At 67.9% G+C, this 56,313-nt stretch carries 53 protein-coding genes and 1 pseudogene (1 of these 54 only partly in view); 14 read left to right on the forward strand and 40 right to left on the reverse strand.

Annotated features, from left to right (window positions below; genetic code table 11):
- The first annotated feature begins 156 nt into the window (after nt 1–156).
- The gene (purB, locus tag BSE24067_RS12390) at nt 157–1,545 is read left to right on the forward strand and encodes an adenylosuccinate lyase (RefSeq protein ID WP_151067766.1); all 1,389 of its coding nucleotides are present in this window, start codon (nt 157–159) and stop codon (nt 1,543–1,545) included.
- Between the two features lie 70 nt (nt 1,546–1,615).
- On the opposite strand, the gene BSE24067_RS12395 is transcribed toward purB, so the two are convergent.
- Nucleotides 1,616–3,037, reverse strand: coding sequence for an NAD(P)/FAD-dependent oxidoreductase (locus BSE24067_RS12395; RefSeq protein WP_151067768.1), 1,422 nt, complete (start codon nt 3,035–3,037; stop codon nt 1,616–1,618).
- A gap of 274 nt (nt 3,038–3,311) precedes the next feature.
- On the opposite strand from BSE24067_RS12395, the gene BSE24067_RS12400 reads away from it, so the two are divergent.
- Nucleotides 3,312–3,965 (forward strand): TetR/AcrR family transcriptional regulator, encoded by a 654-nt coding sequence (locus tag BSE24067_RS12400; RefSeq protein ID WP_151067770.1) that lies wholly within the window; start codon nt 3,312–3,314, stop codon nt 3,963–3,965.
- Nucleotides 3,966–4,078: 113 nt separating this feature from the next.
- Here BSE24067_RS12400 and BSE24067_RS12405 read toward each other — a convergent pair whose 3' ends face one another.
- Entirely contained in the window at nt 4,079–4,582 is a 504-nt protein-coding gene (locus BSE24067_RS12405) for a gluconokinase (protein ID WP_040143405.1), read from the reverse strand.
- 13 nt (nt 4,583–4,595) lie between these two features.
- Complete coding sequence (locus tag BSE24067_RS12410) at nt 4,596–5,957, reverse strand: GntP family permease (RefSeq protein WP_151067771.1); 1,362 nt, start codon at nt 5,955–5,957, stop codon at nt 4,596–4,598.
- A 403-nt stretch (nt 5,958–6,360) separates the two neighbouring features.
- On the opposite strand from BSE24067_RS12410, the gene BSE24067_RS12415 reads away from it, so the two are divergent.
- On the forward strand, nt 6,361–6,816 hold the full coding sequence (locus tag BSE24067_RS12415; RefSeq protein ID WP_151067772.1) for a DUF2778 domain-containing protein: 456 nt from the start codon (nt 6,361–6,363) through the stop codon (nt 6,814–6,816).
- Complete coding sequence (locus BSE24067_RS12420) at nt 6,813–7,262, forward strand: hypothetical protein (RefSeq protein ID WP_151067774.1); 450 nt, start codon at nt 6,813–6,815, stop codon at nt 7,260–7,262. The genes BSE24067_RS12415 and BSE24067_RS12420 overlap by 4 nt, the downstream gene beginning before the upstream one ends.
- Here the strand turns inward: BSE24067_RS12420 and eda are convergent.
- Both eda and edd read right to left on the reverse strand, forming a co-directional pair.
- Nucleotides 7,222–7,848, reverse strand: coding sequence for a bifunctional 4-hydroxy-2-oxoglutarate aldolase/2-dehydro-3-deoxy-phosphogluconate aldolase (gene eda, locus BSE24067_RS12425; protein ID WP_151067776.1), 627 nt, complete (start codon nt 7,846–7,848; stop codon nt 7,222–7,224). The two genes, BSE24067_RS12420 and eda, sit on opposite strands and share 41 nt — an antisense overlap.
- Before the next feature lie 19 nt (nt 7,849–7,867).
- Nucleotides 7,868–9,724, reverse strand: a complete 1,857-nt coding sequence (gene edd / locus BSE24067_RS12430) for a phosphogluconate dehydratase (RefSeq protein WP_151067778.1) — start codon at nt 9,722–9,724, stop codon at nt 7,868–7,870.
- A gap of 294 nt (nt 9,725–10,018) precedes the next feature.
- On the opposite strand from edd, the gene BSE24067_RS12435 reads away from it, so the two are divergent.
- Nucleotides 10,019–10,867: a MurR/RpiR family transcriptional regulator gene (locus BSE24067_RS12435; RefSeq protein ID WP_151067781.1), complete on the forward strand. Its 849-nt coding sequence runs from the start codon at nt 10,019–10,021 to the stop codon at nt 10,865–10,867.
- Nucleotides 10,868–10,955: 88 nt separating this feature from the next.
- Here the strand turns inward: BSE24067_RS12435 and BSE24067_RS12440 are convergent, their stop codons facing one another.
- The 9 genes from BSE24067_RS12440 to BSE24067_RS12480 form a co-directional block, all read right to left on the reverse strand.
- The gene (locus BSE24067_RS12440; protein ID WP_006760213.1) at nt 10,956–11,378 is read right to left on the reverse strand and encodes a CopD family protein; all 423 of its coding nucleotides are present in this window, start codon (nt 11,376–11,378) and stop codon (nt 10,956–10,958) included.
- Nucleotides 11,379–11,395: 17 nt separating this feature from the next.
- Nucleotides 11,396–12,667 (reverse strand): glutamate-5-semialdehyde dehydrogenase, encoded by a 1,272-nt coding sequence (locus BSE24067_RS12445; RefSeq protein WP_151067782.1) that lies wholly within the window; start codon nt 12,665–12,667, stop codon nt 11,396–11,398.
- A 168-nt stretch (nt 12,668–12,835) separates the two neighbouring features.
- Nucleotides 12,836–13,930 carry a DNA polymerase III subunit delta gene (gene holA / locus BSE24067_RS12450; RefSeq protein ID WP_151067784.1) on the reverse strand — a complete coding sequence of 365 codons (1,095 nt, stop codon included), beginning with the start codon at nt 13,928–13,930 and terminating at the stop codon, nt 12,836–12,838.
- Nucleotides 13,931–13,948: 18 nt separating this feature from the next.
- On the reverse strand, nt 13,949–14,503 hold the full coding sequence (locus BSE24067_RS12455; protein WP_151067786.1) for an LPS-assembly lipoprotein LptE: 555 nt from the start codon (nt 14,501–14,503) through the stop codon (nt 13,949–13,951).
- Between the two features lie 38 nt (nt 14,504–14,541).
- Nucleotides 14,542–17,136, reverse strand: coding sequence for a leucine--tRNA ligase (gene leuS / locus BSE24067_RS12460; protein WP_151067788.1), 2,595 nt, complete (start codon nt 17,134–17,136; stop codon nt 14,542–14,544).
- A gap of 279 nt (nt 17,137–17,415) precedes the next feature.
- Entirely contained in the window at nt 17,416–17,871 is a 456-nt protein-coding gene (locus tag BSE24067_RS12465; protein ID WP_174904767.1) for an ExbD/TolR family protein, read from the reverse strand.
- A gap of 22 nt (nt 17,872–17,893) precedes the next feature.
- Entirely contained in the window at nt 17,894–18,562 is a 669-nt protein-coding gene (locus BSE24067_RS12470; RefSeq protein ID WP_174904768.1) for a MotA/TolQ/ExbB proton channel family protein, read from the reverse strand.
- 19 nt (nt 18,563–18,581) lie between these two features.
- On the reverse strand, nt 18,582–19,379 hold the full coding sequence (gene dapB / locus BSE24067_RS12475; protein ID WP_151068781.1) for a 4-hydroxy-tetrahydrodipicolinate reductase: 798 nt from the start codon (nt 19,377–19,379) through the stop codon (nt 18,582–18,584).
- Between the two features lie 65 nt (nt 19,380–19,444).
- The gene (locus BSE24067_RS12480; protein WP_174904769.1) at nt 19,445–20,245 is read right to left on the reverse strand and encodes an outer membrane protein assembly factor BamE; all 801 of its coding nucleotides are present in this window, start codon (nt 20,243–20,245) and stop codon (nt 19,445–19,447) included.
- Nucleotides 20,246–20,386: 141 nt separating this feature from the next.
- Here BSE24067_RS12480 and fur point away from each other — a divergent pair, with 141 nt between their 5' ends.
- Nucleotides 20,387–20,815, forward strand: coding sequence for a ferric iron uptake transcriptional regulator (fur, locus tag BSE24067_RS12485; protein WP_006400349.1), 429 nt, complete (start codon nt 20,387–20,389; stop codon nt 20,813–20,815).
- A gap of 102 nt (nt 20,816–20,917) precedes the next feature.
- Here fur and BSE24067_RS12490 read toward each other — a convergent pair whose 3' ends face one another.
- The 3 genes from BSE24067_RS12490 to BSE24067_RS12500 form a co-directional block, all read right to left on the reverse strand.
- Nucleotides 20,918–21,442, reverse strand: coding sequence for an ureidoglycolate lyase (locus tag BSE24067_RS12490; protein WP_151068154.1), 525 nt, complete (start codon nt 21,440–21,442; stop codon nt 20,918–20,920).
- A 14-nt stretch (nt 21,443–21,456) separates the two neighbouring features.
- Entirely contained in the window at nt 21,457–22,464 is a 1,008-nt protein-coding gene (gene alc / locus BSE24067_RS12495) for an allantoicase (RefSeq protein WP_151068152.1), read from the reverse strand.
- 101 nt (nt 22,465–22,565) lie between these two features.
- Nucleotides 22,566–23,885 (reverse strand): C4-dicarboxylate transporter DctA, encoded by a 1,320-nt coding sequence (locus BSE24067_RS12500; protein WP_151068150.1) that lies wholly within the window; start codon nt 23,883–23,885, stop codon nt 22,566–22,568.
- 211 nt (nt 23,886–24,096) lie between these two features.
- Between BSE24067_RS12500 and BSE24067_RS12505 the strand changes: the two genes are divergently transcribed.
- Nucleotides 24,097–24,819 (forward strand): FadR/GntR family transcriptional regulator, encoded by a 723-nt coding sequence (locus BSE24067_RS12505; protein WP_151068148.1) that lies wholly within the window; start codon nt 24,097–24,099, stop codon nt 24,817–24,819.
- 303 nt (nt 24,820–25,122) lie between these two features.
- Nucleotides 25,123–25,287 (forward strand): annotated as a pseudogene (locus BSE24067_RS12510) (LysR family transcriptional regulator); the annotation flags it as partial.
- A gap of 87 nt (nt 25,288–25,374) precedes the next feature.
- Here the strand turns inward: BSE24067_RS12510 and gap are convergent.
- Both gap and tkt read right to left on the reverse strand, forming a co-directional pair.
- Nucleotides 25,375–26,385: a type I glyceraldehyde-3-phosphate dehydrogenase gene (gene gap / locus BSE24067_RS12515; protein ID WP_151068147.1), complete on the reverse strand. Its 1,011-nt coding sequence runs from the start codon at nt 26,383–26,385 to the stop codon at nt 25,375–25,377.
- Nucleotides 26,386–26,474: 89 nt separating this feature from the next.
- Nucleotides 26,475–28,547, reverse strand: coding sequence for a transketolase (gene tkt / locus BSE24067_RS12520; RefSeq protein ID WP_151068145.1), 2,073 nt, complete (start codon nt 28,545–28,547; stop codon nt 26,475–26,477).
- Between the two features lie 218 nt (nt 28,548–28,765).
- Here tkt and speE point away from each other — a divergent pair, with 218 nt between their 5' ends.
- The 3 genes from speE (at nt 28,766) to BSE24067_RS12535 (ending at nt 31,089) form a co-directional block, all read left to right on the forward strand.
- Entirely contained in the window at nt 28,766–29,623 is an 858-nt protein-coding gene (speE, locus tag BSE24067_RS12525) for a polyamine aminopropyltransferase (protein WP_151068143.1), read from the forward strand.
- A gap of 264 nt (nt 29,624–29,887) precedes the next feature.
- Nucleotides 29,888–30,304 carry a VOC family protein gene (locus BSE24067_RS12530; RefSeq protein ID WP_151068141.1) on the forward strand — a complete coding sequence of 139 codons (417 nt, stop codon included), beginning with the start codon at nt 29,888–29,890 and terminating at the stop codon, nt 30,302–30,304.
- A 17-nt stretch (nt 30,305–30,321) separates the two neighbouring features.
- Complete coding sequence (locus tag BSE24067_RS12535) at nt 30,322–31,089, forward strand: 16S rRNA (uracil(1498)-N(3))-methyltransferase (RefSeq protein WP_151068140.1); 768 nt, start codon at nt 30,322–30,324, stop codon at nt 31,087–31,089.
- Between the two features lie 136 nt (nt 31,090–31,225).
- Here the strand turns inward: BSE24067_RS12535 and BSE24067_RS12540 are convergent, their stop codons facing one another.
- The 3 genes from BSE24067_RS12540 to BSE24067_RS12550 all read right to left on the reverse strand — a co-directional run bounded on the left by BSE24067_RS12540 (nt 31,226) and on the right by BSE24067_RS12550 (nt 34,957).
- A complete protein-coding gene (locus tag BSE24067_RS12540; protein WP_151068138.1) occupies nt 31,226–31,789 on the reverse strand; it encodes a barstar family protein in 564 nt (187 codons plus the stop codon).
- Between the two features lie 16 nt (nt 31,790–31,805).
- Nucleotides 31,806–32,237, reverse strand: coding sequence for a ribonuclease (locus tag BSE24067_RS12545; protein ID WP_151068136.1), 432 nt, complete (start codon nt 32,235–32,237; stop codon nt 31,806–31,808).
- Between the two features lie 377 nt (nt 32,238–32,614).
- Entirely contained in the window at nt 32,615–34,957 is a 2,343-nt protein-coding gene (locus BSE24067_RS12550) for an NADP-dependent malic enzyme (protein ID WP_367647136.1), read from the reverse strand.
- A gap of 100 nt (nt 34,958–35,057) precedes the next feature.
- Here BSE24067_RS12550 and thiL point away from each other — a divergent pair, with 100 nt between their 5' ends.
- From thiL to BSE24067_RS12565, 3 genes are read left to right on the forward strand one after another with little or no spacing between them, the layout of a single operon-like run.
- Nucleotides 35,058–36,092, forward strand: a complete 1,035-nt coding sequence (gene thiL / locus BSE24067_RS12555) for a thiamine-phosphate kinase (protein ID WP_174904770.1) — start codon at nt 35,058–35,060, stop codon at nt 36,090–36,092.
- On the forward strand, nt 36,082–36,627 hold the full coding sequence (locus BSE24067_RS12560) for a phosphatidylglycerophosphatase A family protein (RefSeq protein ID WP_151067310.1): 546 nt from the start codon (nt 36,082–36,084) through the stop codon (nt 36,625–36,627). The genes thiL and BSE24067_RS12560 overlap by 11 nt, the downstream gene beginning before the upstream one ends.
- Before the next feature lie 31 nt (nt 36,628–36,658).
- Nucleotides 36,659–37,159 (forward strand): CinA family protein, encoded by a 501-nt coding sequence (locus tag BSE24067_RS12565; RefSeq protein ID WP_151067311.1) that lies wholly within the window; start codon nt 36,659–36,661, stop codon nt 37,157–37,159.
- A gap of 42 nt (nt 37,160–37,201) precedes the next feature.
- On the opposite strand, the gene BSE24067_RS12570 is transcribed toward BSE24067_RS12565, so the two are convergent.
- From BSE24067_RS12570 to mpl, 18 genes are all read right to left on the reverse strand, one after another.
- Nucleotides 37,202–38,260, reverse strand: coding sequence for an HAD family hydrolase (locus tag BSE24067_RS12570; RefSeq protein ID WP_151067312.1), 1,059 nt, complete (start codon nt 38,258–38,260; stop codon nt 37,202–37,204).
- 203 nt (nt 38,261–38,463) lie between these two features.
- Nucleotides 38,464–39,291, reverse strand: coding sequence for an orotidine-5'-phosphate decarboxylase (pyrF, locus tag BSE24067_RS12575; protein WP_151067313.1), 828 nt, complete (start codon nt 39,289–39,291; stop codon nt 38,464–38,466).
- Nucleotides 39,292–39,330: 39 nt separating this feature from the next.
- Nucleotides 39,331–40,392 carry an aldose 1-epimerase gene (locus tag BSE24067_RS12580; RefSeq protein WP_151067314.1) on the reverse strand — a complete coding sequence of 354 codons (1,062 nt, stop codon included), beginning with the start codon at nt 40,390–40,392 and terminating at the stop codon, nt 39,331–39,333.
- Between the two features lie 73 nt (nt 40,393–40,465).
- The gene (locus tag BSE24067_RS12585; RefSeq protein ID WP_151067315.1) at nt 40,466–41,284 is read right to left on the reverse strand and encodes an SDR family NAD(P)-dependent oxidoreductase; all 819 of its coding nucleotides are present in this window, start codon (nt 41,282–41,284) and stop codon (nt 40,466–40,468) included.
- Nucleotides 41,285–41,307: 23 nt separating this feature from the next.
- Nucleotides 41,308–42,324, reverse strand: a complete 1,017-nt coding sequence (araH, locus tag BSE24067_RS12590; protein WP_151067316.1) for an L-arabinose ABC transporter permease AraH — start codon at nt 42,322–42,324, stop codon at nt 41,308–41,310.
- A gap of 97 nt (nt 42,325–42,421) precedes the next feature.
- Complete coding sequence (araG, locus tag BSE24067_RS12595) at nt 42,422–43,933, reverse strand: L-arabinose ABC transporter ATP-binding protein AraG (protein WP_151067317.1); 1,512 nt, start codon at nt 43,931–43,933, stop codon at nt 42,422–42,424.
- Between the two features lie 67 nt (nt 43,934–44,000).
- Nucleotides 44,001–44,996, reverse strand: coding sequence for an arabinose ABC transporter substrate-binding protein (locus tag BSE24067_RS12600; protein WP_151067318.1), 996 nt, complete (start codon nt 44,994–44,996; stop codon nt 44,001–44,003).
- A 112-nt stretch (nt 44,997–45,108) separates the two neighbouring features.
- Nucleotides 45,109–45,888, reverse strand: a complete 780-nt coding sequence (locus BSE24067_RS12605; RefSeq protein ID WP_151067341.1) for an SDR family oxidoreductase — start codon at nt 45,886–45,888, stop codon at nt 45,109–45,111.
- On the reverse strand, nt 45,888–46,565 hold the full coding sequence (locus tag BSE24067_RS12610; RefSeq protein ID WP_151067319.1) for a 2-dehydro-3-deoxy-6-phosphogalactonate aldolase: 678 nt from the start codon (nt 46,563–46,565) through the stop codon (nt 45,888–45,890). Before BSE24067_RS12610 ends, BSE24067_RS12605 begins: the two co-directional genes overlap by 1 nt.
- Nucleotides 46,566–46,587: 22 nt before the next feature.
- Nucleotides 46,588–47,613, reverse strand: coding sequence for a 2-dehydro-3-deoxygalactonokinase (locus tag BSE24067_RS12615; RefSeq protein ID WP_151067321.1), 1,026 nt, complete (start codon nt 47,611–47,613; stop codon nt 46,588–46,590).
- Nucleotides 47,610–48,509, reverse strand: coding sequence for an IclR family transcriptional regulator (locus tag BSE24067_RS12620; RefSeq protein ID WP_151067323.1), 900 nt, complete (start codon nt 48,507–48,509; stop codon nt 47,610–47,612). The genes BSE24067_RS12615 and BSE24067_RS12620 overlap by 4 nt, the downstream gene beginning before the upstream one ends.
- Before the next feature lie 344 nt (nt 48,510–48,853).
- Nucleotides 48,854–49,258 (reverse strand): EF-hand domain-containing protein, encoded by a 405-nt coding sequence (locus BSE24067_RS12625; protein ID WP_151067325.1) that lies wholly within the window; start codon nt 49,256–49,258, stop codon nt 48,854–48,856.
- An 82-nt stretch (nt 49,259–49,340) separates the two neighbouring features.
- On the reverse strand, nt 49,341–50,951 hold the full coding sequence (locus BSE24067_RS12630; RefSeq protein WP_151067327.1) for a S10 family peptidase: 1,611 nt from the start codon (nt 50,949–50,951) through the stop codon (nt 49,341–49,343).
- A 427-nt stretch (nt 50,952–51,378) separates the two neighbouring features.
- A complete protein-coding gene (mtgA, locus tag BSE24067_RS12635) occupies nt 51,379–52,116 on the reverse strand; it encodes a monofunctional biosynthetic peptidoglycan transglycosylase (protein WP_151067329.1) in 738 nt (245 codons plus the stop codon).
- Nucleotides 52,117–52,127: 11 nt separating this feature from the next.
- Nucleotides 52,128–52,994, reverse strand: a complete 867-nt coding sequence (gene aroE, locus BSE24067_RS12640) for a shikimate dehydrogenase (RefSeq protein WP_151067331.1) — start codon at nt 52,992–52,994, stop codon at nt 52,128–52,130.
- Nucleotides 52,991–55,090 (reverse strand): ribonuclease catalytic domain-containing protein, encoded by a 2,100-nt coding sequence (locus tag BSE24067_RS12645; RefSeq protein WP_151067333.1) that lies wholly within the window; start codon nt 55,088–55,090, stop codon nt 52,991–52,993. The genes aroE and BSE24067_RS12645 overlap by 4 nt, the downstream gene beginning before the upstream one ends.
- An 80-nt stretch (nt 55,091–55,170) precedes the next feature.
- Complete coding sequence (locus tag BSE24067_RS12650; protein ID WP_151067335.1) at nt 55,171–55,740, reverse strand: YqiA/YcfP family alpha/beta fold hydrolase; 570 nt, start codon at nt 55,738–55,740, stop codon at nt 55,171–55,173.
- Nucleotides 55,737–56,313, reverse strand: the final stretch of a protein-coding gene (gene mpl, locus BSE24067_RS12655; protein WP_151067337.1) for a UDP-N-acetylmuramate:L-alanyl-gamma-D-glutamyl-meso-diaminopimelate ligase. It continues 809 nt past the right edge of the window; the window shows 577 of its 1,386 coding nt (coding positions 810–1,386); the start codon falls outside the window, past its right edge; its stop codon occupies nt 55,737–55,739. Before mpl ends, BSE24067_RS12650 begins: the two co-directional genes overlap by 4 nt.

Below are 56,313 nucleotides of genomic sequence, written 5' to 3' on the forward strand. Positions count from 1 at the left end.
CGGCACCGTTCGCGCGCCGCGCGGGCGCCCCGTGCGCATCGCCCGAGCGCGGTCACGGCGGCCGGACCGGATCCGCCGGAACCGGCGCGCGCCGATGGTAAAATGCCGGATTCTCCTCCCCTCGTTCGCCCCGGCCCCAAAAGGCCCTGCCCGATCATGTCCGACACCCGTCCCGATACGCTTTTCGCCCTCACCGCGCTCTCGCCCATCGATGGCCGCTACGCCAGCAAAACCGAAGCGCTGCGCGACTGGCTCTCCGAAGCCGCGTTCATGCGCCACCGCGTCACCGTCGAGGTGCACTGGCTGATCGCGCTGTCGCGCGCCGGCTTCGCGGAAATTCCGCGCTTCTCCGATGCGTCGGAACAATTCCTGCTGCAACTCGCCGAGCGCTTCACCGCGCACGACGCCGCGCGCATCAAGGAAATCGAGCGCGTGACGAACCACGACGTGAAGGCCGTCGAATACTGGCTGAAGGAATCGGTGAAGGGCCAGGCCGAACTCGAGAAGGCGAGCGAGTTCATCCACTTCGCGTGCACGTCCGAAGACATCAACAACACGTCGCACGGGATGATGCTCGCCGGCGCGCGCGAACACGTGATCGTGCCGGCGCTGCGCACGGTCCACCAGCGCCTCGTCGCGCTCGCGCACGCTCACGCCGAACAGCCGATGCTGTCGCGCACGCACGGCCAGCCGGCCAGCCCGACGACGCTCGGCAAGGAACTCGCGAACGTCGCCGCGCGCCTCGCCCGCGCGATCGCACGCATCGAGAAGGTCGAGATCCTCGGCAAGATGAACGGCGCGGTCGGCAACTTCAACGCGCATTTGTCCGCGTATCCGGAATTCGACTGGGAAGCGTTCTCGCGCGACGTGATCGAGAACCGCCTGAAGCTCACGTTCAACCCGTACACGATCCAGATCGAGCCGCACGATTACATGGCCGAGCTGTTCGACGCGGTCGCCCGCGCGAACACGATCCTGCTCGACCTCGACCGCGACGTGTGGGGCTACATCTCGGTCGGCTACTTCAAGCAGAAGACGAAGGCCGGCGAGATCGGCTCGTCGACGATGCCGCACAAGGTCAATCCGATCGACTTCGAGAACTCGGAAGGCAACCTCGGCCTCGCGAACGCGACGCTGCGCCACCTCGCCGACAAGCTGCCGGTGTCGCGCTGGCAGCGCGACCTGACCGACTCGACGGTGCTGCGCAACATGGGTGTCGCGCTCGGCTACTCGCTGCTCGCGTACGATTCGCTGATCCGCGGCCTCGACAAGCTCGAAGTGAACCCGCAGCGCCTGAACGAAGATCTCGACAACTGCTGGGAAGTGCTCGCGGAGCCGGTGCAGACGGTGATGCGCCGCTACGGCATCGAGAACCCGTACGAGCAGCTGAAGGAACTGACGCGCGGCAAGGGCATCACGCGCGAAGCGCTGCAGGAATTCGTCGGCACGCTGGCGATCCCGCAGGACGCGAAGGATCGCCTGCTCGCGATGACGCCTGCGTCGTACATCGGCAAGGCCGTCGAACTCGCGAAGCGGATCGCATAAGCACCGCCGTCGCCGGACGAAAAAAAGCCGATGCGAAGCGATTCGCATCGGCTTTTTGTTTTTCGGCCGGTCAGAACGAAATCATCCGCCCCGGGTTCAGCGCGCTCATCACGCTCATCGCCGCCTTCGCGGCCGGAATCGCGATCGGCGACAGCTGCCGCCCGAGCGGAATCGCGCGATGGTCGATGCCGGTCAGCATCGAGAAATCGTCGCTGCGGCCGACGAAGTCGTCGCAGATCGCCTTGCCGATCCGCACCGTCTGCGCGACGCCGTGCCCGCTCCAGCCCTGCACCATGTACATCGGCACGCGGCCGCCGGTCTTGCGGCTGTCGGTCGCGCCGTTCAGCGTGAAGTCGCTGACGCCGCTCCAGCAGTAGTCGAGTGCAAAGCGGCCGTCGTGCTGCGGAAAGACCGTGTTCAGCCGCGTCAGCAGATACGCGTTCACGTCTGGCTGCGCCCAGCAGCTGCCGGTGCCCTGGCCGCCGAACAGCAGCCGGTTGCCGCGCACCGGCCGGTAGTAGTCGATCTGGAACTGCGTGTCGTAGACGGGCATTCCGGCCGGCAGCAGTGTCGCGACGTCGACGTCGAGCGGCGCCGTCACGCTCACGTACGTGAAGAACGGCACGGTGGTCGCCGCGCCGCCGTCGAGCAGCCGGAACGTCGTGTTGTGCAGCGCCAGCACGACGCCGCGGCGCGCGGTGATCGTGCCGCCCGGCGTCACCGCGACGACGCCCGCCGGCGTTTCGTCGAGTTCCAGCACCTCGGTGCGTTCGTACAGCGCGCCGCCGTTCAGCCCGAAGCCGTGCACGAGGCCGCGCACCAGCGCGAGCGGATGCAGCTGGCCGCCGATCGCGTCGATCGCCGCGCCGTGATAAAGGCCCGAGCGCACGTATTCGTCGTGCAACTGATGACGGCCGACGAGGGTCACGCCGGCGTCGCCGAGATGGCGGCGCGCGTCCGCGCCGTCGAGCAGCGCGCTCATGTGGCCCGGGTGCACCGCCGCCGTCACGTGGCCGCGCTTGCGATCGAAATCGAGCGCGTAACGCGCGCCGATCGCATCGATCAGGTCCATCGACTCGGCCGACGCGAAGCGCCACAGCCGCTTCGCGTCGTCGTGCGACAGGTTGTCGATCATGTCGGCCGCTTCCCAGCGCGCAAGGCCCGGCGTCAGTTGGCCACCGTTGCGGCCGGACGCCGCGGAGCCGACGTGATGCTTGTCGACGAGGATCGTGTCGACGCCCGCTTCCGCGAGATGAAGCGCGGCCGATGCGCCGAGCAGCCCCGCGCCGATCACGAGCACGTCGCACACGGCGTCGTGCGCGAGCGGCGCGCTGTTTTCATGGCGCGACAGCGACGCCTCGTACCAGTTGGCCGGATGCGCGCCGTCGTAGCGCGACGGTTCGCACCAGTTCCAGTTGTCCTTCTCGATGTTCAGTCGCGTCTGCTCGAACCGCGATTCTCCCTGGATCAGGGGTGTGTTGTTGAAAGTCATGATTGCACTTGCATGGTCTTGGGCCGCCAGTCGAAGAGCCTCGTTGCCGCCGGGCTTCGCGGGTGGGGCAGCCGGTTCCACTTGGGTGTCAACGAAGACAAGGGGCGCGATGGCCCGTGTTGACGGCAGACGCGCTCGCGCCTGCGTGGATCCCGGACCGTGCGAAAGCACGCATTGAAAGGTGCCGGGACACCCAATTTCTACACCGCAGAAATAATTCTACAGCGTAGAATATGCTTTCGTCAAGATTACAGCCCGGCGCGTACCCGTTCCGATGAAAGACAAACCCGCCCAAGGCCCGCGCGGCCTCGACAAGGATGCAATCGTCGCCGCCGCGCTCGCGCTGCTCGAAGAAGTCGGCGAAGCCGCGTTCAGCGTGCGCAAGCTTGCGCAAGCGATCGGTTGCGATCCGATGAGCGTGCTGTATCACTTCAAGTCGAAGGAGGGGCTGAGCCGCGCGATCGCGAACGCGCTGTCGCGCTCGCTGGTGCCGGTCGATCCTTCGATGCCGTGGCGCGAGCGGCTGCGCGATCTCGCACGCCAGTACCGCGCGCTGGCGCTGCGCCATCCGGCCGCCTTCGCGCTGCTGCAGCGTCACATGAGCACCGGCCCCGCCGATCTCGCGCATATCGAAGCCGTGCATCGCGCGCTGGCCGATGCCGGTATCGCGCGCGCGGCGCTGCCGGCCGTGTGCGTCGGCTGGTATGCGAGCGTGATCGGGCTCGCCGCGGCCGAGGCCGGCGGCCTCACGCGGCCCGCGAACGACGTCGAACTCGCGGAAATGGACGCGCTGTCCGACGCCGAGCAGCCACTCGTCAAGGCGGCCGCGCCGCTCTATGCGCGGCTCGACCCCGCCGCCGTGCACGACACGATGCTCGACGTGCTGCTCGACGGAATCGCACAGCGTGCGAGCACCGCTCGAGCGTGACGCGCGAACCTTATGCTCGAACCCTCCGCGCGAACATTGCGCGGCCGTAAACGACACAGGCGCCCGTCGGGGCGCCTGTGTCACTGCTGCATGATGATTGCCGCGAACCGCGCTCAGTGCTGCTGCGCGAGACCGATCTTCACCATCACTTCATCGACGATCTGTTCGGGCGTCAGCTCGATGCTGACCTCGATCGCTTCGTCCGGGCCCGGCTCCTCGAGCGTGTCGAGCTGACTCTTCAGCAGCGACGGATCGAAGAAATGGCCGGTGCGGGTCTTCAGGCGCTCGCGCAACACGTCGAACGAACCCTTCAGGTACACGAATCGCACGTCGGTGTCGGTGCCGCGCAGCACGTCGCGGTACGAGCGCTTCAGCGACGAACACGTGAACACGGCCGTCTCGCCCGCACGCTGCTTTTCCTCGATGGCCGCGCGGATCGCGCGCAGCCACGGCCAACGGTCGTCGTCGGTCAGCGGAATGCCGTGGTGCATCTTTTCCTTGTTCGCCGCGCTGTGAAACGCGTCGCCGTCGGTATAGCTGCACGACAGGCGTTCCGCCAGCATTTCGCCGATTCGCGACTTGCCCGCGCCCGACACGCCCATTGCGATCAGAATCATTGACTACCCCTTGTTACAGAACCATGCTCAGCAGCAGCGTAAAGCCCAGCCCAAGCACGGAGATGATGGTTTCGAGCAACGACCAGGTCTTGAACGTCTGACCGACCGTCATCCCGAAGTATTCCTTGATCAGCCAGAAGCCGCCGTCGTTCACGTGCGAGAAGATCAGCGAGCCCGAGCCGGTCGCGAGCACCAGCAGTTCCGGGCTGACCGCCGCGCCCGACGCAGCCGCGATCGGCGCGACGATCCCGCAGGCCGTCGTCATCGCGACCGTTGCCGAACCGGTCGCGAGACGCATCAGCGCCGCGACGAACCAGCCGAGCAGCAGCGGCGACAGGTGCGCATGCTTCGCGGTCTCGACGATCTGCTGCGAGATCCCGCTGTCGCGCAGGACGCCGCCGAAGCCGCCGCCCGCGCCGACGATCAGCGTGATGCCGGCGATCGGCGCCAGGCATTCGCCGCAGAACTTCTGGATCTGGTCGCGGTTGAAGCCCTGCAGCTTGCCGAACGTGAAGAAGCTCACGAGCACGGCGATCAGCAGCGCGACGTCGGAGTTGCCGGCAAAGCGCAGCAGGTTGTTCGGCAGCGACTTCGGCGCGAACACCAGATCGGCCCAGCTGCCGACGAGCATCAGCACGACGGGCAGCAGGATCGTGAACAGCGTGATGCCGAAGCCCGGCAGTTCGCGCTTGCCGCCGTCCGTGCGCGTATCGACGAACTGCGACGCGAGCGGGTTGTTTTCCGGCAGCTTCACGAACTTCGAGATCATCAGCGCGAACAGCGGACCGGCGATGATCGCGGTCGGCACGCCGACGATCAGGCCGAACGCGATCGTCTTGCCGATATCGGCGCCATATTGCTGGACGGCCAGCAGCGCGGCCGGGTGCGGCGGGATCAGCCCGTGCACGACCGACAGGCCGGCCACCATCGGCAGGCCGACGACGAGCAGCGACTTGCCGGTGCGCTTCGCGACGTTGAACGCGATCGGGATCAGCAGCACGAAGCCGACTTCGAAGAACACCGGCAGGCCGACGATGATCGCGACGAACATCATCGCCCAGTGGATGTTCTTTTCACCGAACCAGTCGATCAGCGTGGTCGCGATCCGTTCGGCGCCGCCCGACTCGGCCATCATCTTGCCGAGCATCGTGCCGAGGCCGACGACGATCGCGATGTGGCCGAGCGTGCCGCCCGTGCCCGTTTCGAACGACTTCACGATCTTGTCCATCGGCATGCCGACGGCGAGACCCAGGCCCAGCGAAACGATGATCAGCACCAGGAACGGGTAGATCTTGTAGCGCGCGATCATCAAGATCAGCGCGGCGATCGCGATCAGCGTGAATACGAGCAGCATGCTGCCTTGGACAGCCCCCATGTGGCACTCCTCCTAGGAATTGTTCGAAACCGGGCGAGCTGTTGCGAGTATGCCCGGCTATGCAGGTCTCCGAAACACGGGGGGCTACCCACCCCGCGAGGACGCTGAATTTTACTTATCTTTACGGTCGGCGGATAGAACCGGTTCCATCGGTAAAGACCCTTGCACGACGGCCTTTGCCGACGGTGTACTGCCTCGCGATCGTGCCCGATATTCGGCGCCACGCGCGCGTCAGGGCCCGCCGGATCCGCAAGCGATCGAACCGGACGCGCGATCCGTCCTGCTCGATGGCGAACCGATCGAGGCCGTTCGCCGCCTGCCGCCCGTCTCCGTATCGCTGCGTGTTTCTCAAAATTACGTCTGCTAGCGTCAAATTTTCTTCAGCAAACAATATCGATCTTCGATGCAGATTTCCTTCAAGTTGAACGGGCTGCCTCTAAGCGAACTAACGCATGGCGCTCAAAAAATGCCGGCATTCTCCGGGCACGGGATTTATCGAAATAAGCAGCAATATCAATGCGTCGTCAAAAACGGACCCATTCCGCAAGGCACGTACTGTATTGTCGAACGTCAAAGCTCGCTCTCGGATATTCCGCATTTGTTTCGGGGCGTCAACAAATTTGAATGGTTCGCACTGTACGCAAAGGATCGAAAAATCGATGACGAACTGTTCTGTTCCCAAGTGAGGCGCGGGCAGTTCAGACTCCATCCGCGCGGTCCGCCGGGCATCAGCGAAGGCTGCATGACGGTCGAAAATCGTTCCGATTTCCTCGCGCTGCGAAGAACGATCTTGAACGCTCACAAATTCAGGACCGCCGGCACCTCGTATGACGCTTACGGAACCGTAGTCGTCTCATGAAGCGCGCTTGCGAAATATCGATCGGACTGCTCTGCATTTATCTGATCGCCAATCTGCTGACGCTTATCTGGATCACGCACCACGAATTCTTTCCGCGCTTTCCTGAAACCTGGGCGAACCGGCTGGCCGATTGGTATGGCGCGCGCAATGCGGAGGAGGTCGCGGATCTGGAAGGACTCGTCGGGGGGTTCTATTCACCCCGCCCGCCGTTATCATTTATTCGCTTTTCTTCCGAGCGTACAGAAAAAGGCGCCATTGACGTGGCAGGGGCACGCTTGCGCTTGTCCGTGCCCCGCCCCTTCGTCGAACCCCAGGCCGGCGCGAGCCTGGGCGATAGCCGACATCAGCGGTACGTCGTCACCGGCAAGCGCTTCCTCCGAGATCACACGGTCGATTGTCGGCTTTTCAGCGCGACAGCCGGCTCGCCGCTTGCGCGAGGCGCGTGACCTCCGCCCAGTCCTGCGCGGCGAGCGCGGCCTTCGGCGTGAGCCACGAGCCGCCGACGCACACGACGTTCGGCAGTTTCAGGAAATTCGGCGCGCTTTCGGCCGTGATCCCGCCCGTCGGGCAGAACTTCAGCGCCGGGAACGGGCCGTGGAACGCCTGCAGCATCGGCACGCCGCCAGCCTGCTGCGCGGGGAAGAACTTGACGATGTCGTAGCCGAATTCGAGCGCCTGAATGATGTCGCTCGGCGTCATCACGCCCGGCAGCAGCGGCAGGCCCGCGTCGAGCGACGCGAGGTGCAGGTCCTTCGTCAGGCCCGGCGACACGCCGAACGTCGCGCCCGCGCGCTTCGCCTGCGCGCAGTGCTCGGGCTTCGTGATCGTGCCGACGCCGACGACGATGTCGTCCGCGAGCTGGCTCGCGCGCTGGATCGCGTCGAGGCCCGCCGGCGTGCGCAGCGTGATTTCGAGCACCTTGACGCCGCCCGCATGCAGCGCGCGCGACACGTTTTCGCCCTGCTCGACCGAGTCGAATGCGAGCACCGGAATCACCGGGCCCAGCTTCACGATTTCAGCAATCGTTTTCATTGATCACACTCCTTGAAATTCATGCAGCGACGCGGACGGCCGTTTCGCCGACCAGCGTCCCGAAAACCGATGCGCCCTGCTCGGCCGGCGCGGCCGCCGCGCGGAACACGCCGAACAGTTCGCGCCCGAAGCCGACTTCGTTGTCGGCCTGATGCAGCGGCTGCGCGACCGGGCGCGCTTGCCATTCCGCGTCGTCGACCTCGATGTCGAGGATGCCGGCTTCCGCGTCGATCACGAGCGTGTCGCCCGTCTTCACCTTGCCGATCGGGCCGGCGAGCAGCGCTTCCGGCGACAGATGGATCACGGCCGGCACCTTGCCCGACGCGCCGGACATGCGGCCGTCGGTAACCAGCGCGACGTGGAAGCCCTGATCCTGCAGCACGCCGAGCAGCGGCGTCAAACGATGCAGCTCGGGCATCCCGTTCGCCCGCGCGCCCTGGAAGCGCACGACCGCGACGAAATCGCGCTTCAGCTCGCCGCGATCGAATGCTTCCTGCACGGCTTCCTGCGAATCGAACACGATCGCCGGCGCCTTCACCTTGCGGTGCTCGGGCGCGACCGCGGAAATCTTGATCACGCCGCGGCCGAGCCGGCCCTGCATCAGACGCAGGCCGCCGTCCGGCTGGAACGGGTCGCGGATGCCGCGCAGCACCTTCGTGTCGTGGCTCTCGGCCGTGCCGTCGACCCACGTCAGCTTGCCGTCGATCAGCTTCGGCTCCTTCGTGTAGTGCGTGAGCCCACGGCCGGCCACCGTCGTCACGTCTTCGTGCAGCAGCCCGCCTTCGAGGAGGTTGCGCACCAGGAACGCGACGCCGCCCGCCGCATGGAAATGGTTCACGTCGGCCTTGCCGTTCGGGTAGATCTTCGCGAGCAGCGGCACCACGGCCGACAGTTCGTCGAAATCGTTCCAGTCGATCAGGATGCCGGCCGCGCGCGCGATCGCGACGAGGTGCAGCGTGTGGTTGGTCGAGCCGCCCGTCGCGAGCAGCGCGACGATCCCGTTGACGATCGCCTTCTCGTCGATCACATGGCCGATCGGCGTGTACTGGCCGCGCTCGACGGTCAGGTCGAGCACGCGGCGCGCGGCCTCGGCCGTCAGCGCGTCGCGCAGCGGCGTGTGCGGATGGATGAACGCCGAGCCCGGCAGATGCAGGCCCATCAGCTCCATCAGCATCTGGTTGCTGTTGGCGGTGCCGTAGAACGTGCAGGTGCCGTGGCCGTGATACGCGGCCGATTCCGCTTCGAGCAGCGCATCGCGGCCGACCTGGCCGGTCGCGAACTGCTGGCGGATCTTCGCCTTGTCGTCGTTCGACAGGCCGCTCGTCATCGGGCCCGCCGGCACGAAGATGGTCGGCAGGTGGCCGAACTGCAGCGCGCCGATCAGCAGGCCCGGCACGATCTTGTCGCAGATGCCGAGGCAGAGCGCCGCGTCGAACATGTTGTGCGTGAGCGCGATCGCCGTGCCCATCGCGATCGCCTCGCGCGAGAACAGCGACAGCTCCATCCCCGGATTGCCTTGCGTGACGCCGTCGCACATCGCCGGCACGCCGCCGGCGAACTGCGCGACGCCGCCGTTCTCGCGCGCGGCGGCCTTGATGATGTCGGGGAAATTCTTGTACGGCGCGTGCGCGGACAGCATCTCGTTGTACGAGGACACGATGCCGATGTTCGGTTCGCGAATCGCCTTGATCTGGAACTTGTCGCTGCCTTCGAGACCCGCGAAGCCGTGCGCGAGGTTCGCGCACGACAGCGCGCCGCGCGCCGGGAACTTGCCTTGCGCGCGGTCGATGCGCTGCAGATAGGCGGAACGGGTCGGTTGGCTGCGGGCGATCACGCGTTCGGTGACCTTCGCCAGGGTGGGATGCAGCGACGTCATGCTGGGCGCTCCTGTATGCCGGACGACACCGGCGGTTGGAATCGTGGGGACGATCGACCTTCGTCGAACGAACGAAGGCAGTCTAGTAGAAAAACTACAAGCGCGCAATGCGAATCGTCGCGCCCGCAACCACCATTCCCGCCACCAGCAAGGATTTACCTAGTAAAAACCCTAGTCCCCATCGTTGTGCGCCTCATGAATCACCGACGATTCGGCTAGTATTTTCCTGTAGATTTTCTACAATTCGATTGCGATACACTCGCTCATCCGAACCCGATTTCCATCCGCCGCCCCATGCTGCCTCGCATTGAAGCGATCCGCGCCGACCTGCGCCCGTCCGAGCGCAAGCTCGCCGACTACATCCTCGCCGCGCCGCGCGAGGTGCTCGACCTCGCGATGACCGAGCTGTCGACTCGCGCGGGCGTCAGCCAGCCGACCATCGCACGCTTCTGCCAAGCGCTCGGCTGCAGCGGCTTTCGCGAATTCAAGATCCGGCTCGCGCAGAGCGTCGCGCCGGGCGTGTCGTCGGTGTACCGCGACGTCGAGCCCGACGAACCGGCGCCCGGCATCATCGGCAAGGTGTTCGACCGGACGATCGGCGCGCTGATCGAGGTGCGCAACAGCCTGTCGGCCGGCAGCGTCGCCGAAGCGATCGCGCTGCTGTCGAACGCGTCGCGCATCGAGTTCTACGGCGCCGGCGGCTCGGGCATCGCCGCGCAGGACATCCAGCACAAGTTCTTCCGGCTCGGTGTGCCGAGCGTCGCGTATTCGGATCCGCACACGTTCTCGATGTCGTCGGCGCTGCTCGGGCCGCACGACGTCGTCGTCGCGATCTCGAACACCGGCCGCACGCGCGACATCGTCGATGCCGCGCGCTCCGCGCTCGCGTGCGGCGCGAAGGTCGTCGCGATCACGCAGAGCCATTCGCCGCTCGCGAAGCTCGCGACGGTGAGCCTCGCGTCGAACGTGGCGGAGGAAACCGACGTGTTCTCGCCGATGACGTCGCGGATGTCGCATCTCGCGATCGGCGACATCCTCGCGGTCGGCGTCGCGCTGTCGCGGGGGCCGGCGCTGATGGAGCGCGTCGGCCGCGCGAAGGAAGCGATCACGCGGCGCCGGATCGACGAGCCGGTGAAGGAGTGAGCCGGAGCAGGACGCCGCGCGTAAACGAACGACGGCGCCCCGAGGGGCGCCGTCGCGCATCGATCGCCGGCAGTGCGGTGCCGCGGACTCAGAACGGCTTGATCACGACCAGCGCGACCGCCGCCAGCATGCCGAGCACGGGCAGCTCGTTGAATACGCGATACCACTTGTCGGTGCGACGGTTCTCGCCGCGCTCGAACACCCGCAGCAGGTGCCCGCAATACGCGTGGTAGATGACGAGCAGCAGCACCACCGTCACCTTCGCGTGGATCCACCCCTGCCCCTGGCCGATGCCGATCACGAGCCAGAGCCACAGCCCGCACGCGAGTGCCGGCACCGCGATCATCGTCATGAAGCGGAACAGCTTGCGTGCCATCAGCAGCAGCCGGCGCACCGCGGCGGGATCGGTTTCCATGGCCAGGTTCACGTAGATGCGCGGCAGGTAGAACAGCCCCGCGAACCACGCGGCGATCAGAACGATGTGGAACGTCTTGACCCAGAGCATTGCCATCGATTGTGCGCCTCGTTTTATTGACGGCCTTCGCCGTGACCGAGCACCACGTACTTCAGCGACGTGAGCCCTTCCAGGCCGACCGGGCCGCGTGCGTGCAGCTTGTCGTTCGAGATGCCGATTTCCGCGCCGAGGCCGAACTCGAAGCCGTCCGCGAAGCGCGTCGACGCGTTGACCATCACGCTCGCCGAATCGACTTCGCGCAGGAAGCGCATCGCGCGATCGTGATCCTCGGTGACGATCGCATCGGTGTGATGCGAGCCGTAATGGTTGATGTGCTCGATCGCCGCATCCAGGCCGTCGACGACCTTGATCGCGAGCACCGGCGCGAGATATTCGGTGTGCCAGTCTTCCTCGGTCGCATCGACGAGCGGGCCGATGCCTGCGTCGGCGAGCACCGTGCGCGCGGCCGCATCGACGCGCAGTTCGACCTGCTTGTCGCGATACAGCTTGCCGAGCGGCGGCAGCAGCTTCGCCGCGATGCCGCTCGACACGAGCAGCGTCTCCATCGTGTTGCAGGTGCCGTAGCGGTGCGTCTTCGCGTTGTCGCACACGGTCAGCGCCTTGTTCAGATCCGCACGATCGTCGACATACACGTGGCAGATGCCGTCGAGGTGCTTGATCATCGGCACGCGGGCCTCGTTGATCAGCCGCTCGATCAGGCTCTTGCCGCCGCGCGGCACGATCACGTCGATATATTCGGTCATCGTGATCAGCTTGCCGACCGCCGCGCGATCGGCCGTCGCGACGACCTGCACCGCGTCCTGCGGCAGGCCGGCCGCTTCGAGCCCTTCGCCGATCAGCTTCGCGAGCGCCGCGTTCGATTCGAGCGCCTCGGAGCCGCCGCGCAGGATCGTCGCATTGCCCGACTTCAGGCACAGCGCGGCCGCGTCGATCGTCACGTTCGGGCGCGATTCGTAGATGATCCCGATCACGCCGAGCGGCACGCGCATCTGGCCGACCTGGATCCCGCTCGGGCGGTACTTCAGGTTGCCGATCTCGCCGATCGGATCGGCGAGCGACGCGACCTGACGCAGGCCTTCGACCATCGTGTTCAGCGCCTTGTCGGACAGCGTCAGGCGGTCGACGAACGCCGCATCAAGCCCCTTTTCGCGGGCGCGGGCGACGTCGCGCGCATTCGCATCCTTCAGCGCCTGCGCGTCGCGCTCGATCGCGCGGGCGACCGCGTCGAGCGCCGCGTTCTTCGCGGCCGTGCTGGCGCGCGCCATCGCGCGGGAAGCGTGCCGGGCGCGGCGGCCCAGGTCCGTCATGTACTGATCGATATCCATCGTGTGACTCGAGAAGCAAGCCGCGGCGCGCGGCGTGAATTCGTGGGGAAGCGGGGGGACGGCCATCCGGGGACGGCCTTCCGGCGGCGCCGCGACAGGCAGGCCGCGCCGGCCATCGAAGCATTGTAAGCGGGTTGCGATGCGTGCGCTGAAGCGCCCGGACGAGGCTTAACGCCGCACGCGACCCGCGGTCGGCGGTCGCTCGCCGCGCTCGCCGGCGACCGTCATCGCGAGCTGGAACAGGCCGTCCCACGGATCGGGCGGCGGATCGTCCTGCGTGCGCCGGCCCGGCGTGACGGCCGACAGCCCCTTCACCTGCCGGTCGAGCTTCGCGGCGAACGCGAGCGCCTTTTCGAGCACGGCTTCCGACACGCGATTCAGCGCGGGACCGATCAGCCGCTCGCGCGGCCCCCATACGCGGTTCTCGCGCAGCAGCGTCGCGAGCGGCTTGCCGGCCGTCGTGCCGCGCTTGATCCGCAGCAGCGTGCGCAATTCCTCGACGACGGCCCACATCACGAGCACGATCGCCTCGCCCTCGCCCTTCAGCCCGTCGATCATCCGCGCGAGCCGCGCGGCGTCGCCCGCGAGCATCGCCTCGTTCAGCTTGAACACGTCGTAGCGCGCGACGTTCAGCACCGCATCGTGCACCTGCTCGAACGACAGCGCGCCCTGCGGATACAGCAGCCCGAGCTTCTGGATTTCCTGGTGCGCGGCGAGCAGGTTGCCCTCGACGCGCTCCGCGATGAACTGCAGTGCACGGCGGCCATCCTCGCCGGGCGCGACGCGCTGGCCCTGCATCGACAGACGCTGGCCGATCCAGTTCGGCAGCTGCGCACGGTCGACCGGATCGATCTTCAGCGCGACGCCGCCGTTCTGCAGCGCGGTGAACCATGCGGATTTCTGCGTCGCCGCGTCGAGGCGAGGCAGCGTGACCAGCATCAGCGCGTCCGGATTGGGCGCGGCCGCGAGCGTCTTCAGCGCGTCCGCGCCTTCCTTGCCCGGCTTGCCCGACGGAATGCGCAGCTCGATCAGCTGACGCTCGCCGAACAGCGACATCGCCTGCGTCGCGCCGAGCAGCACGCTCCAGTCGAAGCCGCGCTCGACCGTATGCACCGAACGCTCGGTGAAGCCGGCCGCACGCGCGGCCGCACGAATGCGGTCGCACGCTTCCTGCGCGAGCAGCGGCTCGTCGCCGTACACGGTGTAGAGCTGGGCCATCCCCTTCGCGAGGTGCGGCTCCAGCGCATCAAGTCGCAATTGCATCGGTGCGTGCGCCCGCGATCACAGCGGCGGCGGCGGCAGCGGCGCGCGCGGCGCGACACCCGGCACCACGTCCTCCGGCGCCGGCGTCAGCGAGTGGACGATCGCGAGACGCCGCATCAGCTGGTCGACCGCGTCGTTCTGCATATCGGCGTACAGGATGTCGGCTTCCTGCGCCTTCGCGTTCGTGTACTGGTCGCTGTACGTCATCGCGCGGTTAAGCGCGATCGCGCTCGGCGGGATCAGCACGGTGCCGTCCTTGCTCGTCAGCGTGTAGTTCAGCGTGTAAAACAGCGCATATTCCTGCGCGGAGCCGTACTTGTTGAGCGTCAGCGTGTTCTGCCCGCGCGAGTCCCACATGCGCAGCACGGCGTCGGCGTCATCCGCCGACTTGACGATCTTCGTGTCGCTGCCGGCCTCGACCAGGCGCTCCAGGCGCGCCGCGACGGGCGCCGGCGCACCGGCGATCAGCAGGTGCTTGAACGCGTAGTTCTGCTGGCCGCGCAACTGGAAACCGCATGCCGACAGCGCGAACGCGCTGCCGGCGGCGAGCATCAAAAACGATCTGCGGATCACCTTCGCTCCTTCTGTGTGCGCCCGACGGCCGGCGGCCGTCAGACGACGATGTTCACGAGGCGGCCCGGCACGACGACGATCTTCTTCGCCGGCTTGCCTTCGCCGAACTTCGCGAATGCTTCGTCGGCCAGCGCCGCGGCCTCGATGGCCTCGCGGCTCGCGTCCTTCGCGACCTTCAGCGCGCCGCGCACCTTGCCGTTCACCTGCAGCACGAGTTCGATCTCGGACTGCTCGAGCGCGGCCTCGTCGACCTTCGGCCACGGCGCGTCGAGCAGCGGGCCGAATTCGTCCGCGTAGCCGAGCGCCTTCCACAGCTCGAACGTGATGTGCGGCACGACCGGATACAGCACGCGCAGCAGCACGCCGTACGTCTCGCGCAGCACGGCCGGCGTCGCGCCCTTCGCGCCGTCGATCGCGTTCAGCATCTTCATCGCGGCCGACACGACCGTGTTGTACTGCAGGCGCTGATAGTCGAAATCGGCTTGCTTCAGCACGCTGTAGATTTCGCGGCGCAGCGCCTTGTCGGCGTCGCCGAGCGCCGCGGCGTCGAAACCGGCACGCGCGGCAAGCGCGTCACGATTGCCGGCGCCGAAGCTCCACACGCGGCGCAGGAAGCGGCTCGCGCCTTCGACGCCCGCGCCCGACCACTCGAGCTGCTGCTCGGGCGGCGCCGCGAACATCGTGAACAGGCGCGCGGTATCGGCACCGTACTGGTCGATCAGCACCTGCGGGTCGACGCCGTTGTTCTTCGACTTCGACATCTTCTCGATGCCGCCGAGCACGACGGGCTGGCCGTCGGCGTTCAGCGTCGCGCCGACCGGGCGGCCCTTGTCGTCGTGCGTGACCGTCACGTCGGCCGGGTTGTACCAGGTCTTCTTGCCCGCCGCGTCCTCACGATAGTACGTCTCGTTCAGCACCATCCCCTGCGTGAGCAGGTTCTTCGCCGGTTCGCCGAACTTCACGAGGCCGAGGTCGCGCATCACCTTGGTCCAGAAGCGCGAATACAGCAGGTGCAGGATCGCGTGCTCGATGCCGCCGATGTATTGATCCATCGGCATCCAGTAATCGGTGCGCGCGTCGACCATGGTGTCGGCGTCCGGCGCCGTGTAGCGCGAGAAGTACCACGACGAATCGACGAACGTGTCCATCGTGTCGGTTTCGCGCTTCGCGGCCGCGCCGCACTTCGGGCACGTGCAGTTAAGGAACGCTTCCGACTTCGCGAGCGGATTGCCCGAGCCGTCCGGCACGAGGTCTTCCGGCAGCACGACGGGCAGATCCTGTTCCGGCACCGGCACGTCGCCGCACGACGGGCAGTGGATGATCGGGATCGGCGTGCCCCAGTAGCGCTGGCGCGACACGCCCCAGTCGCGCAGACGCCACGTGACCTGCTTGTCGCCGAAGCCGCCGGCCTTCAGGTCGGCCGCGACCGCGTCGACCGCTTCCGCATAGCGCAGGCCGTCGTACTTGCCGCTGTTCACGCAGACCGCGACTTCCTTGTCGCCGTACCACTCCTGCCATGCGTCGAGCGAGTACGACTGGCCTTCGGCCGCGATCACCTGCTTGATCGGCAGCCCGTACTTCTTCGCGAACGCGAAATCGCGCTCGTCGTGGCCCGGCACGCCCATCACCGCGCCTTCGCCGTAGCTCATCAGCACGTAGTTGCCGATCCACACCTCGACCGGCTCGCCGGTCAGCGGGTGCGTGACCGAGAAGCCCGTCGCGACGCCCTTCTTCTCCATCGTCGCGACGTCGGCCTCGGCGACGCCGCCGCGCTTGCATTCGTCGATGAACGCCTGCAGCTCCGGCTTGCCCTGCGCGAGGCGCGTGGCGAGCGGGTGCTCGGCCGCGATCGCGCAGAACGTGACGCCCATGATCGTGTCGGCACGCGTCGTGAACACGCGCAGCAGCGCCTTCTCGCCGTCGAGCTCGTACGGGAAGCCGAAGTTCACGCCGAAGCTCTTGCCGATCCAGTTCTGCTGCATGATCTTCACGCGCTCGGGCCAGCCGAGGCCGTCGAGGTCGTTCAGCAGCTCATCCGCGTACTGCGTGATCCGCAGGTAGTACATCGGGATCTCGCGCTTCTCGACGAGCGCGCCCGAACGCCAGCCGCGGCCGTCGATCACCTGCTCGTTCGCGAGCACGGTCTGGTCGACCGGATCCCAGTTCACGGTGCCCGTCTTCTTGTACGCGATGCCCTTCTCGAGCATCTTCAGGAACAGCCACTGGTTCCACTTGTAGTAGTCCGGCTTGCACGTCGCGATCTCGCGCGACCAGTCGATCGCGAGCCCCATCGACTGCATCTGGCCCTTCATGTACTCGATGTTGTCGTAGGTCCACTTCGCCGGCGGCACGCCGTTCGCCATCGCGGCGTTCTCCGCCGGCATCCCGAACGCATCCCAGCCCATCGGCATCAGCGTGTTGTAGCCGTTCATCCGCAGATAGCGGTACATCACGTCGTTGATCGTGTAATTGCGCACGTGACCCATGTGCAGCTTGCCGGACGGGTACGGCAGCATCGACACGCAGTAGAACTTCGGCTTCTGCGAGTCTTCCTTCGTCTTGTAGGCATCGGCTGCGCGCCAGTCGCCCTGGGCGGCGGCTTCGACGTCGGCGGGTACGTATCTCTCGTGCATGGTGTGGTTCGGACTAGGCTTTAAGCGGCGCGCCACGCGGCGGGCACGCGGAAGTGGACGAAAATCGGGCAGCCCGGCGGCGGGAGCAGGCTCACGGATCTCGGGCCTGCGCATGGTTCGCGGATATTCGCCGGGTAACCGGGAGGGTCTCCAGGTTACCCGGCGAAACCCTGCCGACCGGGCGGAAACGACGATTATACCGTCCGCGGTGGACGGTACGGCCGGTCTCGGAGGCCGCGACGCATTCTTGGGTGGCCGGCGGCGCAGGCGGCCGGCAGGTCAGGGTTTCGCGCCCGCGGCGGCCGGCGTCGCGGCGCCCGCCGGCGGCACGTCGGTGACGAAGCCGATCCGCGTCAGGCCGGCGGCCTGCGCGGCGCCCATCACCTGCGCGATCACGTCGTAGCGGGTCGCGCGCGACGCGCGCAGCCGCAGCTCCGGCGGCGCCGCGCCGGCGGCCACGGCCTTGAAGCGCGCGGGCAACGCGTCGAGCGCGACGGGCGTATCGTCCCAGTACAGCTTGCCGGCATCGTCGATCGACAGCGTGACCGACTGCGGCGTGTCGCGCGCGACGCTCGCCGCGACCTTCGGCAGGTCGAGCCGGATCGCGTGCGTCATCAGCGGCGCGGTGATGATGAAGATCACGAGCAGCACGAGCATCACGTCGATCAGCGGCGTCATGTTGATCTCCGCCATCGGCGCGGACGTCTTGTGGTGCTCCAGTCCGCCGAATGCCATGATCGTTCCTCCCGGCCGTGAGTCAGGCGCCCTGCGCGCACACGAACACGTGCAGGTCGCGCGCGAAGCCGTCGAGTTCCTCGGCGAGCTGGCGCACGAGCCGCCCGAGGATGTTGTACGCGAGCACCGCCGGAATCGCGACGACGAGCCCGAACGCGGTCATGATCAGCGCCTCGCCGACCGGCCCCGCGACGTTCTCGATCTGCGCCTGCCCGCTCGCGGCGATGCTGCCGAGCGCATGGTAGATGCCCCACACGGTGCCGAGCAGCCCGACGAACGGCGCGGTGCTGCCGATCGACGCGAGCAGCACCTGGCCGAACTCGAGACGCCGCTGCGAGCGCAGCATCGCATGGCGCAGCGCGCGCAGCACGCGTTCGCTGCGCTCGACGCGCGCGGCGAGCGCGGCCGGATCGTGCGCGTCGGCCGCGTCACGCGCGGCTTCGGCGAGCGGCACGAACACGCGCTCGCGGTCGGCGCCGGCGAGCGCGTCGATGCCCGCGTCGAGCGACGCGGCGCGCCAGAACGCAGCGAGCGCGCGCGGCCCCTGCCGCTTCGCGCGGACCAGGAGCCAGGCTTTCATCAGGAGGAAGCACCAGCTGGCGACGGACATCGCCAGCAGCAGGTACGCGACCGCATGCGTGATCGCATCGCCGCTTTCGAGGTAGTGGACAACGCCGGTGGGAATGGCCATCGGAGTTTCCCCGTGAGGGTCAGCGCAGGCCGAGCACGTCCTGCATGTCGAACAGGCCGGCGCCGCGCGCCGACAGGAAGCGGACCGCCCGCAGCGCGCCCTGCGCATACGACACGCGGCTCGACGACTTGTGCGTGATCTCGATCCGCTCGCCGATCCCGGCGAACAGCACCGTGTGGTCGCCGACGATGTCACCGCCGCGCACCGCCGCAAAGCCGATCGTCGACGGATCGCGTTCGCCGGTCACGCCGTGGCGGCCGTACACCGCGCAGTCGTCGAGCGAGCGCCCGAGCGCGCCGGCCACGGCCTCGCCCATCATCAGCGCGGTGCCCGACGGCGCGTCGACCTTGTGACGGTGATGCGCCTCGATGATCTCGATGTCGTAGCCGTGCGAGAAATGCTTCGCCGCGAATTCGAGCAGCTTCAGCGTGACGTTCACGCCGACGCTCATGTTCGCCGCGAACACGATGCCGATCCTGCCTGCCGCGGCCTGCAGCTCCGCCTTCTGCTCGGCGGTGAAGCCGGTCGTGCCGATCACGAGCTTCACGTCGTGGCGCAGCGCGGCCGCGACGTGCGCGACCGTGCCTTCCGGCCGCGTGAAGTCGATCAGGTAGTCGGCCTGCGCGAACACGGCATCGATGTCGTCGGTCAGCTTGATCCCGGTTTCCTTGCCGAGGAACGCGCCGGCGTCCTGGCCGAGGAACGGCGAACCGGCACGGTCGAGCGCGCCGACGAGCTGCGCGTCGGAATCGTTGAGAACGGCTTCGATCAGCATCCGGCCCATACGGCCCGATGCACCGGCAATCGCAATCTTCATGGCTTTCTACACGACAGGTCTAAAGGCGGGCGGCGCATGCCGCCCTGTTTCCGCACGCCGGCCGCTTACTGCGACTGCGCCGGCGCGGTGAGCGGCTGGTTCTGCAGGTTGTCCGAGCCTTGCGGGCCGACGGGCGGCGCCGCTTCGTTCGTCGCGTTCGGCTGCGGCGGACGATGGAACTGGAACTGCGGCTGGATCGCCGGCGCGGCGCCCGGCGGCTGGCCGCCCGGCACCGGCGCGCCGCCGGAAGCCTGCGCGGACGGCGTGAAGCGGCGTGACGCCGGCGCCTGCCCCGACACCTGGTTGGTCGCGCGGTTCGCCGCGCGGGCGGCCTGGGCGTTCGCATCCTGGTCGACTGCGGCGGCCGACACCTGCACGGCGGACGGGCTCGCGGCTGCAGCGGCCTGCGCGGCGCTCGCGGCAGCGGCTTCGGACGCCTTCTTCGCCGCGGCCGCGGCCTTCGCCTTCTTGCCGCCGCGATCGCCGTCGATATCGGCCAGCAGGTCGAGTTCGGACGGCAGGTTCTCGGCGCCCGTCCAGCTCGCGAGGCGATCGCCCGAGAACGTCAGCACGAGGTCGCGCTGCTGGACGACCGACGTCGAGCCGCGCTTGAAGTAAAAGAGGTAATCCCAGCGGTCGGCATGGAACATGTCCGCGAGCAGCGGCGTGCCGAGCAGCGCGCGAACCTGCTCGCGCGTCATCCCGGCCTGCAGCTGCGCGGCCTTTTCCTGCGACACGAAGTTGCCCTGCACGACGGTGATCCGATAGGGCGTGATGCTCTGCGCGATGCGCTGCGTCACGCTGTCGTACGACGAACAACCAGCCAGCGCGGCAACGGCGGCGGCAGCGATGATGGCACTCCGCATGCGACTCCTCTGAAAATGCGAAAGGGATTCCGGGAACATTTCCTTCACCGTGCTGCCCGCCCCGCGGGCCGCGCGTGTTTCTGGAACGGCGAAAAGCCGGTAACATTGAAGCCCTGCATTGTACTCTAGGGATGCCTAGCCATGACCAATCCGACGGATCTCAAGAATATCGGGCTAAAGGCCACCCTACCGCGCCTCAAGATTCTCGAGATCTTCCAGCAAAGCCCGGTGCGTCACCTGACGGCCGAAGACGTCTACCGCAACCTGCTCAACGAGCAGCTGGACATCGGGCTCGCCACCGTTTACCGCGTGCTGACGCAGTTCGAGCAGGCCGGCCTGCTGTCGCGCAGCAACTTCGAATCCGGCAAGGCCGTGTTCGAACTGAACGAAGGTTCGCACCACGATCACCTCGTCTGCCTCGATTGCGGCCGCGTCGAGGAGTTCTTCGACGCCGAAATCGAAAGCCGCCAGCAGGCGATCGCGAAGGAACGCGGCTTCCGGCTTCAGGAACACTCGCTCGCGATGTACGGTTCCTGCACGACCGAGAACTGCCCGCACCGCAAGCACTGATCCGCGCGCTGCACACGTACGCACGGCCCGGCCGGCATCTCGCCGCCCGGGCCGTGTCGTTTTCGGCGCACGGACAAAAGGCCCGCGGCCGCGGGCGCCGCGTCAGGCCACGCCCGCGCAGGCCGGCGTGAAATCGAGTGCCCACGCGCCGTCGAGCGGAATCTCGTCGCAGTTCGGCTGCGGGCCGCCGCGGTCGACGATCACGAAGTCGCTGACCGCGTCGAGCGCGAGCAGCGGATGGTGCCAGACACCCTTCGCATAATTCACGCCCTGCCAGCCCTCAGCCAGGAACGCGCGCATCGCGTCGGGCCGGAATTCGCCGGCCGGCGCGACCACGATCGCGTAGCGCGACACCGCCGCGAGCGGGATGAACGCCTGGCTGCCGTGCGGATGGCGCTCCATCAGCGTGATCGCGACCGGCAGCGCGCGCGGCTGCGCACGAAACACGCTGACGAGCGGCCGGCCGCCGTCCGCGCACACGTCGATCGTCGCGAGATCGTGGAAGCGTTCGGTCGTGCCGCCGTTGATCGGGAAGTGCCGCGCGCCTTCGAGCGCGATCACGTCGCCGAACGGCGCGAACGCTTCGCGGGTCAGGCGCTCGACGCGCAGGATGTGGGGTCCGCTCATGCCGATCGCCTCCTTCAAGCGGGTTCGCCCCACAAGCGCAGGCGCGACACGCCGCCGTCCGGGAAGATGTTGAAGCGCACGTGCGTGACGGGGCCGAGCGCCGCGAGCTGGTCGAACGTGTGCACGTGATCCATCTGCAGCTTCTGCTCGCCGAGCAGTTCGGCCCAGAACATCGCCTGCGTGACGAGCGAGTCGTCGGTGCCGCCGGCGACCCGCGCGGCCTGCAGCGAACAGCGGTCGGGGAAGTTGCCCTTGAAGAACGCGGTATCGACCTCGACGCGCCGGATGATGCCCGGCCGCGCGAGCGCGACGATCGCCCAGTCGTTGCCGGGCTCGCGCCGGCGCCGCGTTTCCCAGCCGTCGCCCATGTTCGCGCCGCGTCCCGGCATCAGCATCTGCGATGCCGCGCCGAAGTGCTGGTTGTTCGCCGCCACCAGGTAGCCGCCGTTCTCGATTGCCGCGAGATCGACCAGTTCGCCGGCCGGCACGCGGCGCCAGTCGCGCTGCGGCTGGCCGTACACGCGCAGCCGCGCGAGCCCGCCATCCGGATACAGGTTCACGCGCAGATGCGTGACCGGCTGCGCATCGTCGACGCTCACGTAGTGATGCGAATTGCCCTGCAGCGTCGTCGCGGGGACGATCGTGCGCCATTCGGCGTCGTCCGGCGGCGTGTCGCCGTCCACCGCGCACGCTTCGATCGACGCGGCCGGCGGGAAGTTGCCGGTGAAGTGGCTCGTATCGAGATCGACGCCGTGGATCACGCCCGGCCGCGCGAGCCGGACCACGCAGAAGTCGTGGCCGGTCGTGCGCTTGCGGCGCGTTTCCCAGCCGTCCATCCACTTGCCGTGGTCGTCGTACTTGCCGGGAATGAACACGGCCGGCTCGGGATTGAGCATGCGTTCCTTCGGTGCGAAGAACTCGTCGCTGGCGAACAGCGCCTGCGCGCCGAGGCGCGGGTCGGCGAGGTTCATGTAGCGCCGCGTGAAAGCCGGCGCGTTCGGATCGAGGATGGGGGCTGCCATGTCGTCTCCATTTTTGGGAAGGCGCCGGCGCGGCGGCGCGCCGGTCGCAAGAAATCGTTCGCGCGGCGCGGCCAGTGCGCCGCGCCGCGCGCGAATCGCGCTCAGAGCGCGTGGGCCTGGTCGCCGGCGACCGGGGCGGCGCTGCCCGGCGCATCGGCCACGTAGCGCAGTTCGCGGTTCAGCACCCGCGTCGCGCGGGCGCGGTCGATGTCGTTCTCCCACACCGCGACCACCACCGTCGCGACGCAGTTGCCGATCAGGTTGGTCAGCGCGCGGGCGATGCCGACGAACCAGTCGACCGGCAGGATCAGCACGAGGCCGAGCACCGGAATCGCGGGAATCGCCGACAGCGTCGCCGCGAGGATCACGATCGCCGAACCGGGAATCCCGTGCGCGCCCTTCGACGTGACGAGCGACACGAGCAGCACGACGATCAGGTCGTGCGTGGACAGCGGCGTGTTGGTGGCCTGCGCAATGAACAGCACCGCGAGCGTCAGATAGATCGAGAAGCCGTCGAGGTTGAACGAGTAGCCGGTCGGGATCACGAGGCCGACCGTCGAATCCTTGATGCCCATGTATTCGAGCTTGCTCATCACCTGCGGCAACACCGCGTCCGACGACGCCGTGCCGAGCACGATCGACAGTTCCTCGCGCAGGTAGCGGATCAGCTTGAACACCGAGAAGCCGGCGATCCGCATCACCACGCCGAGCACGACCGTCACGAACACGAAGCAGCTCAGGTAGAACACCGCGACGAGATAGCCGAGCTGCTTGAGCGACGCAACGCCGTACTTGCCGGTCGTGAACGCGATCGCGCCGAGCACGCCGAGCGGCGCGAGCTTGATGATGAAGCCGATGATGCGGAAGAACACGTGCGACAGCTCTTCGATCAGGCTGTTCACGCGCTGCGCCTTGTCGCCGAGCAGCGACAGCGCGGAGCCGAACAGCACCGCGAACACGAGGATCTGCAGGATGTCGCCCTTCGCGAATGCGTCGATCGCGGTGTCGGGGATGATCTTCATCAGGTAGCCGGCCGTGTCCTTCAGGCTCTCGGCGTTCTTCGCGTACGTCGACAGCGACGCCGCGTCGAGCGAGCGCAGGTCGATGTTCATTCCGACGCCCGGACGCGTGACCCATGCGAGCACGAGCCCGATGCCGAGCGCGAGCGTCGTCATCACCTCGAAGTAGACGACCGCCTTCAGGCCGACGCGGCCGACCTTCTTCAAATCGCCCGCATTGGCCATCCCGCTGACCACCACGCAGAACACGATCGGGCCGATCACCATCTTGATCAGCTTCAGGAAGCCGTCGCCGAGCGGTCGCAGCGACTCGGCGAAATGCGGGAAGAACGCGCCCAGCGCGACCCCCAGTATCAATGCGACGACTACCCGGCCAAACAGCGAATTGAGGAATTTCGACACGGCGCTCTCCCGATCCAACGGTTGCAGTTTCGTCTGTTCATACTGGTAAGACCAGTGATGTTATGGTGGATAGTAGGAAGCCGATATAGTCGCGTCAAGGACGAACAAAATAGGGATTTCCCGCGCTCGCGCGCCCTGCGGTGCGGGTTAAAGAGGGGCCGATCGTGGCTTTCCCGTACGTCGGTCGTGCACCGTGCGCGTGCGGATTACAATGCCGGTCAGACCGGCCATCGCTCACATCATGAAGAACGTTCCGCACACCGTGACCGACGCCGCCATCGCGACGATCCGCGACCGGATCGAGGCAGGCGTCTATCCGGTCGGCAGCCTGCTGCCGGCCCAGCGCCAGCTCTCCGAAGAGCTGGAGATCAGCCGCGCGTCGCTGCGCGAGGCGCTGTCCACGCTCGAAGCGCTCGGGATGCTGCGCATCCGCGCCGGCAAGGGCGTGTACGTCGAAAGCGCGCAGGCGACGGCCGCGCATGCGTGGCAATTCGCCGAGCAGTCGTCGCCGCCCGATACGTACCAGATGCGCTACGCGCTCGAAGGCTTCGCCGCGCGGATGGCCGCGCACGTCGTCACCGACGACGACATCGCGTGGTTCGAGGAGAACCTCGCCTGCCTGCACGTCGCGCTGACCGACAGCGCGCTCGACGAGGCGTCGCGGCTCGACTTCGACTTCCACATGCGGATCATCCATCTCGCGGGCAACGCGGCGATCGAGTCGATCCTGCGCAGCAGCGCCGACATCATGAAGGAAAGCCAGCGCATGCCGTTCTACCGGCGCGAGCTGCTGCTGTCGACGTGGCACGAGCACCGCGCGATCGTCGACGCGCTGATCGCGCGCGATGCCGCGGCCGCGGGCACCGCGATCGAGACGCACATCGCGAACGCCGCGCAACGCGCGGGCATCTTCTTCCCGACGCCGCGCGCGTAATCGCCGCGCGCGCCCCAGCTCCCCTCCGCCCGGCCGTGCCGGCCGCCGTTCCGACGGATCGCGAGACGCGAGCATGCGCTCGATGAACGCGCGTGCCGCGACACCGCGGCACGCGACACGTCATGCGGTGAGGCGGCGGGCCCGCAATCCGCCTGCGCCGCACGACGAACAACGCACGCGCCGCGGATCGCGGGCGTGCGTTGTTGCGAAGCGCGCCGCCGTCATCGCGACGCGCTGACGCCGCACCGTCACGCGGTTTCGTCCGCGAAATCGATCAGCACCTTCATCGCACGCTGCCGGTCGCCGGCGCACGCGGCGAGCGCGCTGCCGCCGAGCGTGCTCGCGCGGCCGCTCGACCTGGCCGCTCATCGAAGCGGCATCGGCCACGCGTGGACCGATCTCGACAGCCCGTTGAAGCATGCGTTCGCCGATGCGATCGAACACGTGACGGCAAACGCCGGGCAATAAAAAACCCGGCCGGGAAAGCCCCAGGCCGGGTTCGTTCGCCACGCCGGCCACCGTGCGGCGGCCGCGCGACGTCCGCGATGACTGCGATTACTTCGCGTTCGCGAATGCGATTGCCGTATCGAGCATGCGGTTCGAGAAGCCCCACTCGTTGTCGTACCAGCTCGATACCTTCACGAGACGGCCCGACACCTTGGTCAGCGTCGCGTCGAACGTCGACGAAGCCGGGTTGTGGTTGAAGTCGATCGACACCAGCGGTGCGTCGTTGTAGCCGAGGATGCCCTTCAGCGCGCCTTCCGATGCTTCCTTCATGATCGCGTTGACTTCCTCGACCGTCGTGTCGCGTTTCGCGATGAACGACAGGTCGACGATCGACACGTTGATCGTCGGGACACGGATCGCGTAGCCGTCGAGCTTGCCGTTCAGTTCCGGCAGCACGAGGCCGACCGCCGATGCGGCGCCCGTCTTCGTCGGGATCTGGCTGTGCGTGGCCGAACGCGCGCGGCGCAGGTCTTCGTGGTAGACGTCCGTCAGCACCTGGTCGTTCGTGTACGCGTGGATCGTCGTCATCAGGCCGGTTTCGAGGCCGATCTTGTCGTTCAGCGGCTTGACGAGCGGTGCGAGGCAGTTCGTCGTGCACGATGCGTTCGAGATGACCGTGTGTTCGGCCTTCAGCACGTTGTGGTTCACGCCGTAGACGATCGTCGCGTCGACGTCCTTGCCGCCCGGTGCCGAGATGATCACCTTCTTCGCGCCGCCCTTCAGGTGCGCGCTCGCCTTTTCCTTCGTCGTGAAGAAGCCCGTGCATTCCATCACGACGTCGACGCCCAGCTCGCCCCACGGCAGTTCGGCCGGGTTGCGGTTCGCGAGCACGCGGATCTTGTCGCCGTTCACGACGAGGTAGTCGCCGTCGACCGACACGTCGCCCGGGAACTTGCCGTGCGCGGTGTCGTACTGGGTCAGGTGCGCGTTGGTCTTCGCATCGCCCAGATCGTTGATCGCGACGATCTCGAGATCGTGCTTCTTGCCGTTTTCATAGAACGCGCGCAGCGTGTTGCGGCCGATACGGCCGTAGCCGTTGATTGCGACGCGGATCGTCATGGTCTATCTCCTGATGGCTGAAAAAATTCGTTTCGTGCAGCTTCACGGTGCGACGCGCGCGGGGCGGCCCGCGCGCGTCGCGAATGCTTTTAGGCCAGCACGGCCTTCGCGGTCTCGACGACGTGCTCGACGGTGAAGCCGAAGTACTTGAACAGCACGCCGGCCGGCGCCGATTCGCCGAACGTGTCGATCCCGACGACGCCGCCTTCGAGGCCGACGTACTTGTGCCAGAAGCTCGTCACGCCCGCTTCGATCGCGACGCGGCGCACGCCGTGCGGCAGCACGCGTTCGCGGTACTCGGCGTCCTGGCGGTCGAACACGTTGGTCGACGGCATCGACACGACGCGGGCCGCGATGCCCTGCTGCGCGAGCGGCTCGACGGCCTTCATCGCGAGTTCGACTTCCGAGCCCGTCGCGATCAGGATGATCTTGCGCGCGACGATCTCGTCGTCCCAGTCCTTCAGCACGTAGCCGCCCTTCCCGATGTTCGCGATCTGCGCATCGGTACGCGGGTTGAACGCGAGGTTCTGGCGGCTGAAGATCAGGCTCGACGGACGATCGGCGGCGACCGCGTGCGTCCATGCGACGGCCGTCTCGACCGTGTCGGCCGGACGCCATACGTCGTGGTTCGGGATCAGGCGCAGGCTCGACACGTGCTCGATCGACTGGTGCGTCGGGCCGTCTTCGCCGAGGCCGATCGAGTCGTGCGTGAACACGAAGATCGACGGAACCTTCATCAGCGACGCGACGCGCAGCGCGTTGCGGCTGTAGTCGGAGAACGTCAGGAACGTGCCGCCGAACGGCTTGTGGCCGCCGTGCAGCGCGAGGCCGTTGATCGCGGCGCTCATCCCGAATTCACGCACGCCGTAGTTGATGTGATTGCCGAGCAGCACGCCCGCGCCTTCCGGATTCGCGCGCACCGCCTTCGATGCCTTCCAGTTGGTCAGGTTCGAGCCGGTCAGGTCGGCCGAGCCGCCGAGCAGTTCCGGCAGCACGGCGGCAAGCCCTTCGATCGCCTGCTGCGACGCCTTGCGGGTCGCGACCGTCTCGGCGCGCTCGTTCGCGCCGGCGATGATCGCCGCAGCCTTCTCGGCCCAGTCGGCCGGCAGCTTGTTCGCCATCCGGCGCTCGAATTCGGCGGCTTCGGCCGGATACTTCGCGCGGTACTGCGCGAACGTGTCGTTCCATGCAGCTTCGGCGCGCTTGCCGGCTTCCTTCGCGTCCCACGCCGCATAGACTTCCTGCGGAATCACGAACGGCTCCCAGGTCCAGCCGAGTGCCGCGCGCGTCTTCGCGATTTCTTCCGCGCCGAGCGCCGCGCCGTGCACGTCGTGGCCGCCGGCCTTCGTGGCCGCGCCCTTGCCGATCACCGTCTTGCAGCAGATCAGCGTCGGCTTGTCCGACAGCTTCGCCTTCGCGATCGCCGCGTCGACCGCGTCGACGTCATGGCCGTTCACGTTCGGGATCACGTTCCAGCCGTACGCCTCGAAGCGCTTCGGCGTGTCGTCGTGGAACCAGTTGACGACGTCGCCGTCGATCGAGATGCCGTTGTCGTCGTACAGCGCGATCAGCTTGTTCAGCTTCAGCGTGCCCGCGAGCGAGCAGGCTTCGTGCGAGATGCCTTCCATCAGGCAACCGTCGCCGAGGAACACGTACGTGTGGTGATCGACGATCTTCGCGCCGTCGCGGTTGAACTCGTCGGCCAGCAGCGCTTCGCCGAGCGCCATGCCGACCGCGTTCGCGAGACCCTGGCCGAGCGGGCCGGTGGTCGTCTCGACGCCCGGCGTGATCCCGTATTCCGGGTGGCCCGGCGTCTTCGAGTGCAGCTGTCGGAAGTTCTTCAACTCTTCGATCGGCAGGTCGTAGCCGGTCAGGTGCAGCAGCGAATACAGCAGCATCGAGCCATGGCCGTTCGACAGCACGAAGCGGTCGCGGTCCGCCCAGTGCGGGTTCGTCGGGTTGTGCTTCAGGTGGCGCGACCAGAGCGCCACGCCGATTTCGGCCATGCCCATCGGCATGCCGGGGTGACCGGAGTTCGCTTGCTGGACGGCGTCCATCGCGAGCGCACGGATCGCGTTGGCCATCAGGGTGGTGGAGGCGGGAGACGAAGTCGTCATGTCGAGTCCGGAGAACGAGTCGAGGAAACGGGGGCACGGCGGCATCCGCAAGCTCGAGCGTCAATCGTTCCCGGCGCGCGGTGCGGCGCCTGACGGACGCGAAGCGGACGGAGCCTACGGACGGGGCTGCAAAGCTCGTCATTTTAACAGATGGGCCGACATTTCCCTTGTCGGTGCGCGGTGTTCGGGCACGCATTTCCATGGGACCGCGCGCCTCCTATAATTCAGGCGTCGGAACTCCCCGCCCCGAGCGGCCCCCGCCCTTGAGTACGACCCTTCTCTTTCATCCCACGCCCGACGTTGCTTACGGCTTCCCCAATGCCCGACGGCTCGCGCACGTCGCATCGCCGCACCAGCACATCGAGGTCTGGGAAACCGCGCAGCTCGGCCGTCTGTTCACGCTGGACGGCCGGCCGATGACGTCGGTCGGCGACGAATACGTGTACCACGAGTGCATGACGCACCCGGCTGCGCTCGCGCATCCGTGCCCGCGGAAGGCGCTCGTGCTCGGCGGCGGCGACGGCGGCGCCGCGCGCCAGCTGCTCAAGCACGCGTGCATCGAGCGGATCGTGGTCGCCGAGCTCGACGACGAAGTGGTCGGGATGGCGCGCCGCTATCTCGACGACGTGCACCAGGGCGCGCTCGACGACCCGCGCGTCGAGGTCGTGATCGGCGACGCCGCGCAGTTCGTCGCGTCGACCGTCGAGCATTTCGATCTCGTCGTGTTCGACCTCACGCCGCCCGACTCGCCGGCGGCAGGCCTCTACACGCGCGAGTTCTACGCACGCCTCAAGCGGATCCTGACGCCGCGCGGCGCGATCTCGATGCACCTCGGCTCGCCGGTGTTCCACGCAGCGCGCATCGCCGCGCTGCTCGACGACCTGCGTGCGAGCTTCAGGTTCGTCGATCCGCTGTCCGCGCACGTGCCGCTGTACGGTTCGCAATGGCTGATGGCGATCGCGAGCGACACGCTCGATGCGGCCGCGCTGTTCGCGCACGACGTCGACGAACGGCTCGCCGCGCGCCGCGTGCAGGGGTTGCGCTATTACGATGCGCGACTTCATGCGGCCCTCTTTGCCCTGCCGCGCGCGCTGCGCGATACACTGGGCGTTCGCCGCTGAGCTTCCGGGCACGCGCATCGTGATGCGGGCTCGTCGCGATGCTCCCGCGCGCAACCCGCGACGCGCAGGCCCGCCACGACAGCGGCCGCCCGTCACGGTCGCGGCGCCGCATCGCGGGCCCCAACGGGCGCCCCGGGGCGCCGTTTTCCGTTGCACCGCGCAGCACGGGAGCGGAGTCGCTGCCGACGCGCCAACACTGTTCGACCGCCAAGCATGGGAACAGAGTGCGCGCTGAAGCGCCAACACTGTTCGACAGGAGATTTCATGACCGATCCACGTCCGGCCAACGTGCCTTGGTTGACGCCCTATCTGGCCGTACGCAATGCACAGGCGGCCATCGCGTTCTTCCAGGCCGCATTCGGCTTTGCACTGCGCGACATCCTCGACGAGGATGGCGCGATCATGCACGTCGAGATGACTTACCGCGACCAGCTGATCGTGATGTTCGCGCCGGAAGGCGCGTTCGGCTCGATCGCGCTCACGCCGAAAAGTGCGCACGCAACCGCTCCGCAGTCGTTCTATCTGTATGTCGACGACGTCGACGCGACCTGGCAGCGCGCGCTCGACGCCGGTGCGAAATCGCTGAGCGCGCCGCAGGATCAGTTCTGGGGCGACCGCTTCGCGCAGGTCGAGGATCTCGACGGCTACCGCTGGGCGCTCGCGTGCCGCCTCGCCGCATGAACGGAGCCGCCCCGAGCATGAGTGAAGCCACCACCACCGCGGCCGTGCCGCGCTTTTTCGTCGACACGGCCCTACGCGCCGATGCGACGCTCGCGCTGCCGGCCGACGTCGCGCGCCACGCGCAGGTGCTGCGGCTGCAGCCCGGCGACGCGCTCGCGCTGTTCGACGGCAGCGGCGGCCAGTACCGCGCGCGGCTCGTCGAAATCGACAAGCGCAACGCATTCGCGCAGATCGAGGCGTTCGACCCGGCCGAGGCCGAGCCGCCCTATCGCGTGACGCTCGCGCAAGGGATCGCCGGCGGCGACAAGATGGACTGGGTGATCGAGAAAGCCGTCGAGCTCGGCGTCGCGGCGGTCGTGCCGCTGTCGACCGCGCGCGGCGTCGTGAAACTGTCCGGCGAGCGCGCGGACAAGCGCGTCGCACACTGGCGCGGCGTCGTGCGCGCATCGTGCGAGCAATGCGGGCGCAACCGCGTGCCTGACGTCGCGGCAGTGCGCGGCTTCAGCGCGTGGCTCGACACGCTGCCGGCCGCGCCGGCCGATGGTGAGCTGCGGCTGCTGCTGTCGCCGCGCGCGAGCGTTCCGTTCGCGTCGCTGCCCGACGCGCCGCCCGCCGCGGCGGTCACGCTGCTGATCGGGCCGGAAGGCGGACTGTCGCCGGACGAGGAAAACGCGGCGCGCGCGCATGGCTTCACCGCGCTGTCGCTCGGGCCGCGCGTGCTGCGCACCGAAACGGCCGGCGCAGCCGTGCTCGCGGCGCTGGCCGCGCGCTGGGGCGGCTGGTGATGGGCTGAGCTCGCGCAGGCCGCGACGCGGCCCCGGCAACTTCCGATCCGCACGCGGCACGCGTCGCGCGAACGCAAAAAAGCCCGCTCGAAGCGGGCTTTTTTGCAATTCGGCCGCAGCCGACCGGATTCGCGCGTTACGCGAACGAATAGAACACGCGGAACGCGACCTTGCGCTCGGCCCAGAACTCGGCGGCCTCGCGGAACACGTCGAGCAACGTCTCGCGCCCTTCCTTGTCGAATTTCTGCGCGATCGGCAGCCCTTCGAGGACGATCACGAAACCGGGCTGCGCGCCGGCCTTCGCGACGAGGTCGGTCAGGCAGTCGTACAGCGCGTCGTAGTTCTTCCCGAAATGCTTCGGAAACAGGAACGAGGTCGCGATGGTTTCCATCACTTCCTGCTTCGACTGCGCGGCGCCGCAATACGCATACAGGAAATGCTGGCCGAGCCGACCGGCTTCGTCGGCGAGATCCTGCACGCGGAACGCGCGGATCGACTGCACGAGATTGGGTCGCACGGTCGTGAAAAGGCTCATAGGCTCCTCGTTCGATGAAAGCCCGGGCTCGGACGCCGGCTGCTCCGGCGCGCCGCCGGCCTGTGCCGCCGCGTGTAGTTGCATCACGCGCTGAAACAGATTGCCGTCGCCGGCCGCGAACAGTTCCGCCGCCGCCGTATCGTGCGCGTAGATGGAGTCGCTCATGCCGTTCATCCCGAAGTCATTCAACAATACGTTTAAAACTGTTGTAGTGGTCGTCCGTGTAATAACAGTTGTCGATCCGGCGCAATGGCCCGCCACAGACGATCCGGCGCGCGCCGCGATTGCGTGCGCGCGGCGTCGGCACCGTGTACTCGTGGTAGTAGCCGCGCTTCGCCTTCGGCAGGATCCGCTCGCGGTTCCCGAAGACGACGCCGTCTTTATCGTACGGATAGGGGCCACCGGCGCCGATCAGGCCAAGCGTGGTCACGGCCTCGCGCGGCAGACGGGCGGTCGGGATCGTATCGATCCCGCCGACGGCCATGTCGGCCGAAACGGCCTGCCGTGCATAAGCGGCGGAAACCAGACTGCCCGTCGGCGTGCCGACGATACCCATCGCGAACATCGCGAAGACGGACGCGAGCGCGCCGTTGCGGAGCCACTTGCGTGCCATGAACCGGGGTTCCCGCTGTTAAATCAAGTAGTTGACGACCAACCAAAGGCGTTAGCGTAGCGCTATTGTTCGCGCGAATCAATGTTCGTTTGGGAAACGAAAGCGCGGCGCCGCGCGGAATCGCGCATTTTTTACCGAAATCAGACTACATTTATCTTACATCGGATAAAATACCCGCGGCATCTCCGTCATGGCAAGACCCTGCCTCCTTGCCACGCTCGTTACCCGGAGTGGAGAGATGCTGCTGTTCCTTATGGGAAGCGCGGTTGCGCCCTGCCCGACGGCGTGCCCCTTGCGGGCACGCCCTTTTTTGCGTTTGTTTACAATTTCGCCCGACGCGCCGCACCGGATCGACCGGCGCGGCGCTCGTTTCCGGCTCAGCGCGCGGCGTTCACGTCGGCGACCAGCAGCGCCGCCATGTTGACGATACGGCGGACGGTCGCCGATTCCGTCAGCACGTGCACCGGTTCCGCCGCGCCGAGCAGGATCGGCCCGATCGCGATGTTGTTGCCGGCGGCCGTCTTCAGCAGGTTGTACGCGATGTTCGCGGCGTCGATGTTCGGCAGGATCAGCAGGTTCGCGTCGCCTTCGAGCGTCGACTCCGGCAGGATTTCCTTGCGCAGTGCCGCGTCGAGCGCGACGTCGCCGTGCATTTCGCCGTCGACCTTCAGCTCCGGCGCACGTTCCTGCAGGATCGCGAGCGTATCGCGCATCTTCTGCGCCGACGGCGCGTTGCTCGTGCCGAAATTCGAGTGCGACAGCAGCGCGACCTTCGGCTCGATGCCGAACCGGCGCACCTCTTCCGCGGCCATGATCGTGATCTCGGCGAGCTGTTCCGGGGTCGGGTCGACGTTCACGTGCGTATCGACGAGGAAGATCTGGCGGCCGGGCAGCACGAGGCCGTTCATCGCCGCGTACACGCTGCAGCCAGGACGCTTGCCGATCACCTGGTCGATGAAGTGCAGGTGGCGGTGCGTGGTGCTGATCGTGCCGCAGATCATCCCGTCCGCTTCGCCCTTCTTCACCAGCATCGAGCCGATCAGCGTCGTGCGGCGGCGCATTTCCACGCGCGCCAGCTGCTCGCTGATGCCCTTGCGCGCCATCATCTTGTGGTACGTCTGCCAGAAGTCGCGGTAGCGCTCGTCGTGCTCCGTGTTCACGACCGTGAAATCGGTGCCCGGCGTGAGACGCAGGCCGTAGCGCTGGATACGGTGCTCGATCACCGACGGCCGGCCGATCAGGATCGGCTTCGCGAGCTTTTCGTCGACGATGATCTGAACCGCGCGCAACACGCGCTCTTCCTCGCCTTCCGCGAACACGACGCGCTTCTTCTCTTCGGGCGCCGCGCGCGCGATCTGGAAGATCGGCTTCATCGTCGTGCCGCTGTGATACACGAATTGCTGCAGATGCTGCTTGTACGCGTCCATGTCCTCGATCGGACGCGTCGCGACGCCGCCGTCCATTGCGGCCTGCGCGACGGCCGGCGCGATCTTCACGATCAGGCGCGGGTCGAACGGCTTCGGGATCAGGTATTCGGGCCCGAACGACAGATCCTGGATCCCGTACGCGGTCGCGACGATGTCGCTCTGCTCGTGCTGCGCAAGCTCCGCGATCGCGTTGACGGCCGCGATCTCCATTTCGCGCGTGATCGTCGTCGCGCCCACGTCCAGCGCGCCGCGGAAGATGAACGGGAAGCACAGGACGTTGTTGACCTGGTTCGGATAGTCGGTGCGGCCCGTGGCCAGCACCGCGTCCGGGCGCACTTCGAGCGCGAGTTCCGGCAGGATTTCCGGCGTCGGATTCGCGAGCGCGAGGATCAGCGGGCGCTCGGCCATGCCCTTCACCATCTCCTGCTTCAGCACGCCGGCGGCCGACAGGCCGAGGAAGATGTCCGCGCCGTCGATCACCTCGGCGAGCGTGCGCGCGTCGGTTTCGCGCGCGAAACGCTCCTTGTCCGGATCCATCAGCTCGGTGCGGCCCTTGTAGACCACGCCGGCCAGGTCGGTCACGATGATGTTCTCGAGCGGCAGGCCGATGTCGACCAGCAGGTCCAGACACGCGAGCGCGGCAGCGCCGGCGCCCGATGCGACCAGCTTGACCTTCTTGATGTCCTTGTTCACGACCTTCAGGCCGTTCGTGACGGCCGCGGCCACGACGATCGCGGTGCCGTGCTGGTCGTCGTGGAACACCGGAATCTTCATCCGCTTGCGCGCTTCGCGCTCGACGATGAAGCAGTCCGGCGCCTTGATGTCTTCCAGGTTGATCCCGCCGAAGGTCGGCTCCAGCGCGGCGATCACGTCGACCAGCTTGTGCGGGTCCGATTCGTTCAGTTCGATGTCGAACACGTCGATGCCGGCGAACTTCTTGAACAGCACGGCCTTGCCTTCCATCACCGGCTTCGACGCGAGCGGCCCGATGTTGCCGAGACCGAGCACCGCGGTGCCGTTCGTCACGACGCCGACCAGGTTGCTGCGCGCGGTGAACCGCGCGGCGTTCAGCGGGTTCTCGACGATCTCCTCGCACGCGTACGCGACACCCGGCGAATACGCGAGCGCGAGGTCGCGCTGGTTGATCATCTGCTTGGTCGGCGCGATCGCGATCTTCCCCGGCGTCGGGAATTCGTGATAGTCGAGAGCGGCTTCGCGGAGCTTGGCTTTGGAGGAGGCTTGAGTCGACATGTGTCTCGTGGCGGGCGGATTAGAATAACTGTTCGACGGCATTGTAGCGCCAATCGAAGGCCGCCAGATCGGCGATTCGGGTGTGACAGCCGCGACAAAAATGTACTGAACGGTGCAGGAACGGCGCCGTTCGCTGCGTACAATGCCGTTCCGCTCACCGCTTCCGGGTCCGTCCGCCGTGCCAGCCGCCTTGTCCGAGTTTTCTCTGATCGATCGCTTCTTCGCGCGCCGCGCGGCCCGCGGCGTGCGGGCGTCGACGCTCGGCATCGGCGACGATTGCGCGCTGATCGCACCGCGATCCGGCAAGTTGATGGCCATTTCGACCGACATGCTCGTCGAAGGCCGCCATTTCTTCCCCGATGTCGCGCCCGACGCGCTCGGCCACAAGACGCTCGCCGTCAATCTGTCGGATCTCGCGGCGATGGGCGCCGAGCCGCGCGCGTTCACGCTCGCGTGCGCGCTGCCGCGCGCCGACGCCGCGTGGCTCGAGGCGTTCAGCGACGGCCTCTTCGCGCTCGCCGAGCGCTTCGGCTGCGAGCTGATCGGCGGCGACACGACGAGCGGGCCGCTGAACCTGTGCGTGACCGTGTTCGGCGAAGTCGCGCCCGACGCCGCACTGCGGCGCGATGCCGCGCGCGACGGCGACGACGTGTGGGTGTCCGGCACGCTCGGCGACGCACGCGCGGGGCTCGGAATCGCGCGCGGCGAATGGACGGCCGGCGCGCACGAAGCCGCCGCGTTCCGGCACGCGCTCGAGCGTCCGGAGCCGCGCGTCGCGCTCGGGCTCGCGCTCGCGGGTGTCGCGCACGCGGCGCTCGACATCTCGGACGGCCTCGCCGGCGATCTGCAACACATCCTGACGCGCTCGAACGTGCGCGCCGACGTCGACGCCGACGCGGTGCCGCGCTCGGCCGCGCTCGCGACGCTGCCGCCCGACGTGCAGCGGCGCTGCACGCTGGCCGGCGGCGACGACTACGAGCTGTGCTTCACCGCGCCGGTCGCCGCCCGTGCGGCGGTCGACGCGGCGGGCGCGAGCGCCGGCGTCCGGGTCACGCGAATCGGTACAATACGCGCGTTGTCCTCGCCGTCGGAGCAGCCCGCGATCGCGTGGCGCGACGCCGCCGGCGCGCCCCTGACCCTCACGTTGCACGGTTTCGACCACTTCCATGCAGACTGATCCGACGCCCGCGCAACCGGCGGCCGCGCCCGGCGCCGCCGGCGCCGCGCCGCAGCGCGCCACCGCGCGCCTGATGCTGTCGCATCCCGCGCACCTCGTGTCGCTCGGCTTCGGCAGCGGGCTCGCGCCGTTCATGCCCGGCACGTTCGGCACGCTGTTCGGCTGGCTCGCGTTCGTCGTGCTGAACCGCTATCTGACGGTGCCCGAATGGTGGGCGCTGATCGCGGTCGGGTTCGTCGCCGGCACGTGGATCACCGGGTTCACCGCCCGCAGGATGGGCACGGCCGATCCGGGCGCCGTCGTCTGGGACGAAATCGTCGCGATCTGGCTCGTGATGCTGTTCGTCACGCCCGCGACCTTCATCGGCCAGCTATGGGCGTTCGTCGTGTTCCGCTTCTTCGACATGCTCAAGCCGCCGCCGATCCGCTATTTCGACCGTCGCGTGAAAGGCGGGCTCGGCATCATGATCGACGACCTGATCGCCGCGTTCATGACGCTGCTCGTGATCGCGCTGTGGCGCTCCGTCGCCGGCTGACCGATTTCCCGACTCCCGTTTTCCGACGCGCATGCCAACCGATTCCGTCGTCCATCAGCTTGCGATCCGCGCAGGCAACAAGCTGCGTGACGAGCACCTGTCGCTCGCCACCGCCGAATCCTGCACGGGCGGCATGATCGCCGCCGCGATCACCGACATCTCCGGCAGCAGCCAATGGTTCGAGCGCGGCTTCGTCACCTATTCGAACCAGGCCAAGAGCGAGATGATCGGCGTGCCGCCCGATCTGATCGACAAGCACGGCGCGGTGAGCGAACCGGTCGCGCGCGCGATGGCCGAAGGCGCGCTGCGCAACAGCCGCGCGCAGGTCGCGCTGTCCGTCACCGGCATCGCCGGCCCCGGCGGCGGCAGCGACAAGAAGCCGGTCGGCACGGTGTCGTTCGCGTGGAGCAACCGGCTGCATACCGACGTCGAGACGGTCGTGTTCAAGGGCGACCGCGAGCAGATCCGCACGCAGGCGGCCGCGCACGCGCTGCGCGGGCTGCTGAAGCTGCTCGACGAACACGAACGCTGATCCGCCCGCGCCACGGTCGCAGCCTGGGCGGCCAGCGCACGCTTACTGGATCGTGTCGGGCTTCACGACGATCCAGTTCTTGTCCGCCGTGACCGGCAGCCCGAGCGACTTCTGTTGCGCGGCCGATTCGTCCGCCCACGCGCGGATCTGCGTCATCTGCTTGTCTTTCTTGTTCACCCACACGCGCACGCCGCCGCGCGCGACGTCGGTCGCATTCAGCAGCATGTAGCCGTCCGATTTCGGCGTGTCGCCCGCGACGAGCACCGGCTTCTTCCACTGATCGATCCAGCCGACGATCGAGCCGAGCTTGCCTTCGTACCACGTCATCGGGTTCATCAGGAACGGCGTGATCACGAGGCTGCGGTTCGCGGCCTCGTCGTACTTGCCGGCCTTGATCTGCAGCCGCGACGTGGTCAGCGCGCCCGTCGCCGGATTGCGCAGCAGCGTCGTCACGCCGATCACGTTCTGCGGCTTCACGTTGTAGCCGTACTTCGGATCGGCCAGCACGAGCCGCGCGAGCTCCTCGTGCGCGGCCGTCATCACGTAGACCTCGATCCCGTTCTCGTGCAGCGCGTTGTACAACTGCTGCATCCCGCGGAAGAAGCGCGGCGGGTTCGCAGCGCCGTCGACGACCTTGTCGCCCTGCCAGTAGCGGATCGGCACCGGCTTGCCGTCGGCGAGCATCGCGTCGACGTGGCGCTTCAGGTCCGCGAGCGACAGCCCCGCGAACGCCTGCGCGATCCACGGGTAGCAGACGAGGTCGTCGATCTCGCAGAGCCGGTAGTAGTAGCTCGTGAGCGATTCCTTGTAGTCGGCCGAATCCTTGAACGGAATCAGCTTCAGCGACGGATCGAGCGAGTCGCGCGTAAGCACGCCGTGGTTCTCGAGATACGGCAGCAGCGCTTCCTCGAGATCGTAGCGGTACGTCGTGTTGTCGGCGTCGAACACCGCGTAGTCGCCGCGGTGCGCATGCGCGGCGATCATGTCGTTCAGCGCCTTCGCGCTGTCCGCCGGCCAGTGCGACAGATCGGCCGCGTGGGCGACCGACATGCACAACGACGCGGCAAGCGCGCTCAGAAAACGTCGGGACAGGCGGGGCATGGCGTCACTCCATTCTTGACATTGTTGTTACGGATCGATGACAAGCGGCAGCATCGCGCGTTTGCCGAGCGCGCGTGCAGTGCGGAAGCGACGGGAAATTGTTCGCGTGCGCCAGAGCGGCACGACGTGGAAAGGCGAGGTGCGCGGCCCGCGAACGCGAGCCCGGCGCGGCAAGCGCCGCCCGGAGCGGGCGGCGCGGTATTTCAGCGATGCGCGTTGATCGTGTCGCGCGTCTGGCGCGCGGCGAGCGCCGCGGCTTCGGCGAAATCGTCGCCGTTGCTCGCGTACAGGATCGCGCGCGACGAGCTGATCATCATCCCGGTGCCGTCGGCCGTGCGGCCCGCATTGACGGTCGCCTGCACGTCACCGCCCTGCGCGCCGATGCCGGGAATCAGCAGCGGCATGTCGCCGACGATCCCGCGCACGATCTCGATTTCCTTCGGGAACGTCGCGCCGACCACGAGGCCGAGCTGGCCGTTCTTCGCGTTCCACTTGTTCGCCGCGAGATCGGCGACCACCTGGTACAGCGGCCGGCCGTTCGTGTCGAGAAACTGCAGATCCGAGCCGCCCGGATTCGACGTGCGGCACAACACGATCACGCCCTTGCCTTCATGCTCGAAGTACGGCTCGACCGAGTCGTAGCCCATGTACGGATTCACGGTGACGGCATCCGCGCGATAGCGCTCGAACGCTTCGCGCGCGTACTGCTCGGCCGTGCTGCCGATGTCGCCGCGCTTCGCGTCGAGGATCACGGGCAGGCCCGGATGCTGCAGGTGGATGTGCGCGATCAGCCGCTCGAGCTGGTCTTCCGCACGATGCGCGGCGAAGTACGCGATCTGCGGCTTGAACGCGCTCGCATACGGCGCGGTCGCGTCGACGATCTGCCGGCAGAATTCGAAGATCGCATCGGGCTGGCCGTCGAACTGCACGGGAAAGCGCGACGGCTCGGGATCGAGGCCGACGCACAGCAGCGAATTCGTGCGCTGCCACGCGGCGCGCAGCGATTCGATGAAAGTAAGCGGGGAAGACATGGCGGATACTCGCGGCAAACCGTTGGTAGACCGCGTATTTTACCCGCGTCGGCCGCGCCCTTCGCGCGCGGCCGCGTCGACACGCGCATCGGCCCGCTCGACGGTGAACGCGAAACGCCGCGTGAGCCGCTCGCCCGGCGCGAGCAGCGTCATCCCGTGCGCGGCCGCGCCGCCCGGCAGGTTCACCGCATTGATCGGATGGTCGACCGGCTCGAAGCAGAAGAACGGCTCGCCGGGCGGCGTATAGAGCACGTACGCGTCGGAATCGGCCGCGATCGTCAGCGACAGCGCGCGGCGCGGCCAGCTCACCGCCGCATGGCCGCCCCAGCCGGTGAACGCGTGATTGACGAGCGTCGCCGGCAACGGATACGCGACGCCGAACTGCCAGGCCGGCGGCACGCTCACGTGCCGCACCGGCAGGAAATCGGCGCCCGACAGCCACAGCCCGCCCGCCGCCGCGGCCAGCTCCGTCACGTCGTCGCGCACGATAAACGGATGCACGCCGAGCCCGAACGGCAGCCGCACGCGCCCCGCATTCTCGATCGTCAGCGTGATCGACAGCGTCGCGTCGTCGAGCGAGAACGACTGGATCGCGCGAAACGCATAAGGCGCGCCGCTCGTGCGATCGAGCGACAGCTGCAGCGTCGTGTCGGTCGCGTCGTCGACCTGCCAGCGCGCGAGCCAGCCGTCGCCGTGAATCGGCAGCGGCTCGTCGCGGCGGTTTCGCGGCACCGCGACGCTGCGCCCGTCGCATTCGAAGCGGCCGTTGCCGATCCGGTTCGAGTACGGCAGCAGCGGATAGCACGCGAGCTCGTTCGGATCGGTCGCGGTTTCCGGATGCTCGCAGCGGCGGAACACCGGCACCAGCGCGCCATGATCGCCGCGCCAGTCGAAGCGCGCGATGCCGCCGCCGAGATGCGGCAGCACGTCGAGCCGCAACGCCGCGTTCGACAGCGTGACGGCCGCCGCATGCGCGGCGCCGACGCCCTGCGCGAACGCGGCGGTCTGCGGGCCGGCGCTGACCGGCTGCGCGGCGGCCGCGAGGCGCGCGCGGCGCGACTGACTCGTGGACGACGATGCGCGCGAGGACGTGGCAGTCATGGTGAGCTCCTTTCGTTCGTCGATGAAACGATACGGCGCGCCGCGCGGCGTCACGCGAACACGCCGTCGGCAATCAGGCCCAGCCGCCGTCGACCACCACGTCCTGCGCGGTGATCATCCGGCTGTCGTCGGCCGCGAGGAACAGCGCCATCCGCGCGAGATCGTCCGGCAGCAGCTCGGCGTCGATGCACTGGCCGGCCTTGATCGCCGCGCGGCCCGCGTCGTCGAGCCACAGCCTGCGCTGCTTGTCGGTCATCACCCAGCCCGGCACCAGCGAATTCACGCGGATCCCGAACGGCCCGAGATCGCGCGCGAGCCCGCGCGTGAGCCCCTGCACTGCCGCCTTCGCGATCACGTACACGGGATAGCCGCCGTTCTTCAGCATCCAGCTGATCGAGCCGAGATTGATGATCGCGCCGCCGCGCTGCTGCTTCATGTCGTCGATCACCGCCTGCGCGGCGAAGAACTGGTGGCGCAAGTTCACCGCGATGCCCGCGTCGAACGATTCCGGCGTCACGTCGCCGATCGCATGGCGCGCGTCGTTCGCGGCGTTGTTCACGAGCACCGCGATCGCGCCGATCCGCGCACGGATCGCGTCGATCGTCCGGCGCAGCGCGTCGATGTCGGTCAGGTCGCACGGCAGGAACAGCGGCGCGTGGCGCACCGGCGGCTCGTGCGCGAGGCGCTCGGCGAGCGCGGCACCCGCGTGCGCATCGAGGTCGACGAATGCGACGCGCGCGCCCTGCCGCGCGAAGTGCTCGACGAACGACGCGCCGATGCCGGTCGCGCCGCCCGTGATCAGCACTGCGCGATCCTCGAGGCTCGGGTAGCACGCATAGCGCGCGTCGCCTGCTGCGGCGGGTGTGTGCTGCACGGATGTTTCGATGGTCATGCGAATCGTCTCCGTCGAATCGGTCAGTCGCGCACGCCGCGGTTCTTCAGCTGGTCGAGCAGCACGGCCGCGAGCAGGATCGCGCCGCGCACCAGGTACTGATAGAACGCGTCGATGTTCAGCAGGTTCATCACGTTCTCGACGGTGCCCATGATCAGCACGCCGATCACGACGCCCGAGATCGTCGCGCGGCCGCCCATCAGCGACACGCCGCCGAGCACGCACGCGGAGATCACGTTCAGCTCGAAGCCCTGCGCGGCGTTCGGCTGGCCCGACGTGATGCGCGACGCGAGGATCACGCCGGCGAGCGCCGTCACCGCGCCCTGGATCAGGAAGATGTACACGCGCGTGCGTTCGACGTTGATCCCCGCGAGCCGCGACGCCTCGGGATTGCCGCCGATCGCGAGCGTGTTGCGGCCGTACACCGTCTGGTTCAGCAGCACGCCGAACACGATGAAGCACAGCAGCGTGACCCAGATCGGCAGCGATACGCCGAACAGCGTGAGACCACCGAGCGCGATGAACGTATCCGACGACACGCCGACCGCCTGCCCCTTCGACACGATGAAGCCGAGCCCGCGCACGATTTCCATCGTCGCGAGCGTCGTGATCAGCGCGTTGATGCGCAGGTACGCGATCACCGCGCCGTTCACGAAGCCGATCGCCGCCCCGGCCGCGACCGCCGCGACGATCGCGACGACCGTGTTGTCGGTCGCGTTCAGCACCATCGCGCACAGCACGCCCGAGAACGCGACGGTCGAGCCGATCGACAGGTCGAAGTCGCGCGACGCAAGACAGAACATCATCGTGCACGCGACCATCCCGATCTGCGAGATCGACAGCGCGAGGCCGAGCATGTTGTCGATCGAGAAGAAGTGATCGACCGTCAGCGACATCGTGATGAACATCACCGCGAAGATCGCGATCAGGCTGTATTCGGTGAGCTGCTGCCACCACTTCTGACGGTCGCTCTGCTGCGGTACCAGCGCGTCGGCCGACGGTTTCACGGCTGCGCTGGCGAGGTTTTCCCTGACTTGCATGGTTGTGTCTCCTGCTCCTGCTTCGCGCGGCCCGCGCCGCGCGTGTTCGATACGAATGCCTGGCCGGTCCGGCCGCTTCAAGCTGCGTCAAACTACTTCAGGCCGCCTCGACGGCGCTCGTCTGCGGCAGCGCGAGACTCAGCACCGCGTGCTCGTTCGCCCGCTCGCGCGGCAGCTCGCCCGCGATCCGCCCTTCGCGCATCACGACGATGCGGTCGGACACGCCGAGCACTTCCGGCAACTCCGACGACACCATCACGATCGCGCAGCCGCGCTCCGCGAGCCGGTAGATCACGTCGTAGATCTCGTGCTTCGCGCCGACGTCGATGCCGCGCGTCGGCTCGTCGAGAATCACGACCTTCAGGTCGGGTTCCGCGAGCCAGCGCGACAGGATCGCCTTCTGCTGGTTGCCGCCCGACAGGAAGCGGATCTTCTGCCGCCGGCTCGGCGTCTTGATCTTCAGCCGCTGGATGAAGCGGTCGGCCGTTTCGGTCTCGGTCTTGCGGTCGATGAAGAGCCCCGCGCGCAGCGAATGGCGGCGGCAGCTGATGTTGATGTTCTCCGCGACCGACGCCATCGCGATGATCCCTTCCTCCTTGCGGTCCTCGGGACACAGCACGATCCCGTGGCGGATCGCGTCGCCGGTGCGCTTCACGTCGATGCGCTTGCCGTCGAGCGTCAGCGTGCCCGCGCGCCGGCGGTCGGCGCCGTACACGAGCCGCATCAGCTCGCTGCGGCCCGCGCCGACGAGCCCGAAGAAGCCGACGATCTCGCCCGCGCGCACCGAGAAGCTCGCCGGTTCGCGCAGCGCCGGGCCGTCGACGCCTTCGGCCGAGAACCGCACGTCGCCGAGCGCGCGCGGCGCGTAATGGTAGATGTCCGAAATCTCGCGCCCCACCATCTCGGCGACCAGCCGCTCGCGCGGCACGTCGGCCAGCGACTCGTGCGACGCGATCTTGCGCCCGTCGCGGAAGATCGTGCACGCGTCGCACAACCGGTAGATCTCGTCCATCCGGTGCGAGATATAGATCAGCGCGCGGCCCTGCGCGCGCAGGTCGTCGACGAGCTTGAACAGCACCTCGGTCTCGCGATGCGACAGCGAGCTCGTCGGTTCGTCGAGCGCGATCACGCGCGCGTTGCGCATCAGCGCCTTGCAGATCTCGACCATCTGCCGCTGCGCGATCGACAGCCGCCCGAGCTTCGCGTCCGGATCGAGATCGACGCCCATCGCGGCGAGCCGCTCGCGCACGTGGCGCTTCGCGTCGCCCTTTCGCACCCAGCCGAACGCATTCGGCAGCCGGCCGAGCAGCAGGTTCTCCGCGACCGTCAGGTCGGGCACGTACTGCAGTTCCTGGTGAATCACCGCAATGCCGGCCGCGATCGACGCGGCCGCACTCGAAAAATGCACGGGCTGGCCGTCGACCAGCACGCTGCCCGCATCGGGCTGGTATTCGCCGCCGAGAATCTTCAGCAGCGTCGACTTGCCCGCGCCGTTCTCGCCCATCAGGCCATGCACCTCGCCCGCGTGCACGTCGAACGAGATGCCGTCGAGCGCGCGCACGCCGGGAAATACCTTGCCGATATTGTCAAAACGCAGTGCCGCTGACACGTCGTCTCCCCACTTGCAGATCCATCGATCGCCGGCCGCCGCGTCGCCGCGGCAGCCGGCAAGCCGCTTACTTCGATGCGAGTCCCATCTCCTCGCGCACCTTCGACACGTTCTCGCGCGTCGCGAGCATGCCCGTCGTCAGCGTCAGCGCCGGCGGCGCCTTGCCCTGCGTGATCCACGTGTACATCAGGTCCGACGTTTCTTCGCCGTGGCGCTTCGGGCTGATGATCACGGTGCCGTAGAAGCCCGTCGGCTGCGGCTTCTTGAACTCGTTCAGCGCCGAATCGGAACCGCCGATGCCGATGCCGATCATGTTGTCCGCCTTGAAGCCGCGCCCTTCGGCCGCGCGCACCGCGCCGAGCACGGCCTCGTCGTTCAGCCCGTACGCGACCCAGTGCTTGAACTGCGGGTTCTTCGTGAGCGCGATGTTGGCCGCGTTGAACGCGTTCTCGGTGTCGGTCTTCGCCTGCGGCGCCGCGATCACGTTCGCCTTCGGAAAGCCCGCGGCGACCAGCGCGTCGGTCGCGCCGCTCGTGCGGTCGTGCGCGGTCGGCAACTGCTCGTACGTGATGTCGATCGCGCCGACGTCCTTCATGTTCCAGCCGCGCTTCTTGATCTCGGCCGCGATGCCGTCGCCGACCTGCTTGCCGATGTTGTACGCGGAAATCCCCATGTGCGGCACCGACTCGATCGGCTTGCCCGCGCCGTCGACGAGGCGGTCGTCGACCGTCATCATCTTCAGGTTGTGCGACTTCGCCTTCGCGACGATGCCCGGCCCGAGCTTCACGTCGGGCGTGCAGATGATGAAGCCCTGCGCCTTCTGCGCGGACAGGTTGTCGATCGCGCTCATCACCTTCTCGCCGGACGGCGCGCCGATCTTCACGAGCGTGAAGCCCTTGTCCTTCGCGGCCATCTCGGCGAATTTCCATTCGTCCTGGAACCACGGCTCTTCCGGCTGCTTCACGAGGAAGCCGATCTTGACCGGGTCGGCCGCGTGCGCCACCGGGCTCCCCATCACCACCGCGGCCGCGGCGGCCAGCGTTACGAACGTTCTGCGTTTCATCTCCAGTGTCTCCTTGTCTTCATCGAACGGGATGCAGCCGCTTGTTGGTTTCGACGCAGCATGCGCGCGGCCGTCGCACGTGCGGTCTTTCGAAATCGTTACGTCAATCGCGTCAGTCGTGGTACAGCGCCGCGCGCCCGCCGTCGACGGTGATGCACGCGGCATTGATGAACGGCGCTTCGTCGGACGCGAGAAACACCGCCGTCATCGCGACCTCCTCCGGCTTGCCGATCCGCTTCATCGGCTGCAGCGCGAGCGTCTCGGCCCGCGCCGCGGCCGGGTCCGGCTGCGCGTCCCACCAGTCGTGCGTGAGCTGCGTCTCGATGTAGCCGGGCGCGATCGCGTTCACGCGCACGTTGCGCGCCGCGTATTCGATGCCGAGCGCGCGCGTGAGCCCCAGCACGCCGTGTTTCGCGACCGGGTACGGGAAGCAGCCCGGGATGATCCGGAACGCGTGCGTCGACGCGATGTTCACGATGCTGCCGCGCCCGCGCTCGACCATTCCCGGCAGCGCCGCGCGGCAGCCGTGCCACACGCCGTCCAGGTCGACCGCGAAGCAGCGGCGCCAGTCGTCGTCCGTCATCGTCAGCGGATCGGCGAATACGTTGATGCCCGCGTTGTTCACCAGCACGTCGAGCGGCCCGAACGCGGCTTCGGTCTGCGCGAGCGCGTCGCGCACCGATTCCTGCCGCGTGACGTCCGCGTGCAGCGGCAGCACGCGCGCGCCGTCGATGGCGTCGGCGATCGCCGCAGCCGTGCGTTGCGCGTGCGGGAAATCGACGTCGACGAGCGCGACGGCCGCCCCTTCGCGCGCGAACGCGTGCGCGATCGCCGCGCCGATCCCGCGGCCCGCGCCCGTCACCACGGCGACCTTGCCCGCGAGGCGTTCCATCATGCGGCTCCGCCGCGCGCCGCACGCAGGCCGGCCTGGAACGCGCGCGCATTCGCCGCGGTCGCGTCCGCCGACTGGCCGGGCCGGTACAGCGCCGAGCCGAGCCCGAAGCCGTTCGCGCCGGCCGCGAGAAACGGCTGCATGTTGTCCGGCGTGATGCCGCCGACCGGAATCAGCGGCACCGCGCGATCGATCACCGCGCGCCACGCCTTCACGACCGGCACGCCGAGCTGCTCTGCCGGGAACATCTTCAGCACGTCGGCGCCGTTCGCGAGCGCGGCGAACGCCTCGGTCGGCGTCGCGACGCCGGGCGCGCTCGCCAGCCCGCGCTCGCGCGCGCGGCGAATCACCGCCGCGTCGCTGTGCGGCATCACGATCAGCGTGCCGCCTGCGTCCTGCACGCGATCGACGAACCCGGCGCGCAGCACGGTGCCCGCACCGACGATCATGTCGTCGGGCAATGCGCGGCGCAGCGCCGCGATGCTGTCGAACGGATCGGGCGAATTGAGCGGCACCTCGACGATCCGGAAACCGGCTTCATGCAGTGCATGACCGTGGTCCGCCGCTTCGGCGGGCGTGATCCCGCGCATGATCGCGATCAGCGGGCACGCGTCGAACGCGCGCATCAGTGCGGCGTTCGGCGTGTACGGCGCGGGCAGCGTAAGGTCGGACGACATCGGCAATTCCTCTTCTAACTGTTCATTGGTCGGCGCAAACGGGTTCGCCGTCCGCGCGCACGAGCCCGGCGCGCGATGCGATCCACCACAGGCCGCGCTCGGTCGCCTGCGCGGCGACGCGTGCGTGCGTGCAGCCGAACACGTTCAGCGCGTCGACGTAGCGCGCGCACAATCCGCCGTCGCCGATCAGCAGCAGCGGCTGGTTCGCCAGCGCCGCGCCGCGCTCCGCGAGCATCGCGTCGAGCGCATTCAGCTCGTGGCCGATCAGCAGCCCGGACAGGTAGTCGCCCTGCGCATCCGGCGCGAGCCGGTCGGTCAGGCCGAGCGTGCGTGTGCTGAAGATCGTCGCGAGCAGCCCCGTGCGCTGCGCGCCGCGCGCCACCGCGACGCCGCGCTCGAACGCCGCGCGGTCCGGCGACGCGCTCGCGCGCATCGTGCGGCCGAGGATCGTGTGATCGCGCAGCGCCGCGTACAGCTCGCCCGTCATGAAGGTCTGGAAGCGTTCGATGAGCCCGTCCTTCACCCACGCCCACTTCGCATGCGTGCCCGGCAGGCCGATCAGTAGCCCTGAACGATCGGCGTCAAGCATCGGATCGTTCGCGAGCGCACCGAATATCTGCGTTTCTTCGCCGCGCATCACGTCGGGCAGTTCGCCCGTTGCGATCACGCCCGGCACGATCGACACCGCCGTGCCGCGCGCGGTCGTCACCGTGACGAGGCCCGCGACGAGCGCGTCCGCGCCGGCCGGCACCGCGACGTACGGCGCCTCGCGCCAGCCCTGCGCGCTGCCGACCATCCCGGCGGCCAGCACCGGCACGCCGGGCGCGCGGTCGAGCCAGTCGCCGCACGCTTCCTCGAACACGACGTCGAATGCGCGCGCGCCGCCGGCCGGCACGTGCATCACGCCCGCCGCGCGGCTGCGCGTGTCGATCAGCGCGCCGTGCGCGTCGAACAGATACGCGCGCAGCGACGTCGTGCCCCAGTCGAGCGCGATCAGCGACGGTTCGGCGGAATTGGCGTCCGGTGCGGTCCGGGTCGAATTGGTCATCGTTTGATCCTGCGGGTACCTTGCGGCGGGCTCCAGCCGAGCTCCGCGGAAATGGCTCGCGCTTCGCGCTGCACGAGCGGAATGAGTTCGTCCATCCGGTCGTGCGGCATGTACGGAATCGTGCTTGCCACCGACACGGCCGCGACGATCGCGCCCGACGCATCGCGGATCGGCGCGGCCACGCAGCGGATCGACGCCTCGTTTTCCTCGAGGTCGAACGTGTAGCCGCCGGCCGCGTAATGGGCCATGCGCTGCAGGAACGCGCTCGTCTCGGGCCGGTTGTCCGGCTTGAAGTTCACGCCGGCCAGCGCGCGCCGCGCGGCCTCGAACAGCGAGCGCCACAGGTCCGGATCGAGATCCAGCATCATCGCCTTGCCGATCCCGGTCGACGCGAGCGGCATCCGGTGGCCGACGCGCGAGCGCATCTCGAGCCCGCGCGTGCCGGGAATCTTGTCGATGTACAGCACGTCGTCGCCGTCGCGCACGCCGAGGTGGATCGTGTCGAGCGTCGCTTCGGCGAGCGCTTCGAGGTGCGGCCGCGCGACCGCCGTGAGCGGCATCTGCTCGAGCGCGATCGTGCCGAGCTCGATCAGCTTCGGTCCGAGCAGGTAGCCGCCCTGCACCTGGCGCAGGTAGCGCGCCTGCACGAGGCTGCTAACGAGCCGGTGCGTCGTGCTGCGCGTCGTGCCGAGCGCGGCGCCGATCGCACGCATGTCGCGCGCGCCGTTCGCGATCGCTTCGAGGATCGCGAGGCCGCGCAGCAACGTCTGCGTGCCGGCCTGCTGCGCGGCGAGATCGAGCGGCGTGCTGGTCGCGCCGATGCTGTCGGTGAGCGGCGCATCGTCCGGCGTCGCGCGCCGGGCGTCGAGAGCGAGGGTGTCGGACATTTTGTTCATGGAACAGGCGTCTTCAGCGGAATCGGTGAAGCCGCGGACGCGACGCCGGAACGAGGTCGGGCGTCGCGGCAACGCGGCGGTCGATGCACCGAGGAAAGGGCCCGGCGAACGTCATGGAAGGTGTCTCCGTGTGCTCGGGCGCCGCGCGGTGCGTGGGTCCGAAGCTGTCGATGTGCTTCGGATTGTAGGAGCGGACGTACGCGTCTCCAATATTTGAGTGCGTTGTCCAGATAATGAGATATAGCGCGGGCGGGGATGGTTTTGCGCGAAAGGGCCGCGCGATGCGCACGGGGGCGAAACCCGCGCGTCGCAGGTTCCGCCCCCGTTATCCATGCACGCCGCGCTTACTGCCGGTTCGTGCTGCGCGCCTGCATGTAGCGCTGCACGTCGGCGAACGATACGCGGCCGCTGCCGCTCGCGTCGATTTGCCGGAAGTGGTTCGCGACGTAGCCGAGGCCGGCCGCGCGCGCCTGCGCCTCGGTGATCGAACCGGTGTTCTGCGTGTCGGCCGCGCCGAACTGCCGCGCGAGCTTGCGCACCACTTGCGCGTGCAGCGCGGCGCCGGTCGTCTGCGTGCCGGCGGTCGGCTTGCGCGCGGCCGGCGGCACGTACGGATCGCCGAGCTGCGCCTGGCGCGCGCGCGCCGGGGTGACGGCGTCGCTCGCCTGCGCGAATGCGGGCACCGATGCGGATGCTGCGATGCCGGCGCACGCAAGCGCGGCGGCAACGACGATGAAACGTTTGTTCATGTCAGGCTCCAGTCTGGAATGAGGTCGTCGACGGCCGGCGATCCGCGCCGTCACGGGCGCGTCGCCGAGCCAGTCCATCGCGTCAGTGCGCGGCCGCGTTGTAGAAGGTCACGAGGTCGGCTTTCTCCTGCGGACGCGACGTATCGTCGAGATAGACCATGTGTCCACCCTGATAGTCCTTGATCGTCAGGTTCGGTTGCGAGCCGAGCCGCGCGAGGTCGAGCTCGGTCTGGTAGAACGGCGTCGCGATGTCGTGATACCCGTTCAGCGACAACACCTTCAGCGACGGATTCAGCGTGAGCGCCGCGGCGAGATCGGGAATCGTGTCCGGCATCGCGAGGCCGTCGTGCGACCAGTCCCAGGTCTGGATCGCATCGCTGCTGACCGAATACGCGGACTGCGCGCTGTACTTCAGCACGTTCGGCAGGTAGCTGCCGATCGTGTCGGTGAACGGCTTCGTGATGAACGTGCTCGACGGGTCGCCGTCCGCCGCGAGCGGGCTCGACGACGGCACGTTCACGCGCGCGTCGTAGCGGCCGATCAGCGTGCCCGGGATCAGCGACACCTGGACGCTGTTGTCGAAGAAGGTCGGCACCACGTTGAAGTCGGCATTCCACAGCGACTGCCTGACGCCGGTCGCGTTCGACATCGTCGTGACGAGGCTCGGCGGCGGCGGCGTATGGCTCGCCAGATACGCATTCACGGCGGGCGCGTAGCTGCCGGCCGTCAGCTGGCGCATCTGGTCGGCGTACTGCGGCAGGTTCGACGGATTCGGGTTGTCGAGCTGGTAGTACGCGCCAACCGCGCCGTACGACGGCACGAACCCCGCGCAGCTGACCGGGCTCGCGCCGTTGTTGGAGTTGCCGACATAGTCGCTCGCCATGTCGCAGTTCGTGTTGTAGTTCAGGATCGACGACTGCAGCACGATCCCGGCGAGCTTCACGCCGGCCGTCTCGAGCAGGTTCGCGAGGACGTCGGTGCGCGGCGTGCCGTACGACTCGCCGAACAGGTACTTCGGCGAATCGTTGCGCTGATTCACGGCGAGGTAGCGCGTGACGAAATCGCGGAACGCGCCGGCGTCCTGGTCGACGCCCCAGAAGGTCTGGTTCGTGTTCGGCGCGATCGCTTCCGAGAAGCCGGTGCCGATCGCATCGACGAACACGAGATCGGTGGTGTCGAGCAGGCTTTCCGCGTTGTCGACGAACGGGAACGTCGACGTGTTCGCGTTCGGGTCGCCGGTCTGGATCCGCTTCGGCCCGAACGAACCCAGATGCAGCCACACAGATGCGGAGCCGGGGCCGCCGTTGTACAGGAACGTGACGGGGCGCTTGGCCGCGGGCTGGTTGTCGGCGGTATACGCGACGTAGAAGAACGACGCTTCGGGCGCGCCCGTCTGCGGATTGCGCGCGACGAGGTGGCCGGCGGTCGCCGTGTAGCGGATCGTCTTGCCGTTCAGCGTGATCTGGTGATGGGTGACGGCGGCCCTTTCGACCGCGGCGGACGCGTCGAGCGACGCGCTCGCGCTCGACGAATAGCTGTTGGGATCGTTGTACGGCCTGTCCACCTGCGCGGCGGGATCGGCTGAATTGTCGGTGCCTGCCGCGGCGGACGACGTCACGTCGTCGTTGCAGGCCGTCAGAATCAGCGAAGAGAACACAACTCCCAACAACAGCTTCGCTTTGCTCGCTGGCATCGTTGCTTTCCTTCTCTCGAATGTTTTTGTGTGTCGAGCAGCCGGGTAAGCCGCCCCCCGCCTCGATTGCGGCCGATAGGCCGAGGCGCCGGCCAATATACGCGAGCGAATCGGCTTTGAAAAATTTGGAAATATTTGAGCGGAAATCGGTGCGGCGCACACCTTTCACGAATGCTTCGATTCGCGAACCGTTGCGTTTCACGCGCCTTTCAGCGACGTGCGCGCTGAGCTGACGACGCTGAATCAACGCGGATTTCGCGCCATGTCGGTGAACAAAAGCGCGTGCCTGCGGGTATTGGTCAGCAAACCGAAATAGACGATTTCGTCTAATGGATGACGCCCGACACACGGGCGGCGCGCATCCGCTGCGGTGCAGCATCGACGCCCGGATGACGGAACCGACACTGCGGCGCCGCGAACGCGCGACTCACTGCGATTGCGGCAGCTCGGCCGCGCCCATCCGGCGCGCGATCACGGCCGCGCGCTGGGCCTGGTACGCGGAACCGCGGTGCGCGTCGAACCAGCGCGGCTTCGGCAGCATTACCGCGAGGCGGGCCGACTGCCACGCGCCGAGCCGGCTAGCGGGAATCTTGTAGTAATAGCGCGCGGCCGCTTCGGCGCCGTACACGCCGCGCCCCCATTCGACCGAATTCAGGTAGATCTCGAAAATGCGCTCCTTGTCGAGCACCGTCTCGAGCATCCACGTGATGATCAGTTCCTGCCCCTTGCGGATGTAACTCTTCTCGCGCGACAGGAACAGGTTGCGCGCGAGCTGCTGCGTGATCGTCGAACCGCCGGCGACGATCCGGCCGCGCGCCTTGTTCTTCTCCCACGCCTGCAGGATCGCGTCGACGTCGTAGCCGTTGTTGGTCGCGAACGTGGCATCCTCCGACGCGATCAGCGCGCGCTTCAGGTTGCGCGAGATCTGGTCGTACGGCACCCATTGGTGCTGGATCTGCGCGGGCGGCTTGTCGCGCGACAACCACCATGCGTCGGTGCGCATGAACGCGGTCGAGCCGGGATTGATGAACGACCACGCCGCGATCTGCACGAGATAGAACAGCTGCGTCGCGAGCCACGCGCCCGCGAACACCGACGCCGCGTAGACGAGCCAGCGGGTCAGGCCTACCGTGCGCGTGCGCTGCGCACCGCTCACCGCCGCCACCTTCGCGCTCCTCAGGCCGCCGCGAGCGCGTGGCGCAGCGCGGCCAGCACCGGCGCGCCGTCCGGCCGCACACCGCGCCAGATGAAGAACGATTCGGCCGCCTGCTCGACCAGCATCCCGAGCCCGTCGGCCGTGCGTGCGCCGAGCGACGCCGCATGCTGCATGAACACGGTCGGCTGTGCGCCGTACATCATGTCGTACGCGAGCGTGCCGGCGCCGAACGCGGCCGCGTCGCACGCCGGCAGCGCCGCGTCGAGGCTGCCGGCCGTCGCGTTGACGATCACGTCGTACGGCTGCGGCCGCACGGCATCCGGGCCGCCGCCCGCCAGCACGCAGCCCGCGTCGTGCGCGGCCTGCGTGAACTGGCCGACGAGCGCTTCGGCCTTGCTCGCGGTGCGGTTCACGATCGTGATCGACAGCGGGGCGCGCTCGAGCATCGGCAGCACGACGCCGCGCGCCGCGCCACCCGCGCCGAGCAGCAAGATGCGCGCGCCAGCGAGCGACACGCCGAGATTCAGTTCGATGTCGCGCACGAGGCCGACGCCGTCGGTATTGTCGCCGTGGATCCGGCCGTCCGCGTCGATCCGCAGCGTGTTCACCGCGCCTGCCGCCGCCGCGCGCGGCGACAGCGTATCGGCGAGCGCATGCGCGTCGAGCTTGAACGGCACCGTCACGTTCGCGCCGCGGCCGCCTTCGGCAACGAACGCGCGCACGGCGGCCTCGAAGCCGTCGACCGGCGCGAGCCGGTGTTCGTAGACGATCGCCTCGCCCGTCTGCGCGGCGAACTGCGCGTGGATGAACGGCGACTTGCTGTGCGCCACCGGATTGCCGAACACCACGTAGCGGTCGGCGCCGCTCGTCGACGCGGCTGCGTTCATGATGCGCGCTCCTCGCCGCCCGCCGTGCCTTCCCGGCCGTTGCCGTTCGCGGCATCGCCGGCTTCGTCCGCCGCGTCGCCCGATTCGGCCAGCGCTTCGGCCTCGCTTTGCGCCGATGCGTCTTCCGCATCGACCAGCGTGTCGTCGCCGCCTTCGTTGTCGTCTTCGTCGTCGGCCGCGTCGCCGCTCGTCACGGTCGGCGCGTCGAGCACGTTCAAGAGCCGCACCGACGCCTCGATCGTCAGCTCGTCGAGCGACATCACTTCGAGCAGCACGCGCGTGCCGCGCGCATGCACGCCGAGCCCAGGCACGTGCAGCAGCAGCGGAATTTCCTCGAGACGCACGAGATCGCCCTTCACGACGCTCGCGACGACCTGCTTCTTCTGCTCCTGCGCGAGCCAGCGCAGGCACCAGAAGTACTCCATCCGGCGCTGGTAGTCGGCGTACGCGGTATAGGTGTCGTCGAAGCCCTGCACGACCGCGTAGAGATCGGCGTCCTTCGGCTTGAACGGCGCGGCGAGCTTCGCGGTGACGCCGTGCTGCACGCACGCGAGCAACTGCCACTGGTTCACGAGATCGACGTAGCGGCGCAGCGGCGACGTGCTCCACGCGTACTGCGCGACGCCGAGGCCTTCGTGCGGCGCGGCCGTCGTCTGCATCCGCGTGCGCTTCGGGCCCGGCGCGCCGAAGCCGCGCTGAGAGCGATAGATGCCCGGTACCGTGTGGTCGTGCAGGAACGCGCCCCACGTCGAGTTCGCGAGGATCGCCAGCTCCGACACGATCAGGTCGAGCGGCGAGCCGCGGCGGCGCGGCGTGATCGTCACGTGCTCGCCTTCGACGTAGAAGTTGTAGTCGGTGTTGCGCTGCACCTCGCGCTTCAGGCCGTAGCCCGCGCGCGCGACCTGGCGCTTCTCGAACAGCGCCTGCGCGAGCGGCCACAGCACGGCGATGTCGTCCTTGTGCGGGTAGTCGCCGGTGCCGGCCGCGAGCGTCTCTTCGGTGACGAGCTCGTCGAGCGTGTTGTGGCGCAGGTTGCTCTTCACGTACACGAGTTCCGCGCGCGTCTCGTTCGCGACGATGTCCTGCGTGTCGCGGTTCACGATGATGTACAGCGACAGCGCCGGGCGATAGTCGCCCTCTTTCAGCGTGAACACGTCGACGACATCGTCCGGCAGCATCGTGATCTTGTCGCCCGGCATGTACACCGTCGACAGGCGCGCGCGCGCGATCGCATCGACCGGATCGCCGCGCACGATGCCGAGCGCCGGCGCCGCGATGTGCACACCGATCCGCACGCGGCCGTCGGCCAGGTGCTCGACCGAGAACGCGTCGTCGATTTCGGTCGTCGTGATGTCGTCGATCGAGAACGCGGCGACGTCCGCGCGCGGCAGGTCGTCCGGCAGCGGGCCGACCGTGACCGGCGGAAAGCCGGTGCCGTGCGGGAAGAATTCCGCGAGGAAGCGCGCCTCGTGCAGCGCCCGCGCCGATTCGATCCCGCCGCAGTCGAGCATCAGCCGCGCCGGCGATACGCCGCGCGCACCGGCCGCCGCCTCGAGCGCCTTGAACTCGATCGAATTCTTGTCCGGCCGCGTCAGCAGCGCGAGCACCTTGCCCGCGAACGCCTCCGGCAGCTTGCCGGCCTTCAGCTCGTCTTCGTACTGCGCCTGCACGAGCGCCTGCTGGCGCTTGCGCTCGAGCGACGCCAGCGCCATCTTCAGCTGCTCTTCCGGCGCGCGCTGATACTGGCCGCGCCCCTTGCGGCGGAAGTAGACGGGCGAGCCGTGCAGCCGCAGCACCAGCGCCGCGCGCTCGACCGGGCCGTAGCTCGCGCCGAAGTACTCGGCGGCCAGCGCGGTATACGCGAATTCCTCGGCCGGTGCGCATTCCCACAGGAAATCGAGGTCGATCTGCTGCGCGGCCGAATCGGCTTCCTGCATCAGTTCGCTTGCCGCCGGCTTGTCGAATTCGATCAGCACGTCCTTTGCGCGAACCTTGGCCCGCCGCCCGCCGGGCAACTCGACCTGAAACGCGTCGCCCTGGCGCGACAGCACGCTGCCCGCCTTGAAACTGCCCGATTCCTCGAAGAAAACGTTCACTCAGTACTCTCGTTCAGACTGCCGGACGCCGCGTCGGCGGCGCCGCATGATGATGGAATTCGATCGGCATGACGCCGGGTTCATGACGTTCTGTTGTCGCAAAAGGCGAGAACGTCGTCGACATAGTCGGCAAATTCGCTGATTCCGTGATCGCTGCCGTCGATCACGCGCGTCTTCGCGCCCGGGTAATGGGCGAGCATCTCGCGGTAGTCGAGCACTTCGTCGCCGGTCGCCGCGAACAGATAGTAGCGTTCGGGCCGCGAAATCGCCGGCACGCGCAGCGCGTCGAGCTCCTGCAGGTGACGGCGCTCGACGACGATCGACCCGCCGCCGTGCCACAGCGGCTGTTCGCCAAGATATTGCTCGAGATCGCGCTGCGGCACGATCGCCGGATTCAGCAGCACGGCCTTCCAGCCGTGCTTTTCGGCCAGCCACGTCGCGTAGTAGCCGCCGAGCGAGCTGCCGATCACCGTCACGTCGCGCGCGCCGGCCACCTCGGCTTCCGCGATGGCGATCGCGTCGAGCGGCGACACCGACAGCGACGGGCAGCGCCACTCGTGCGTGCGGCCGCGCTCGGCCATCCGCGCGGCGAGCAGCCGCGACTTCTGCGACTCCGGCGACGATCGGAACCCGTGCAGGTACAGGATCACGCGCGGCTCCCGAGCGCGTCGAGCAGCTTCTGGTGCACGCCGCCGAAACCGCCGTTGCTCATCACGAGCACGTGATCGCCGGGACGCGCGGCGTCGACCACCGATTTCACGAGCAGATGGAGATCGTCGAACGCGCGCGCCTTGTCGCCGAGCGGCGCGAGTGCGTCGCCGAGATTCCAGCCGAGCGCGTCGCGCCCGGTCGGCGCGCCGTAGCCGAACACGAGATCGGCGTCGGCGAGACTTGCCGGCAGTTGCGCCTTCATCACGCCGAGCTTCATCGTGTTCGAGCGCGGCTCGAGCACCGCGAGAATGCGGGTGTTTTGCCGGCCGATGCGCGCGCGAAGGCCGGCGATCGTAGTTTCGATCGCGGTCGGGTGGTGCGCGAAGTCGTCGTAGACGGTCACGCCGTCGACGCTGCCGCGCACTTCCATCCGGCGCTTCACGTTGCGGAACGACGCGAGCGATTCGGCGGCCTGCGCGGGCGGCACGCCGACGTGGCGCGCGGCGGCGATCGCCGCGAGCGCGTTCATCCGGTTGTGGTCGCCCTGCACTTGCCACGCGACTTCACCGACG

The sequence above is a fragment of the Burkholderia latens genome (assembly GCF_902499045.1).
GTDB lineage: Bacteria > Pseudomonadota > Gammaproteobacteria > Burkholderiales > Burkholderiaceae > Burkholderia > Burkholderia latens.

Bases quoted from the DNA above. Each gene is read 5' to 3' on its own strand.
- purB (WP_151067766.1), top strand. From the start codon at position 157: ATGTCCGACACCCGTCCCGATACGCTTTTCGCCCTCACCGCGCTCTCG.
- BSE24067_RS12415 (WP_151067772.1), top strand. From the start codon at position 6,361: ATGCAGATTTCCTTCAAGTTGAACGGGCTGCCTCTAAGCGAACTAACG.
- BSE24067_RS12605 (WP_151067341.1), bottom strand. From the start codon at position 45,888: ATGGAACGCCTCGCGGGCAAGGTCGCCGTGGTGACGGGCGCGGGCCGC.
- BSE24067_RS12560 (WP_151067310.1), top strand. From the start codon at position 36,082: ATGCAGACTGATCCGACGCCCGCGCAACCGGCGGCCGCGCCCGGCGCC.
- alc (WP_151068152.1), bottom strand. From the start codon at position 22,464: ATGGCAGCCCCCATCCTCGATCCGAACGCGCCGGCTTTCACGCGGCGC.
- thiL (WP_174904770.1), top strand. From the start codon at position 35,058: ATGCCGTTCCGCTCACCGCTTCCGGGTCCGTCCGCCGTGCCAGCCGCC.
- BSE24067_RS12585 (WP_151067315.1), bottom strand. From the start codon at position 41,284: ATGACCATCGAAACATCCGTGCAGCACACACCCGCCGCAGCAGGCGAC.
- eda (WP_151067776.1), bottom strand. From the start codon at position 7,848: ATGAAAACGATTGCTGAAATCGTGAAGCTGGGCCCGGTGATTCCGGTG.
- tkt (WP_151068145.1), bottom strand. From the start codon at position 28,547: ATGCCGCCGTGCCCCCGTTTCCTCGACTCGTTCTCCGGACTCGACATG.
- BSE24067_RS12465 (WP_174904767.1), bottom strand. From the start codon at position 17,871: ATGGCATTCGGCGGACTGGAGCACCACAAGACGTCCGCGCCGATGGCG.
- BSE24067_RS12620 (WP_151067323.1), bottom strand. From the start codon at position 48,509: ATGAACAAAATGTCCGACACCCTCGCTCTCGACGCCCGGCGCGCGACG.
- BSE24067_RS12535 (WP_151068140.1), top strand. From the start codon at position 30,322: ATGAGTGAAGCCACCACCACCGCGGCCGTGCCGCGCTTTTTCGTCGAC.
- BSE24067_RS12540 (WP_151068138.1), bottom strand. From the start codon at position 31,789: ATGAGCGACTCCATCTACGCGCACGATACGGCGGCGGCGGAACTGTTC.
- BSE24067_RS12505 (WP_151068148.1), top strand. From the start codon at position 24,097: ATGCCGGTCAGACCGGCCATCGCTCACATCATGAAGAACGTTCCGCAC.
- BSE24067_RS12480 (WP_174904769.1), bottom strand. From the start codon at position 20,245: ATGCGGAGTGCCATCATCGCTGCCGCCGCCGTTGCCGCGCTGGCTGGT.
- BSE24067_RS12565 (WP_151067311.1), top strand. From the start codon at position 36,659: ATGCCAACCGATTCCGTCGTCCATCAGCTTGCGATCCGCGCAGGCAAC.
- edd (WP_151067778.1), bottom strand. From the start codon at position 9,724: ATGACGTCGCTGCATCCCACCCTGGCGAAGGTCACCGAACGCGTGATC.
- holA (WP_151067784.1), bottom strand. From the start codon at position 13,930: ATGCAATTGCGACTTGATGCGCTGGAGCCGCACCTCGCGAAGGGGATG.
- BSE24067_RS12600 (WP_151067318.1), bottom strand. From the start codon at position 44,996: ATGAAACGCAGAACGTTCGTAACGCTGGCCGCCGCGGCCGCGGTGGTG.
- araH (WP_151067316.1), bottom strand. From the start codon at position 42,324: ATGCAAGTCAGGGAAAACCTCGCCAGCGCAGCCGTGAAACCGTCGGCC.
- BSE24067_RS12400 (WP_151067770.1), top strand. From the start codon at position 3,312: ATGAAAGACAAACCCGCCCAAGGCCCGCGCGGCCTCGACAAGGATGCA.
- aroE (WP_151067331.1), bottom strand. From the start codon at position 52,994: ATGAACGCAGCCGCGTCGACGAGCGGCGCCGACCGCTACGTGGTGTTC.
- BSE24067_RS12615 (WP_151067321.1), bottom strand. From the start codon at position 47,613: ATGACCAATTCGACCCGGACCGCACCGGACGCCAATTCCGCCGAACCG.
- gap (WP_151068147.1), bottom strand. From the start codon at position 26,385: ATGACGATCCGCGTCGCAATCAACGGCTACGGCCGTATCGGCCGCAAC.
- fur (WP_006400349.1), top strand. From the start codon at position 20,387: ATGACCAATCCGACGGATCTCAAGAATATCGGGCTAAAGGCCACCCTA.
- BSE24067_RS12435 (WP_151067781.1), top strand. From the start codon at position 10,019: ATGCTGCCTCGCATTGAAGCGATCCGCGCCGACCTGCGCCCGTCCGAG.
- BSE24067_RS12445 (WP_151067782.1), bottom strand. From the start codon at position 12,667: ATGGATATCGATCAGTACATGACGGACCTGGGCCGCCGCGCCCGGCAC.
- BSE24067_RS12580 (WP_151067314.1), bottom strand. From the start codon at position 40,392: ATGACTGCCACGTCCTCGCGCGCATCGTCGTCCACGAGTCAGTCGCGC.
- BSE24067_RS12470 (WP_174904768.1), bottom strand. From the start codon at position 18,562: ATGGCCATTCCCACCGGCGTTGTCCACTACCTCGAAAGCGGCGATGCG.
- dapB (WP_151068781.1), bottom strand. From the start codon at position 19,379: ATGAAGATTGCGATTGCCGGTGCATCGGGCCGTATGGGCCGGATGCTG.
- BSE24067_RS12550 (WP_367647136.1), bottom strand. From the start codon at position 34,957: ATGCCGTCGAACAGTTATTCTAATCCGCCCGCCACGAGACACATGTCG.
- BSE24067_RS12545 (WP_151068136.1), bottom strand. From the start codon at position 32,237: ATGGCACGCAAGTGGCTCCGCAACGGCGCGCTCGCGTCCGTCTTCGCG.
- pyrF (WP_151067313.1), bottom strand. From the start codon at position 39,291: ATGTCTTCCCCGCTTACTTTCATCGAATCGCTGCGCGCCGCGTGGCAG.
- BSE24067_RS12625 (WP_151067325.1), bottom strand. From the start codon at position 49,258: ATGAACAAACGTTTCATCGTCGTTGCCGCCGCGCTTGCGTGCGCCGGC.
- BSE24067_RS12610 (WP_151067319.1), bottom strand. From the start codon at position 46,565: ATGTCGTCCGACCTTACGCTGCCCGCGCCGTACACGCCGAACGCCGCA.
- BSE24067_RS12570 (WP_151067312.1), bottom strand. From the start codon at position 38,260: ATGCCCCGCCTGTCCCGACGTTTTCTGAGCGCGCTTGCCGCGTCGTTG.
- BSE24067_RS12405 (WP_040143405.1), bottom strand. From the start codon at position 4,582: ATGATTCTGATCGCAATGGGCGTGTCGGGCGCGGGCAAGTCGCGAATC.
- BSE24067_RS12420 (WP_151067774.1), top strand. From the start codon at position 6,813: ATGAAGCGCGCTTGCGAAATATCGATCGGACTGCTCTGCATTTATCTG.
- BSE24067_RS12440 (WP_006760213.1), bottom strand. From the start codon at position 11,378: ATGGCAATGCTCTGGGTCAAGACGTTCCACATCGTTCTGATCGCCGCG.
- BSE24067_RS12395 (WP_151067768.1), bottom strand. From the start codon at position 3,037: ATGACTTTCAACAACACACCCCTGATCCAGGGAGAATCGCGGTTCGAG.
- BSE24067_RS12530 (WP_151068141.1), top strand. From the start codon at position 29,888: ATGACCGATCCACGTCCGGCCAACGTGCCTTGGTTGACGCCCTATCTG.
- BSE24067_RS12410 (WP_151067771.1), bottom strand. From the start codon at position 5,957: ATGGGGGCTGTCCAAGGCAGCATGCTGCTCGTATTCACGCTGATCGCG.
- BSE24067_RS12630 (WP_151067327.1), bottom strand. From the start codon at position 50,951: ATGCCAGCGAGCAAAGCGAAGCTGTTGTTGGGAGTTGTGTTCTCTTCG.
- BSE24067_RS12490 (WP_151068154.1), bottom strand. From the start codon at position 21,442: ATGAGCGGACCCCACATCCTGCGCGTCGAGCGCCTGACCCGCGAAGCG.
- leuS (WP_151067788.1), bottom strand. From the start codon at position 17,136: ATGCACGAGAGATACGTACCCGCCGACGTCGAAGCCGCCGCCCAGGGC.